Raw genomic sequence first — 45,140 nt, 5'->3', positions numbered from 1 at the left:
GCCCCCGTGAAGTCAAACGGCGACCCCACAAGTACCCCACGAAAACGCCAGTCAGCTTAACTGACTGGCATTACGGCATGGCCGGGCCTTTCGCGGTCACACGCTGCCGACGCGGTCGCCGGGCTCAATCGTCGTCGTCATCGTCGTAGCCATCGTCGCGGATGTAGCGCACCCGGTACGGGTCGTCGTACACCACCGTGCGCTCGACCACACGACGACGCACCACCGGGGCATCCTCGTAGATCACCGTGCGCGGCGGGCCGTACACCACCGGTGCCTCGTAGTACACCGGCGCCGGGCGCAGCGCATCGCTGACCAGGCCCGCCACTGCGCCGGTGACGATGGCGCCGGCGATCCAGTGGTCGCCGCTCCAGTGCCCGCCATGGCCGTAGTAACCACCGTGGTAACCGTGGTAGTCACCACCCCAGCCGTGACCACCATGGTCGTGCGCCGACGCGCCCAGTGGCACCGCCACAGCCACTGCAACCGCCAGGCCGATGGCCGCCAGCCTGCCCGTCCTGCCGATGCTCTTGGTCATGATCGTTCTCCGTTGTACGGGGCGGATGCTCATCCGATCACGCTTAATCTGCACTGAAGGGTTCACGTTTTCGGGCGTGCGTTTTCCCAGGGATTGATCCCCGTCACGGCCTGGCGCCGGCGCAGCAGCCAGCAGCCGTGGATGTCGCCCCGGCGGGCGAAGTCGAACGGGATGCTGGGCGCGCTCCAATCCTCGATCTCGAAGTGCGCCTGCAGCGCTTCCCGGTCGAGCTTGAAGCGGCGGAAATTGTTGGAGAACACGATCACGCCGTCGCGGGTCAGCCGCTCGTTGCAGGCTTCCAGCAGGGCCACATGGTCGCGTTGCACGTCGAAATCCTCGGCGCGCTTGGAGTTCGAGAAGGTCGGCGGGTCGACGTACACCAGCCCGTAATGGCCGCGGTCGCGCTGCAGGAATTCCATGGCGTCGAACTGCATCAGCCGGTGGCGCGCACCGCTGAAGCCGTTCAGCACGAGGTTGCGCGAAGCCCATTCGAGATAAGTCGCCGACAGGTCCACGCTGGTGGTCTCCAGCGCGCCGCCGGCGGCGGCGTACACGCTGGCGGTGGCGGTGTAGGCGAACAGGTTGAGGAAGCACTTGCCGCGCGCCAGTTCGCGCAGCTTGGCGCGCACCAGGCGATGATCGAGGAACAGGCCGGTATCCAGATAGTCGGTGAGGTTGACCAGGAACTTCAGGCCGCCCTCCTCCACCTCGATGAACTCGCCGCGCTGGTCGAACTGGCCGTACTTGGAGCCGCCCTTGCCGCGCTCGCGGGTTTTCAGCACGATGCGCTCGCGCGGCACGCCGAACACCTCGCCGGCGACGCGGGCAATCTCGCGCAGGCGCAGCCGCGCCATGTCGGCCGGCACGTCGGCGGGCGCGCGGTATTCCTGGATATGCAGGTGCTCGTCGCCACGCGTGTCGCCGTAGACGTCGATCGCGGCGGCGTACTCGGGCAGGTCCTGGTCGTAGGCACGCCAGCAATGGATGGCTTCGCGGGCCAGCCGCTTGCGCAGGTGCCTGGCGTTCTTTTCCAGCCGGTTCTTCAGCATCTGTGCGCCGGCGGACAGCGGCTTGGCTTCGCGCGGCGGTTGCTCGCGCGTTTTCAGGTCGAAGGTCAGCAGCACGGTTTCCAGCGCGCCGTTGTACAGCGCGTAGCGCTTGTCCGCATGCAGCTGCATCGCGCGACCCAGTTCCACATCCCCGGCCAGCACCGCGGCGCGCCAGCCGACGAAGCGCTGGCGCAGGGTGTCGCCCAATGCGCGGTACAGCTTCGGCATCTCGGCGCGATCGCCGAGGCGCTCGCCGTACGGCGGGTTGGTGATGACCAGGCCGTGGTCGATGCCCGGCGGCGGCGCGGCATGCGCCATGTCCTGCCGGTCCAGGGTGAAGAAGCCGGCCACGCCCGCCTGCTGCGCATTGCGCTTGGCCGTCTGCACCATGCGCGGGTCGGCGTCGCTGCCGAAGAAGCAGGGGCGCAGCGCACGCAGGCCGGCTTCGGCGCGCTGCTGCGCCTCGTCCAGCAGGCTGCGCCACAGCGCGATATCGTGCTGCTGCCAGCCGAGGAAGCCGAAGTATTCGCGGCGCAAGCCGGGCGCCACGTCGGCCGCCATCAACGCGCCTTCGATCAGCAGCGTGCCGGAACCGCACATCGGGTCGAGCAGCGCTCCGCCGGCGGCGTACACCTCGGGCCAATGCGCGCGCAGCAGCATCGCGCTGGCGAGGTTTTCCTTCAGCGGCGCCTCGCCCTGCTCCTCGCGCCAACCGCGCCGGTGCAGCGGCGAGCCGGCCAGATCCAGCGACACGATCGCGCGGTCGCGGCGCAGGCGCAGGTTGATGCGGATGTCCGGCTCCTCGGTGTCGATGCCGGGGCGCGAGCCGTCGCGCTGGCGGAACTGGTCCACCACGGCATCCTTCACGCGCAGGCCGATGAACTGGCTGTGGGTCAGCTTGCTCAATGCGGTGCCGGCGTCCACCGCGAAGGTGGCGTGCGCGGCCAGATGTTCACTCCAGTCGATCGCCTGCACGCCGCGGTACAGTGCCTCGTCGTCGGCGGCGTCGAACTCGGCCAGCGGCAGCAGGATGCGGCTGGCCAGGCGCGACCACAGGCAGGCCCGGTATGCGGTTTCCAGCGTGCCGGCGAAGTGCGCGCCGGCCAGCGCCTCGCGCACGTCGAGCGCACCCAGTGCAGCCAGCTCGTCGCGCAGCAGGTATTCCATGCCTTTCGGGCAGGTGGCGAAGTACTGACTCATGCGGCCGCCGCCCGTTGGTCGAGCATGCCGCGGAACTGCGCCGCGATCATGCCCATGCTGGAACCCAGCCGGTGGTCGTCGTCCAGCACCAGCAGCGGCAGGCGGCGCTTCGCGGCGAACGCGTGCACGCCGGCCAGCGGGCAGATCTCGTCGCGCCAGCCGTGGATCAGCAGCGCGGGCACGTCCTCGCGCAAGTCGAACTTGCGTGCGTAGCCGGGGATTTCGCTGGGCGTGGCCAGCAGCAGCAAACCGGCCACTGGCACATCCAGCGAGACCAGCCCGGAGACGAAAGCACCCATGCTGGAGCCGACCAGCAGCGGCGGAGCATCCTGCGCCTCGATGGTGGCGCGCAGGCGAGCGACCCGCGGCGCCACCGAACCGGCAAAGCCGCGTGCGTCGTCGGCGCGGTAGTCCGGCCGCTGCGTGCGCCAGCCCAGCGATTCGGCCAGAGTGGCCAGCGCGCTGACCTTGGTGGCGTCCGGCCCGGAATCCGAGCCGTGCGAAAGAATGATCTGGCCGCGCATGGCGGTCTCCGTGGAAAGTGCCGAAAGCCGAGGCGTGCATGGTAACAGGCAGCGTTTTCGCCCCCGCCCGCCGCATGCGAGACTTGGCCGATGCCATTGACCATCCACGACCAGCCGTTGCCCTACGTCGACCTGTTGCCGGAACGTCCGGCCGCAGCGGTCGAGCTGGTGGTGATCCACTGCACCGAGCTGCCGGACCTGGCCACCGCGCGCGAATACGGCGAACGCGCGCTGCACGCCAGCGGTACCGGCAACAGCGGCCACTATTACGTCGACCGCGACGGCGCGGTGTATCGCTACGTACCCGGCACCCGCATCGCCCATCACGTGCGCGGGCACAATCCGAATTCCATCGGCATCGAGCTGGTGAACGCGGGCCGCTATCCCGACTGGTTCGACTCGCGCCGCCAGACCATGACCGAGCCCTACCCCGCCGCGCAGATCGACGCGTTGCTCGCCCTGCTGGCGCAGTTGCGCGCGGAGTTCCCGCACCTGCGCCGGATCGCCGGCCACGAGGAGCTGGACACCGATCTGATGCCCGCCAGCGACGATCCTGCGCGACAGATCCGCCGCAAGCTCGACCCCGGCCCGCGCTTTCCATGGGATGCCATCGTGCCCGCCAGCGGCCTCAAGCGGCTGCGCTAGACGCGCCCTGCGCGCCCGCTGCGCAGGTGGCGATGCCCGTCGCCCCGTTCGGTGATCGCCAGACTCGACCACGCCCCGCCACACACTTCGCCATGCCCGGACGCAGGCCGCCGCCGCTATACTGGCACCCTTTTGCAGGGATCCGCCATGAGCGAAGACCACGTCGCCGAACTGGTCCAGCTGCTTCGCCTGGAGCGACTGGAAGACAACCTGTTCCGCGGCCAGAGCCGCGACATCGGCACGCGCTTCGTGTTCGGCGGCCAGGTGCTGGGGCAGGCGCTGTCGGCGGCGCAGCAGACCGTCGACCCCTCGCGCGAGGCGCATTCGCTGCATGCCTACTTCCTGCGTGCCGGCGACATCGAGGCGCCGATCATCTACAGCGTGGAACGCACCCGCGACGGCGGTACGTTCTCCTCGCGCCGGGTGGTGGCGATCCAGCACGGCCAGCCGATCCTGAACGGCTCGATCTCGTTCCAGGCGCCCGAGCCGGGCGTGGAACACCAGATCAGCATGCCCGAGGTGCCCGCGCCGGAAGACATCGAGCCGCTGCATCCGCTACCGCCGGACGAGCTGGTGCGGCTGCCGGTGAAGCTGCAACGCTGGCTTGGCATCGACGGCCCGTTCGAGTTCCGCCAGGTGTGGCCACGCGACGAGATGCACCCGGTCAAGCGCCCGCCGATCCAGCACATCTGGTTCCGGCTCACCTCGCCGATCGACGACGCGGCGATCCTGCACCGCGCGCTGCTGGCCTATGCTTCCGATTTCCACCTGATCGGCACCGCTACCCTGCCGCACGGCATCTCCTACATGACCCACAACGTGCAGATGGCCAGCCTCGACCACGCGCTGTGGTTCCACCGTCCGGTCCGCGTCGACGAATGGCTGCTGTACTCGTTCGATAGTCCCACCGCGCAGGGCGCGCGCGGCCTGGCGCGCGGGCAGATCTTCAGCCGCGACGGTCGCCTGGTGGCTTCCTCCGCGCAGGAAGGGCTGATCCGCGTGCGCGGCGATTGAGTAGAATCGCCGCATGCGTCAGATCTACACCTCGCCCCGCCCGGAAAGCGTCGACGCCGTGGTCGCCCTGATGGCCGAGCACGGCATCGCCGCGACGGTGGAAAACCGCTCCAACTACAACCGGCCGAGCTACCAGCGTTTCAGCTACTCGGCGCGCAACGATGATCGCGGCCGCTGGGCGCAGGTGTGGATCACCCACGCCGACGACTACCCCAGGGCGCGCGCGCTGCTGCGCCAGATCGGCATCGAGCCGGTGGTGCGCCACGGCGAGGAACTGGCCGCGGCGCGCAACCCCAGCCCGCTGGACCGGCGCAACCGCACGGTAACGCGGGTGCGCCGCATCGTGCTGCTGGTGGTGCTGGCGGTGCTGGCCGTGGCGATGCTGCGCTTCCTGCGCATGTAACACCCCCCGGGATGCGCCGTCGCGGCGTGCGGCATAGAATCGGGGAATGCGCCGTTCCGACCAAGTCCGCCTGTTCCAGACGCTGCCTCACGCGTGCGGCTACTACGCCGACCGCACGGCGCAGAACCTGGTGCTGGACCCGGCCGCGCCGAACCTCGACAAGCTGTATGGCCCGGCGCTCGAACGCGGCTTCCGCCGCGCCGGCGGCCACTTGTACTTCCCGCACTGCGCGCAATGCCATGCCTGCACGCCGTGCCGCATCGACGTGGCGAATTTCCAGCCGGACCGCGCCCAGCGCCGCTGTCTGAAGCGCAACGCCGACCTCGTGCTCAGCGAGTCGATCCCCGGCTACAACCGCGAGCGCCACGCGCTGTACGAGCGCTACCTGCAGAGCCGCCACGCCGGCGGCGGCATGGACGATGCAGAAGCCAGCGACTTCCGCCGCTTCCTCACCGCACCGTGGAGCCCCACCCTGTTCATGGAGCTGCGTCTGGGCGAGCGTCTGCTCGCGGTGGCGGTTACCGACGTCTGCCCGAACGGCGCGTCGGCCGTCTATACCTTCTACGACCCCGACGAGACCGCACGCAGCCTCGGCACCTGCGCCATCCTGCAGCAGGTGGCGTTGTGCCGCCGTCGCGGCCTGCCCTGGCTGTACCTGGGCTTCTGGATCGACGGCCACCCGAAGATGGACTACAAGCGGCGCTTCAAGCCGCTGCAGATCCGCACCGCCGAAGGCTGGCAGGCGATGCCGTAGGAGCGCACCCTGTCCACAAGGGACTTCCTTCGGTCGTGCGCGATGCTCTGATGTCGACCAGAGCGAATAGCATCGCGCACAGAGCCTGCCCCGGACTCGATCCGGGGGTGCGCTCCTACAGGCGTTGGGCCCGGGCGTCTGCCTGCGGATACGGAAACAGCTGCTCCAGCGGGATCGACAGGCCGTCGTCGCCGACCACGCGGCAATGGCTGCGCCTGAGCTGGCGCGGTTCGCTGACGCCGCAGCTGTGCGCGATGATGCCGACCTCGTGCATCAGGTTCTTCGCGTAGTGGTACACCCGCTCGCTCTTGTCGCTGACCACCAGGCCGCGCTGCAGTTTCGGGTTCTGCGTGGTGATGCCGGTGGGACAGGTGTTGCGGTTGCACTGCAGCGACTGGATGCAGCCCAGCGCCAGCATGAAGCCGCGCGCCGAGTTGACGAAGTCCGCGCCGAGCGACAGCGCCCACGCCACGTCGTAGGCGGTGATGCACTTGCCCGAGCAGACCACCTTGATACGCTGGCGCAGGCCCTTGACGATCAGCATGTCGAGCAGCGCCGGCAAGGCCTCGTGCAGCGGCAGGCCGACGCCTTCCATCAAGGTTTGCGGCGCCGCGCCGGTGCCGCCCTCGGAGCCGTCGACGATGATGAAGTCGGGCGCGCTCGCGATACCGCGCTTCCTCACCTCATCGCACAGCTCGCCGATCCACTCCACGCCACCCAGCACCGCCTTGAAGCCGACCGGCTTGCCGGTGAGCTCGCGGATATGGCCGATGCTGTCCATCAGTTGCGTGACATTGCCGATGTCGAGGTGTCGGTTCGGGCTCTGCGAATCCTCGCCGACCGGAATACCGCGGATCGCCGCGATCTCGGCGGTGACCTTGGCGCCGGGCAGCAGGCCGCCCATGCCGGGCTTGGCGCCCTGGCCCAGCTTGATGCTGACCATCTTCACCTGCGGGTGGGCGCAGATCGCCAGCAGCTTGTCATCGTCGAGCTTGCCGTCCGGCGTACGCACGCCGTACTTGGCCGTGCCGATCTCGAAGATGATGTCGCAGCCGCCTTCGAGGTGGTACGGCGCCAGGCCACCCTCGCCGGTATCCATCCAGATGCCCGCCTTGGCCGCGCCGCGCGACAACGCACGCACCGCTGGTGCCGACAATGCGCCAAAACTCATCGCCGAGATGTTGAAGAACGCCGCGTGGCTGTATGGCTCGCGCGCATACGGGCCGATCGTCACCGGCACCGGCTCGACGTGGTCCACGCCCAGGTCGGGGAACGGCGCATTGACGAAGAACGGCACGCCCTCGGCGCGCAGGTCGCGACTGGAACCGAACGCGTTGGTGTTGTCCACGTTCTTCGCCGCGCGGTAGACCCAGGTGCGCTGCGCGCGGTTGAACGGCAGCTCCTCGCGGTCGCTGGAATACAGGTACTGGCGGAAGAACTCACCCAGGTGCAGGAACCAGTAGCGGAAGTGGCCGACCACCGGAAAGTTGCGCAGCACCGCGTTGCCGGTCTGGTTGCGGTCGACCACCCAGGTCACCGCCAGCACCACCACCGCCAGGGCCAGCAGCAGCAGGGCAAAAGCCGTGACCAGTTCGACCAGCACCACCAGCCAGTGCGCAAAGCCGCTTGATTCCATCCTGCCTCTCCTTACCGTCAGAGCTTGTGAAGAAAACCACATCCTGTGGTTTTCTTCAGTCGCCATCGGGCAACCGCTCCTGCGTTGCCTCAACTCGGGCATCGGGCAACTGCTCCTGCGTTGCCTCAACTCGGGCATCCATGCCATCGCCATGCCATCGCCCTGGCCGACCTGAGAGGTTGAAAAAATTACAACCTCTCAGTCGAATACCGGTGGCGACGACGCGGCCGCCATCGCCAAGCCTATCGCATGGACTCGTTCAGGCGGATGCGCTCACAGCTCGATGCGCAGATGGCCCGCCGCACGCACCGCCTTGCCCACTGCCGCCTCCAGCGTGGCCCCGCGCGCCAGCGTCACCGCCATGCGCCGGCGCCCCTTCACCGCGGGCTTGCCGAAGATGCGCAGCTGCGTATCCGGCTCGGCCAGCGCCGCGGCCACGCCGTGGTAGCGCGGCCCGGCGCCGGCGCCTTCGACCAGCACCGCGCACGACGCCGCCGGCCCGTACTGGTGGATCACCGGGATCGGCAGGCCGAGGATCGCCCGCGCGTGCAGCGCGAACTCGGAGAACTCCTGCGAGATCAGCGTGACCAGGCCGGTGTCGTGCGGCCGCGGGCTGACCTCGGAGAAGATCACCGCGTCGCCCTTGACGAAGAACTCCACGCCGAACACGCCCCAGCCGCCCAGCGCACCGGTGACCGCGGCAGCCTGCCGCTGCGCCTCGGCCAGCGCGGCGTCGCTCATCGGCTGCGGCTGCCATGACTCGCGGTAGTCGCCTTCTTCCTGGCGATGGCCGATCGGCGCGCAGAAGCTGACGCCGTCGACATGCCGCACGGTGAGCATGGTGATCTCGTAGTCGAAGTCGACGAAACCCTCGACGATCACCCGGCCCTTGCCCGCGCGCCCGCCGGATTGCGCGTAATCCCACGCGCGCTGCAGCGCGTCGGCACTGCGCACCACGCTCTGGCCCTTGCCCGACGAACTCATCACCGGCTTGATCACGAACGGGTAGCCGATCGCGGCCACCGCGTCGCGGTATTGCGCCTCGTCGTCGCAGAAGCGGTAGGGCGAGGTGGGCAGCCTGAGTTCCTCGGCGGCCAGCCGGCGGATGCCCTCGCGGTCCATGGTCAGCCACGCCGCGCGGGCAGTCGGGATCACCCGCTGGCCTTCTTTCTCCAGTTCGATCAGGGTCGGCGTGTGGATCGCCTCGATCTCCGGCACCACCACGTCGGGCTTTTCCCGCTCGATCACCGCGCGCAGCGCCTGGCCGTCCAGCATGTCGATCACGTGGCTGCGATGGGCCACCTGCATCGCCGGCGCGTTCGCGTAGCGATCCACCGCGATCACCTCCACCGCGTAGCGCTGCAGCTCGATCGCCACCTCCTTGCCCAGCTCGCCGGCGCCCAGCAGCAGCACGCGCAGCGCGTGGTCGGAATGGGGCGTGCCGAAAGGTTTCATCGGGTTCTCCGCGGGAGGACAAATTGCTATTGTAGACACGTGCGCCGTCAGCGCTGAGCACAGTCCTTGCATCAGGGACTGAAGCAAATCGGTTAAAGTCAAAACTTGACAGTAAATCACCCGAGAACGTTCGGCACGGTGGCCAAGCATTTATGAAAAGAACGGAAAAAGAAATTTTTGCGAATCTCCTCAAAGGTCTTGTTGCTGAATTAGGAGCTCATGTCAGCTCAGTGGATGGTCAATGGACCGTAAAGGGATTCATCGACGCATTCGAGAATATATACACGATCTCTTCAGATACAAAAATTGTATCCAAGGTTCTTGAAATTCATCTCTTTTCAAAAATCTTAAATTTTGCACAAATAAATGGATATAAAATAGTCCTTGCAGATCACCAAAACTACTACCCAGACATATCCTTCGTCAAAAAAAATGATGAATTGGTGAAATTCGCAGTCGATTTTAAGACTACGTACCGAAATCCAAAGAAGCCTCACCTATGCAACGGCTTCACACTTGGCTCTCATGGTAAATATTTTGAAGATCGCACTAGCAAAAAAAATATCCAATTCCCCTACAGCGATTATTCCGGTCACTTTTGCCTCGGCATAATTTATGACAGGGCGGATGCCGCGTCAATAGATGAAACGAAAGTATTCAAATTCAACCAACTTCAGTCCATCACATCAGTAGTAAAAAATTTTAGCTTCTTCGTGGCAGAAAAATGGCAAATTGCAAGCGATAAGGGCGGCAGTGGAAATACTGCGAACATAGGAAGCATTAAAAACATTAATGACATTATTAACGGTCGTGGAATGTTCTCTAGGCTCGGAGAAGACTGGTTTGATGAGTACTGGATGAATTACAAGAAAATCACTGTTAAAAACAGTACGGGAAAAACGAGTGTTATTTCTACGCTTCGGAAGTTCGTGGAATACAAAGGTGGCGATATATTACTTATCGTTGGCAAAGAAGCCGATCAGGAATGAACATGAAAATTGGCGCGCCCCCAATTAAGTCGCAAGGCATAAAAACCAAGCTTGTCCCTTGGATAAACAGCTTAGTCCCTCATAATTTCAATGGCACATGGATTGAACCGTTCATGGGCACCGGCGCAGTAGCCTTTAATATCGCTCCCAAACACGCCATTCTATGCGACACAAATCCACATTTAATAAATTTTTACTCTTCAATTGCTGCTCGAAAGATAACTACTGAAATAGCAAAAGATTATCTAGAGCACGAAGGCAATCTGCTCTTGACGAGGGGTGAAGACCATTACTACTCGATCAGGGATAGATTTAACAAGTCACACTCGTCGCTTGACTTCCTGTTTCTAAGTCGCGCCGGATTCAATGGTATGATCAGGTTTAATCGAAAGGGAATTTTTAATATTCCTTTTTGTAGAAAACCACAACGATTTGCGCAGTCATATGTTACAAAAATAATCAATCAAATCGCATGGGTGGACAGAATAATTAAATCTAAAAATTTTGTATTCAAATGTCAGGACTTTAGCAAGACCATCACTGAAGCATCTAGTGAAGACATCATCTATTGCGACCCGCCATACATTGACAGACATGCCGATTACTACAATGGGTGGAATGATGCTGACGAACGGGAACTATTCCGTCATCTTTCCAGCACCTCTGGAATCTTTATTTTATCGACGTGGCACCACAACGATTATCGTGAAAATGATTATGTGAAGTCATTGTGGTCAGCACATAATATCCTTACACGCGGACATTTTTATCATGTTGGAGGGAGCAAAAAAAATAGAAATCCCATCACCGAAGCACTGGTTACAAATCTCACAATAGCAACCGCCAAACATGATGAACACGCTCCTCCTCTCCAGCATACTTTGCTTGAGACACGAGCAGGATATAAAGCTGCATAGCCCTACCTCACCAATGATGCTTTTGCCGGAGATCTATCGCCATAAATTGATGCAGACCGGCATCGCCCCAGACCCGCCTCGGCAAGGCCGGCATGCAGGTGGTCGAGGCGCGCATCAGCCACCTCGCCATGGCACTGGACCAGCTCAACCGACGCGGCGTGGTGAGCTTGGACGAGGAGCGCAAGGCGGCCATGGTCAGCAACCTGCTGGTGGTGCTGTGCGGCGAGCGCGGCACCCAGCCGGTGCTGAACACCGGCACCTTGTACTGATCGTCGCGATGGCCGGCGAGAAAAAAGCCTATCCGCTGCGCATCAGCGCTGCCGTACTGGAGGCCATGCAGCGCTGGTCCGACGACGAGTTGCGCAGCCTCAACGCGCAGATCGAGTACGTGCTGCGCGAGGCGCTGCGCAAGGCCGGCCGGCTGAAGGCCGGTCCGGCGAGGCCGGCGGCCGACGACCACGACGCCGATTGAGCAACCCACGAAGGAGGACGAGCGCATGCCTGCCCACCCGCCGGTCAGCGGCCCGCACCTGAAGCTCGCCGCGCTGCTCGGTCTCGCTGGCGCGCTGGCTACGCTGGCGCTGATGCCCTACGCGATGGTGCTGATGCCGCAGCAGTTCGCCGCAGCGCCGTTGCCCTTGCCCGTCATCGTGCTGCAAGCGGTGGTGGAGACTGGCGCGCTGTGCTGGCTGCTGGGCTGGCTCGGCTTGCGTCTGGGCGCGCCGTATGGCCTCGATGCGCCCTGGCTGCGCGCCTGGGTGTACCGGCGGCCGCGCGATCCGGCGTGGCACTCGCGCTGGTGGCTGGCCGGCCTGCTCGGCGTGGCCGCAGCGCTGCTGGTGGCGGGACTGTCGCTGCTCGGCCCGCAGGCGAGCGCCGGACACGCCCACGTTGCCATCCCGGCGTGGCGGGGCGCGCTGGCCTCGTTCTACGGCGGCACGGTGGAAGAAATATTGATGCGGCTGCTGCCGATCAGCGCACTGGTCTGGCTGCTGGCGCGCGGCAACCGGCGCGTGGCGCGCCCGTGGATGTTCGTGCTGGCGATCGTGCTGGCCGCGCTGTTGTTCGGCATCGGCCACCTGCCCGCTGCGCATGCCGCCGGCCTGCTCGGCACGCCGCTGCTGCTCGCGCGCATCGTCCTGCTCAATGCCGTGGTCGGCATCGCCTGCGGCGGACTGTTCTGGAAGTACGGGCTGGAGCACGCGATGCTGGCGCACTTCTGCGCCGATCTGGTGCTGCACGTGGCACTGCCGCTGACCGGTACCGCCTGACCCGCCGCTCAGCGGCCGCTGGCGGCCACCGCCTGCAACTGCGGCAGCTTCAGCCGCACCGTCGGATGCTGCTTGCCCGTTACCCACAGCCATGGTCCCTGCCGCGCGATCGACTGCACCTCCGGCAGGCCGTCGTCAGCGCCCAGCCGCTGCAGCGGACGACCGCTGGCGGCGTCGTAGACCACCAGTTCGCGGGTCGCCGGGTCGACCACCAGCAGCCAGTCGTGGGCTGCGTCCTGCCAGTGCACCAGCGACGACGTCGACGGTGTTCCCGCCGCGCGACCGGCAACCGGCCAGCACCACCACAACGGCGCTGCCGCCAACGCCAGCAGCAGCGCGGCGCCGGCCATGCCGCGGGAGAAGCGGCCTGGCGACCACGCCACGGCGGGCCATTGGCGAAGGACGATCTGCGGGTTCATGCCCCGCACCATCGCAAGCGGCGATGACCGGCGGATGACAGCCGCAAGAACTATTCGTCGCGCGTGCGCAACGCCCAGCCGAGCGCAAGCCAGCCGAGGATGAAGGCCACGCCGCCAAACGGCGTGATGATTCCGGCCCAGCGCGGCACGCCCAGCGCCAGCGCGTACAGGCTGCCGCTGAACAGCACGATGCCGACAGCGAAGGCCACGGCCGCAAGACGTCCGCTGCGGCCGCGCCCGAGTCCCACCGCCACGGCCAGCGCCAACGCATGCCATGCGTGATAGTCCACCGCCGTGCGCCACAGCTCATTGCTACGGACATCAAGCACGCCGCGCAGCGCATGCGCGCCGAACGCACCCAGCAGCACCGCACTGGCTCCGGCCAGGCCGACCAGCAGGGCAACGCGGGAAGTGACAGGTGCTCGCATCGTGCGTATCCGGCCCGGACGAACCCGGCCATGCGGCCGGTGTCGTATGCTTGAATAGGTGAACACCCAGGATTCTCGCATGAAGCCCCGCCACTGGCTGCGCCCCGCCCTGCTGCTCCTGCTGCTCGCCACCGGCGTGCTGCTGGGCGCTTGCCATCGCAGCGAACCGTTGCCGCTGCGGCTGACCAATATCAGCGGGCACATGCCCGACCTCGATTTCAAGCTCACCGACGACAACGGCAAGGCCGTCACCGGTGCCGACTACCGCGGCAAGGTGGTGCTGCTGTACTTCGGCTATACGCACTGCCCCGACGTCTGCCCGCTGACCCTGGCGCAACTGCACGTGGTGATGCAGCGGCTGGGACCGCTGGCCGACGGTGCGCGCATCCTGTTCGTCAGCGTCGACCCGGCGCGCGACACGCCGGCGATCATGCACGGCTACGTCAACGCGTTCGACAAGCGGTCGGTGGGCCTGGTCGGTGATGCGCGCAGCGTCGAGGCGCTGAGCAAGCGCTACCGCTCGGCCTTCACCCGCGAACCCAGTTCGCCCGACGGCAGCTACGAAGTCAGCCACAGCTCGGCGATCTACGTGTTCGACCGCGACGGCCGCGCCCGTCTGCTGGCCACCCCGTCCGCCTCGCAAGACGACCTGGTGCACGACCTGCACCTGCTGCTCGACACCGGAGCCACGTCATGAAGTCATCCCGCCTGAAGTCAGCCGCCCTGCCACTGCTGCTGGCCGGCCTGCTGCTGGCCGGCGGCGCCTACGCCGCCGATGCCGACCACGTCCGCGCCAGCCACGCCTGGATCCGCGTGCTGCCGGGCGCACTGCCGGCCGGCGCCTACGTCACGCTGGAGAACGACGGCGACCAGCCAGTCGCGCTGCGCGGCGCCGGCAGCACGGTTTATGCCGAGGTGATGCTGCACCAGAGTTCGCGCGGAGGCGGCATGAGCCGCATGAGCATGGTCGACGCGCTGAACGTACCCGCACACGGCAAGGTGGAGTTGGCGCCGGGTGGCTACCACCTGATGCTGATGCGGCCGCATGCACTAGTGAAACCCGGCGACACGGTGACGCTGACGCTGCAGTTCGCCGACGGCAGCACGCTGGCCACCGACTTCATCGCACGGCCGGCCAATGCCATGGACGCGGGCGACGAGCACGCCATGCCGGCGATGAATCACAGCACGATGGACCACGGCGCCATGCCGCACGGCCACTGAGCCGCAGCGAAGTTCTCAGTCCGGCGCGCTCGCATCCACCGCGGCCGCATGGCGCGCGGCAGGCCGCGGCAGCGGCTTGCGCGGCAAGCGGCCATGGCGCGACAGCCGCAACCACATGCGCAAGGCCATCAGGCCGCCGATGGACTCCACCAGCGCCGACGGCACCCAGATGATCACGCCGCCGATCAGCTGCCCGGTCAGCACGTTGAAGATGAACGCGCGGCCGCAGATCTCGAAGATCGGGTACAGGTCGGTCTTGGAAAACGTGACGATCGCGCCGGCGACGATCTGCGGCGTCATGGTGATCGCGGGCGACAGCACGCGCAGCCCGGCGGTCATCCGCCCCGGCGGATGCGGCCGGTGATCGAGCACCAGCGACCAGTAGGCGAAGCCGCTGACCAGCATGCTCCAGTTCATGAAGCGGTAGATGCGCCAGTCCAGCATCGCCAGCGTCTGCATCGACGGGATCAGCCAGATCAGGATGAAGACGATGAACAGCAGCGTCGCCACGGTGGGATTCAGCAACACCCCGCCGACCAGCCGCCACGGCCATGAACGCTGCAGCGGCCGCAGCAGGCGCACCCGCCACGCCAGCGGCAGGCCGGCGCGCAGCACCGTGGCCGGATAGGCGGTGACGATCAGCAACGGCGCAATGTGATGCAACAGCAGCTGCTGGATGCGGTGCATGAAGAACTCATGCTCGGCGTAGTAATCCAGATAGGTGTGCAGCGACAGGTAGATGATCGCCATGCCGCACCAGAACGCGAGCTTGCGGCCGAAACCCACCGACCGCCGGCGGCTGCCGCGCAGGTACAGCACGGCGGCCGTCACGAAGCACGCGAGCAGCACCCACGAGAACTCCCACGGCACGATCCATTTCAGCAAGGTAGCGGTCACTGCAACGGCACTTCGGTCTGCACCGGTAACGGCCGGCGACCGCCAAGCATAATGCCGCGCGCCGGAGGAGTCAGCCTCGGGCTTGCGCCGGGTTGCCGCGCAAGAGCCGACTCAACGCCGCCGCCGGCCGTGGCGGGTTCGTCGCCAGCCATACAGCAGGCCCAGCAGCACCACCAACGCCGGCACCAGCACGATGTTGATGAACTTCAGGCGCAGGCCCAGTGCGTCGATCTCGGCATTGAGCTGGTGCTGCACGTCGCGCAGTTCCTTGTTGATCGCCAGCTGGCGCTGGCGGAACTGTTCGATCTCGCGGCGCTGCTCGGTGGTGGCGGTGCTGGCATGACTGCCCTTGGCCGGCTGCAGTTCATCCAGCCGGCGGCGGGTGTCGGCCAGCTCCCGTTCCAGTTCGTGTTCCTTCTGCAGGAACTTCTGGTCGGCCACGTTGCGCAGCGCTTGCACCCGCGTGAACGGCCGTTGCGAGGTGGAGCGCCCGCGGATCGACAGCAGCGCCGAGGAGCCGCTGAGGTTGTCCACCAGGTTGGTGACGAAATCCCCGTTGTTGGCGAACACCCGCATCATGGTCTGGCCGAGGATGGTCTGCGGCTCCACCCACAGCCGGTCGCTGAGCAGGTCGGTGTCGGCGACCAGGATCACCTCGGCATCCGGCGCCGACCTGGCGCGGTGGCCCGCCACGCCGGCACGCTCGGGGAACGCGCTGTCGAAGGTGCCACGCAGGCGCGCCGCCAGCACGTAGTGCGCGTTGTCGGGCTTGTAATCCTGCAGCAGCGAGGTGGGGTCGCTGCTCGCGTCCAGCACCCGCTGGGTCGGCACCACCTCGGCCTCGGCGCTGCTCTGCAGCAGCGGCAGCAGCCGCGCGTGCGCATTCGCGGCGAGGTCGAAGTAGCCGGCGGTGGACACGTTGATCCGCTGCAGGCTGGCGGTGACCACGTCGTTGCGGTTCAGCTCCTGCGTGCCCAGGTCGAGCATCGCCGGATGGTTGAGGCTGCTGCCGGCCAGTTCGATCTGCAGCGCGCGGGCGCGGTCCAGCACCACCTTGTGCGGGTCGTAGCTCACACCCCAGGCCTTGAACAACCGCGGCAGGTCCGAGCCGTGGTCGGGAAAGGTGGTGCTGTCCGGCGCATACGGCGAGGCGTCGAGCTCCGCATCAGGGTCGACGAACACCGCCAGGTGGCCGCCACGCAGCACGTACTGGTCGATCGCGTACTGCGCATCGGGCGGCAGCCGCTTGGGGTGGATCAGCAACAGCACCTTGATGTGCTCATCGATGCTGCGCAACGTCGATGCATCCAGCGATTGCACGTCGAACAGCTGGCCCAACTGCTGCAACACCGCCCACGGCGGCGCGCCGAGCACCGGGTTGCCCCGCACCGGCAGCGAACTGATCACCCCAATCGGCGGCTTGCTGGTCTGGTTCAACTCGTACAGCAGCCTGGCGATGTCGTATTCCAGGAAGGCCTCGCGGGCCGGATCGAAGAACGCGATCGCCAGTGCCTTCTCCGGCATGCGATCGTCCATGGCCTCGTTCTCCAGGCCGCCGGACATGGCGCTGCCGGCCAGGCCGAAGAACACCCGCTCGCCGTTGCTGCCGCCGTTCGCTGCGGTCAGGCCGTTGCCCTCGGCGCTGGCCTCGTCGTCGGAATACGGCACCGGGTCGATGATCTGCAGCCGGATGCGCCCATGCGAACGCGCCACCATCTCCTGCAGCATCTCGCGTACGCGCTGCTCGTAGCTGCGTAGCTGCGGCAGGTCGCGGGTGGCGTGTTCGGAGAAGTACAGGGTCAGCCGCAACGGCCGCTGCAGCGTGTCGACGATGTGCAGCGTGCCCGGCGTCAGCGTGTACAGCTTGTCGGTGGTGAGGTCGACCCGCGAGGCATGCAACCAGCGGCTGCTGGCCACGATCAGCGGCACGAACAGCAGCAGCAGCAGCGCCAGCGCACCGTACAGCGCACCGCGCCGGGTCAGGTGCAGCGGGGTGGCAAGCAGTCGATGCAGGCGCGAGCGGGGCATGGGGTCAGCGCGTCCGCTTCAGGTCGAGCAGCAACACGCCGGCGGCCAGCCAGCCGAGCGTGCTGAGCAGAAAATAGATCAGGTCGCGCACGTCCAGCACGCCGCGTGCGATCGCCTCGAAGTGCCGCAGCATGGACAGGTGCGCCACCGCGTTGATCAGTTTGCGCGGCAGCGTGCCGGAGAAGAAATCCAGCACCTGCGGCTGGCCAACCAGAATCAGCAGCACGCACACCAGCGCGGTCAGGATGAACGCCACCACCTGGCTGCGGGTCAGCGCGGACAGGCAAGCGCCGATCGCCACGAAGCTGCCGGCCATCAGCCAGCTGCCCAGGTAGCCAGCCAGGATCACGCCGTTGTCCGGCGAGCCGAGGTAGTTGACGGTGATCCAGATCGGAAAGGTCAGCAGCAAGGCCAGCCCGATGAACAGCCATGCGGCGAGGAACTTGCCCAGCATCGCCTGCCACAGCGTCAGCGGCAGGGTCAGCAGCAGTTCCAGCGTGCCGCCCTTGGCTTCCTCCGCCCACATGCGCATGGTGATCGCCGGCACCAGGATCAGGTACAGCCACGGATGCATCGTGAAGAATGGCTGCAGGTCGGCCTGGCCGCGCTCGTAGAAGTCGCCCGCATAGAAGGTGAGGATGCCGGCCAGCACCAGGAAGATCACCAGGAACACGTACGCCACCGGCGTCACGAAGTAGCTGCGCAGCTCGCGCCGCAACACCGCATTGACCGGACTCATGCGCGCCCCTCCGCGACGTCGCCGCCGGTGGTGATCTGGCGGAACACCTCGTCCAGCCGGCCGCGCTCGAGCTGGATCTCCGACACCTCCAGGCCCTGCTCGCGCAGCAGCGTCTCCACCGGCTCCAGCACCCGCGCACCCGGCTTCGGGAACACCGTGATGCGGCCGTCCAGCGGATCCACCTCGATCGCCGCCACCTGCGGCAGGCGGCCCAGCATTTCCTGCGACATGCCGCTGCCCGGCGCACTGAACGACACCGCGCCGTGATAGCGCGAGCGCGCCTCCAGTTCGGCCGGGGTGGCGTCGGCGAGCAGCTTGCCGCGGGCAATGATCACCACCCGGTTGCACAGCGCGTGCACCTCCTCCAGCAGGTGGGTGGAGATCAGGATGGTGCGGTCGCGCGCCATCACGTCGATCAGCTGGCGCACCGCGTGCTTCTGGTTCGGGTCGAGGCCATCGGTGGGTTCGTCCAGCATCAGCACCGGCGGGTCGTGCAGGATCGCCTGGGCCAGCCCGACGCGCCGGCGCAGGCCCTTCGACAGCGTGTCGATGCACAAGCCCAGCACTTCCTCCAGCTGCAACTGCTGCACCACCGCGTCGAAGCGGCGGTAAGCGGCCTCGCCGCTCAGCCCGCGCATGCGCGCGATGAACTGCAGGAATTCGCGCACGGTCATCTCGCCGTAGCTCGGCGCGCCTTCGGGCAAATAGCCCAGGGCGCGCTTGGCCTGCAGCGGCTCGCGGCCGACATCGTGCCCGCACACCCGCGCGGTGCCCGAGCTGGGCACCAGGAACCCGGCGATCATGCGCATCGCGGTGGACTTGCCCGCGCCGTTGGGTCCGAGCAGCCCCAGCACCTGCCCCGGCTCGACACGGATGCTCAGCGCATCCACTGCGGTCAGGTTGCCATAGCGTCGGGTGAGCTGGTCGGTTTCGATCATGTCCGATGGTGGGCTGGGCGGGTGCGCGCATGGCGCGGGCGAACCCGCCTGCCGTCGCCGCGGATCGCCCCGCAATGTACCGCAAGACGCCGGCTCGCGGCCCGAATAGAAAAAGGCCCTTCCGAACGGAAGGGCCTTTCATGCGCCGCAGCGATGCCGGCTTACTTGCCCGCGCTGGCCGCCGCGGCCGGCTTGGCGGCGCTGGCGGCCGGTGCCGGGGCGGAGCCCGCTGCGGCCGGGGCGCCCTCGTCGAGCGTCGGCGGCTGCAGGCCGGCTTCCTGCTCCGGCGTGTGCTCCGGCGCGTTGCTGATCGGCAGGAACACGTTGTACTTGGCGTAGGCGGTGATGTTGCCGCCGGCATCCTTCACTTCCGGCGTGGCGATCACGTCGTACGGGCGGTTGACCACCTCGTCGTACTTGTAGCCGTGGGTCTGCGCGTAGGCCTTGAGCATGTCGCGGGTCTGCGGCACGCCGGCGAAGGTGCCGGTCCACACGCCCTTCAACGCCGCGCCGCCGAAGGCCAGCGTGGCGCGCACGTTGCCGTCCACCACCAGGCGGCCGTAGCGGTCGCGGCTGCCGGCGGCGGCGTTGGCGTCCGCGGCGACAGCGGCGCTGCTGGCCTCGGCCGGCGCGCCGGCGGCATCCAGCGCGGGCGGCGTCGCCGCGGTCAGCTGCTCGCTCTGGCCGTTGATGGTCAGCGTGCTGGAGTCGATCGGGAACGCCACGTCGAAGCTGTAGGTCTGGTCGCCGTAGTTGGTGGTGATCAGGATGCGCGAGCCGGTGACGTTCACGCCGAGCTTCTTGGCGGCCGCCTGGATTTCAGTATTGGCCTTGGCGATGGCGTCTTCCACCGCCTCCATGCCGTCCTTGCGCTGGATCGAGGTGGACACCAGCAGCACCGGAGTGGGCTGGGTCTGTTCGATGTACGGGATCAGCTGGCTGTAGTCGATGTTCGGCACGCCGGCCAGCACGTTCTGCAGGTTGTTCAGGCTGAACTGGATGAACGAGTCCGGATCGCCGTGGATGTACAGGTTGGCGAAGCGGTTGACCAGGTTCCAGCCGTAGGCGACGTCATACGACCAGGTGACCTGGGTCAGCTGGCCGCGGCTGCCCTGGCGCTCCAGGTCCAGCGTGAAATGCTTGTCCAGGCCGCGCCAGCTGTTGTCCAGGTTCCAGACGATGCTGGCGGACTTGGTGTTGCTGTCGATCTTGTTGAAATCCGGGGTGGCGCTGGCAATGGTCAGGCCGCCTTTGCCGACCTTCGGGTCGGTACTGGCCCAGCTGATCTCGGCGCCCGGGCCGTAGGTCTTGCCAGAGAAGCTGAACTCGATGCGCGGGTCGTACGAGCGCAGCACCGAGTAGTCGGGCAGCCGCCGGTAGTTGTTGAGCACGTCGTAGACCTGCCGCATGTCCTTGCCGACGACCAGCTGGCGTTCCACGTGGCCACTGCCGGGCATGACCACAGCCGCCAGGACGCCGATGACCGCCACAATGACCAGGGCAGCAAGAAATTCAAAGACACGCATCATTCCAGAGTTCTCCGAAGCGTCTTTACGCCATACCTAGATTAGGGTTGCCCCAGCCGTCCACGCGGGCCCGCCCGAGGGTTCACCCGTAGGCCACGGCAGGGGGTCGGCAAACGCCGAAGCAACGGATGTTACTTGCTCGCGGGCCGGAACGCTATCGCCCGTCGCATGCCATCCGGAAGGCCAAAAGCGGGCCACGGCGTGGCCGCCGCAGCGGCCCCGACCGCCTCAGACGATGCCCATTTCCAGCGCCTTCAGCACGGCACGGGTGCGGTCGCGCACGCCGAGCTTGGACAGGATGTTGGACACGTGGTTCTTCACCGTGCCCTCGGCCACCTTCAGCGAGTTGGCGATCTCCTTGTTGCTGTAGCCGCCGGACAGCAGGCGCAGGATCTCGGTCTCGCGCTCGGTCAGCGGGTCGGGCTGCTCCAGGCTGGTGAAGCTGTTCTGCATCCGCGCCACCCCGGCCATCAGCCGCTGGGTAACCATCGGCGCCACCAGCGAGCCGCCGCCGGCCACGGTGCGCACCGCCTCGACCAGCTGTTCCAGCGAGACGTCCTTCAGCAGATAGCCGCGCGCGCCGGCCTTGAGCCCCTGCAGCACCAGCTGGTCGTCGTCGAAGGTGGTCAGGATGATCGTCGGCGGCAGCTCGTTGCGGGCGGACAGCGCCTGCAGCACCTCCAGCCCGCTCATGTTCGGCATGCGCAGGTCCAGTAGCACCACGTCCGGCTTGACCCGCGGAATGTCCTGCACGGCCTGGGCGCCGTCGGCGCACTCGGCCACCACGCGGATGTCCTCGGCGAGGTCGAGCAGCGAGCGAACCCCCTGGCGCACCAGATTCTGGTCGTCGACGAGACAAACGGAAATCATCGCGGATCCTCGGGCAGACATGACTCAAGAAAGTGATGTTGACAGCCACCGGGCCGGACCGCTGCCGACACCGGCGCATTTTTGCGCGCCGCGCGGCTGCCAGATTACGACACATTCAGCGCCGGCGGCTCAAGCCGGGTCGGCGCGTGCGCCAGTGCGATGTGCTCACCCAGCGGCAGCCGCACGGTCAATGCAAAGCCCTGGCTGAGGCCGGTGTCCAGCACCACGCTGCCGCCGAATTCGGCCAGCCGCTCACGCATGCCGGACAGGCCGTTGCCCGGCTCGACGTTCTCCGCGCCGCGGCCGTCGTCGCGCGCGTGCAGGCCGAGCAGGTTTTCCCCCGCGTAGGCGAAGTTCAGCCACAGGTTGCGCGCGCCGGCGTGCTTGGCGGTGTTGGTGATGATTTCCTGCGCGCAGCGCAGCAGCACCTGCGCGCGGCGCGGGTCCTCCACGCTGAAGCGCGGCGGCATGATCACGTGCACATTCAGGCCGGGCACGCCTTCGGTGAGGCTGCGCAGCGCCTGGGTCAGGTCGATCGCATCGTCCTGGCGCAGCTCGCTGACCACCTCGCGCACGTCGGCCAGCAGCAGCTTGGCCGTACCCTGTGCCTTGCGCACGTGCGCGCACGCCGCCTCGTTGCTGAGGTGGCTGGCCACTTCGAGGTTCAGGCTCAGCGCGGTCAGGTGGTGGCCGATCAGGTCGTGCAGGTCGCGCGCGATGCGCATGCGCTCGGCGATCCGGCTGGACTCGGCCAGCAGCGCGCGGGTGGCGCGCAACTCGGAGTTCAGCCGACGCTGCACCTCGCGCTGCTCGGCCTGCTGGCTGGCCACGGTCGAGGTGATGAACACCAGCACCGAGATGCCCAGGTAGATGCTGGCCTGGATGAAGCCCACCGCGATACTGTGGTCGTATTCGGGGAAGGTGGCGAACACCGCCACCAGGCTCAGGTGCTGCAGCACCAGCCAGGAAGCGGCGAGCCAGAACGGCAGCAGCCACGGCAGCACCAGCGAGGCCACCACCATCAGCATCGCCGACAGGCCGCTGTGGCTGTACCAGCCCACCGCGACGGCCGCCGCGGTCATCAGGGTCAGCCCCAGCAATTTCAGCCCCGGATAGCGGCGCGAACCGAGGTTGCTGGTCAGCAGCCAGTACATCAGGCCGAAGATCAGGTAGCACAGCGTCCACAGCAGCAACGAGAAGTTCGGGCGATGCAGCTGGTCGAGCCTTTCGGTGGCCCAGCTGGTGACCAGCGGCGTGCCCGCCGACAGGTAGGTGAAGAAGCCCGCATAGCGGAGCAGGCGGATGTGGTTGATGAATGGCCAGCGCATCCGCGCATCATTGGTCGTGACGGGGCTTCGCGCAATGCGCGGGAAGTCATGCCGCGGGCGACGATGCCGGCTTTACGAAGCTTTTACATGTGCCCTTGCGAGATGTAAGGCTCACGGCCGCATGTCATAATGGGCCATTGCGCGAGGCTGTGGCCCGACCTCGCACCCGAATCCACCATTGCGGAGCAACGAATGGCCCTTGCCATCCGCGACGTGCGCGAGCACGACCTGGATGCCGTACTGGCGCTCAACAATGCCGCCGGTCGCTCCATCCTCGCCCTCGATGCGGCCCAGCTGCGCTATTTCTACGAGCACGCCGAGTATTTCCGCGTGGCCGAGATCGACGGCCACCTGGCCGGGTTCCTGATCGCCTTGCGCGAAGGCGGCGACTACGCCAGCCCAAACTACCGCTGGTTCGCCGAGCACTATCCGCAGTTCGTCTACATCGACCGTATCGTGATCGCCAACGCCTACCGCCGCCACGGCCTGGGCCGCATCTTCTATTGCGATGTGCACAGCTACGCCGAGGTGCGCGTGCCGCTACTCACCTGCGAGGTGTTCCTGGAGCCGCGCGACGACGTGGTGGTGCTGTTCCATGGCACCTACGGCTTCCAGGAAGTCGGCCAGCAGCGCATGGGCAAGCACGGCCCGCAGGTCAGCCTGCTCGCCCGCGACCTGCCCAGCTACGCCTACGTGCGCGACACCTGGCTCGAACATGGCGGCCTGCCCGACGTGCCGTGGCTGGCCGAGCGCGAACGTCCTGCCCTGCACGACGCCACCACCCCGCGCCGCCTCGCCGGGGAGCGGCGCCCGTGAATGCAAAAGCAGAAGTCACCGATGCCTGCGACCTGCGCTTCGGCCAGGTCGGTATTGCCTGCGTGCGCGTGCGCCGGGTCGACGCCGCCGCGCTGTGCGACGAACTGGAGCGCCGCGTGCGCGCCGCCCCGCAGATGTTCGCCCGCGCTGCCGTGGTACTGGACCTGAGCCACCTGTCCGGCCTGCCCGACGATGGCGCCGTCGACGCGCTGCTGGAGGCGGTGCGCAGCGCCGGCATGCTGCCGGTGGGCCTGGCCTACGGCACCAGCGAGACCGAGGCGCTGGCCAAACGCATGGGCCTGCCGCTGATCGCCAAGTTCCGCGCCGCCTATGAGCCGGCCGCGGGCAGCGCGTCACCCGCCGAACCGGCGCCGCGCGCCGAACCGGCCCCGGCGGTGCAGCGCGAGCCGATCCTGTCCGCGCCGCCGTCCGGCAGCATGCACGGTGCCCAGCACCATGCCGGTTCGGTACGTTCGGGCCAGCAGGTCTATGCGCGCGAGCGCGACCTGATCGTCACCGGCGCCGTCGCCAACGGCGCCGAGGTGATCGCCGACGGCAACATCCACATCTACGGCAGCCTGCGCGGCCGCGCCATGGCCGGCGCACAGGGCGACGGCAAGGCGCGCATCTTCGTCTCCGACTTTCGCGCCGAACTGGTGGCGATTGCCGGGCAGTATCGCGTGTTCGAACAGATTCCCGGCGACCTCGAGGGCCAGTCCGTGCAATGCTGGCTCGAAGGCGACAAGCTGCTGATTGCCAGACTGTAGCCACCCACAACAAGAACAACTACGCGGAGATGGGCCCTTGACTGCTGAGATTATCGTTGTCACCTCCGGCAAAGGCGGCGTCGGCAAGACGACGACCAGCGCCTCGCTCGCCACCGGCCTGGCCATGGCCGGCAAGAAAACCGCGGTGATCGACTTCGACGTCGGCCTGCGCAACCTCGACCTGATCATGGGCTGCGAGCGGCGCGTGGTGTACGACTTCGTCAACGTCGTGCACGGCGAGGCCGCGCTGAAGCAGTCGCTGATCAAGGACAAGCGCTACGACAACCTGTACGTGCTGGCCGCCAGCCAGACCCGCGACAAGGACGCGCTGACCATGGAGGGCGTCGAGAAGGTGCTCGACGGCCTGTCCGAAGAGGGCTTCGAGTACGTCGTGTGCGACTCCCCCGCCGGCATCGAGAAAGGCGCCCACCTGGCGATGTACTTCGCCGACCACGCGGTGGTGGTGGTCAACCCGGAAGTGTCCTCGGTGCGCGACTCCGACCGCATCCTTGGCCTGCTCGCCAGCAAGACCCGGCGCGCCGAGAAGGGCGAGAGCCCGGTCACCCAGCACCTGCTGCTGACCCGCTACAACCCCGCGCGCGTGGCCATCGGCGAGATGCTCAGCGTGAAGGACGTCGAGGAGATCCTCGGCATCGAGGTGGTCGGCGTGATCCCCGAATCGGAGAACGTGCTGACCGCCTCCAACAACGGCATCCCGGTGATCGTCGACGCGGCCTCGCAGGCTGGCCAGGCCTACAGCGACACGGTCGCCCGCATCCTCGGCGAAGAGCGCCCGCTGCGCTTCATCGACGTACCGAAGAAAGGCTTTCTCCAGCGCGTATTCGGAGGTTGATCACGATGGGCATTCTCGATTTCCTCAAGCGCAAGCCCGAAGCCACCGCCAGCGTGGCGCGCGAACGCCTGCGCATCATCGTGGCGCAGGAGCGCTCCACCCGCGGTGCGCCTGACTACCTGCCGATGATGCGCAACGAGCTGCTCGAAGTGATCAAGAAGTATGTCCACGTCGACCTCGAGGCGATCAACATCAATTTCGAGCGCGACAGCGGCCACGAGATCCTCGAACTCTCGGTCACCCTGCCGGAAGGCAAGCAGGCCGCCAGCAGCGAAACCAAGGGCGAAGCCAAAACCGGCTGAGCCAGCGCCATTCCGTCCTTGGCGACGCCGCGTCGCCCGGTCCTCTCCTGCCCCGAAGCCACCTGCGCCCGTCGCGCACGCCCATGCTCCCCGACACTCCTCCCGCCCGCGGCGACGACCCGGCCAGCAGCGTGCTGCGCCTGGGCCAGATCGGCTTCGATGCGCCTGCTGCCCTGCTCGATCGCTTCGGCCTCAAGCTCCAGCGCGTGGCGCCCGGTGAACCGATTCCAGGCAGCTTCTGGGGCGACGAGGAGGCCGGCATCATCGGCAGCACCGTCTACGCCCGCGACGACACCCCGGTGCACTCGCTGCTGCACGAGGCCTGCCACCTGATCGTGCTGCCACCGGAAAGACGTCCAGACGTCCATACCGACGCCACCGACTCGATCGAGGAGGAGGACGCCACCTGCTGCCTGCAGATCGTGCTGGCCGATGAACTGCCCGGCGTGGGCCGCGAGCGCCTGATGCGCGACATGGATGCCTGGGGCTACACGTTCCGGCTCGGTTCGGCGCGCGCCTGGTTCGAGCGCGACGCGGACAATGCCCGCGACTTCCTCAAGGCACGCGGCCTGCCGCACGCGTGACACGCGAATCCCGGCTACCTGGCGTGCCAGTCGCCATCGCCGCCCTTCTCGTACTTCTTCTTGACCGCGGCCCAGGCCACCTTGTGCGCGGCCTCCTCGCGCGACTCGCTGCCGCGGCGCGCATCCTCGTCGGCGTAGTCGTCCCAGGCGCTGTTGAACACCTCCTTGTAGATCTCCTGCGCATGTTTCGGCACGTGCTCGCGCACGCTGTCGGGCAGTTCGCTGATGGATGCGTAAGGCACGGCGCGGACCCCGCAATGGACGAGTGATGCCGACCACCGTGGGCCATGCGCGATCAAGCCACCGTCAACCGCACGTGCTCGCCACGACAACACGGCGACGCCGTTCAGCGACGCGAGACGTGCGGCTCGCCCGGCACGTACCAGCGCCAGCGTTCGTCGGCCGCGCGGGTAATGCCGACGCGCGTAGTGGCCACCGGCGCAACGGGCGGCGGCACGCCATCGTCGACGATGCTGAAGCCGCCGGCGCCGCCGACCAGGTCGAGGCCATCCTGTGCGCGGCCGATGCCCATGGCCTGGCACAGCCGCGCCGGCCCGCGGCACAGGTCGCGGTCGTGGCGGCAACCGGGCCGCGCCGCCCGCATCGCGGCCAGCCCGCCCAGCGGTGCCAGTGCACGCAGCAACACCGCGACGCCTTCGCCTTCCTCGCCGCACACTGGGTTGCAGCACCAGTGCATGCCGTAAGTGAAGTACACGTAGAGCAGCCCCGGCGTGCCGAACATCGTCGCGTTGCGCGCCGTGCGGCCGCGCCAGGAATGCGCGGCCGGATCCGCCACCCCGCAGTAGGCCTCGGTTTCCACGATGCGACCGCTGCGGCCGTCCGCATTCAACAGCACCTTGTTCAGCAGGTCGGGGGCGACCGCGCGCGGGTCGCGCCGGTAGAAGGCGCGACCCAGCGCTACGGGTCGGTCAGGCATGCCTGCGCGGCCGCAGCGCGGAAGCCGGTGCCGGCCAGCGACGGGGTCGCAGCGGCGCCATGCTCAGCCCGCCGGCTTCGGCTGGTAGCTGCCCACGTCTGCGTGAAAACCGATCGCCAGCCGGTTCCAGCCGTTGATGGTGATGATGGCCAGGGTGAGGTCGACCATCGCCTTTTCGTCGAACTGCGCGCGCACCTCCTCGTACAGGGCATCGGGCAGTTCGTTCGTCGACACCAGGGTGACCGCCTCGGCCCAGGCCAGCGCGGCCCGCTCGCGTGCCGAGTAGAACGGCGCCTCGCGCCACGCCGCCAGCACGTGCAGGCGCTGCTCCGTCTCGCCGGCAGCGCGCGCGTCCTTGCTGTGCATGTCCAGGCAGTACGCGCAACCGTTGATCTGCGACACCCGCATCTTCACCAGCTCGACCAGCGAATGCTCCAGGCCGGAGCCCTGCACATACATCTCCAGGCCCAGCATGGCCTTCAGGCCCGCGGGTGCCACCTTGCCGTACTCGATACGCTTGCTCACTACAGACTCCTCGATGAAAAACTGCTGCGCCGCTCAGCCGCGCTCGAACAGCCGCTGTGCGTCCGCATAGGTGAAGGTGGCGGCCAAACCGTCGAAGCGACCGCTCTCCAGCAGCGCTGCCGCCGCGCGATCCACCGCCGCCAGCGCCAGCGTGGCAAAGCGCGTGGCCGTGCTGACGCGGGCCACGCCGAGCCGGGCCAGCTCGGCCAAGTCGGGCATGCCGGGGCCGGCGGCCACGTTGACCGGTGCGTCGACCGCGCGCACCAGCGCGGCCAGTGTGGCGCGGTCGCCCAGCCCGATCGGATAGATGCCGTCGGCACCCGCCGCCAGATAAGCCTGCGCACGTTGCACGGCATCGGCGAGCGGCACGGCCGGGGCGGCGACGTGCTGCATCCAGTTGTCCACCCGCGCGTTGATCACAATCGGCACGCCGGCCGCCTCGGCGGCGCCACGCGCAGCGCGAATCCGCGCCGCGGCTTCCGCGACGGGTCGCAGCGGGCCGTGGCCGGGACGGCCGTCTTCCAGGTTGATGCCCACCGCGCCGGCCGCGATCACCGCGCGCACCGTGGCGGCCACCGCCTCCGGTGTCTCGCCATAGCCGGTCTCGATGTCCGCCGTCACCGGCAGGTCGACCACCCGCACGATCCGCGCGATCGCCGCCAGCACCTCGGTCAGCGGTGCCTGCTCGCCGTCGGCGTAGCCGAGCGACCAGGCCATGCCGGCGCTGGTGGTGGCGATCGCCGCGAAGCCGCGCTGCGCGAACAGCTGCGCGCTGCCCGCATCCCACGCATTGGGCAGCAACAGGATCGCCGTACGGTCATGCATCCTGCGGAACGCGTGCGCCTTGTCGACCTGCCTGTCCACCGTGGTGTCTGCCATCGCCTGTTGTCAGGGCGCATAGGGTACACCTGCGGGCTGCGCCCGGCACTGGCCCGGCGCAGCACCGAGGCCTAGAGTTGCCCTGCGCAATCCCGCTGGAGGCACCATGACCGCACGCCGGCTCGCACTGCTGTTCGACGGCACCTGGAACAAGCCCGAGTCGGACACCAACGTGGAGCGCCTGCGCCGGCTGATCGCGCCGCGCGATGCGGGCGGCCATGCGCAGCTGGTCAACTACATTCCCGGCGTGGGCGTAAAGCGCGGCATCGCCCACCTGCTTGGCGGCGCGTTCGGCTACGGCCTGTCCGGCAACGTGCTCGATGGCTACCGCTGGCTGTGCGAAACCTGGCAGCCCGGCGACCTGCTCTACCTGTTCGGCTTCAGCCGCGGCGCCTATACCGCACGCAGCCTCGGCGGGATGATCCGCAAATGCGGCCTGCTCCGCTGCGACCGCCACGGCAGCGTGGCCAGGGCCGACGTCGCTGCCGCGTACGACGTCTATCGCGACACCCGCTGCAGGCCCGACGATCCGGTCGCGGTGGAATTCCGCGCCGACCATTCGATCGTGGTCGATATCCACTTCATCGGCGTGTGGGACACCGTCGGCTCGCTCGGCATCCCGGGCACCGCCTCGTGGTTTCCCTACGCGCGCAAGCGCTACCAGTTCCACGACACCGAACTCAGCAAGATCGTGAAGTACGCCTACCAGGCGCTGGCGCTGGACGAGCACCGCGCCGACTTTGCGCCCACGGTATGGACGCGCAACCCGTACACGGTGAAGCCCGGCGAAACACTGACCTCCAAGAAGGCCGAGCAGATCGAAATCGAGCAGCGCTGGTTCATCGGCGCGCACGCTGACGTCGGCGGCGGCAACGACTGCGACGGTGCCAGACGCCGACCCGACCCGCTGCCCGGGCTGCCGCTGGCCTGGCTGCAGCGCAAGGCGATCACCGCCGGGCTGGCCTGCCATGCGCTGTTCATGCCGGAAGACGACGCCGCCAGCGGCGTGCCGCGCAATTCGTACGCGGAATTCATGGACGGCCTCTACAAGGTATTCAAGCCACCGTTCGACCGCATGCTCGGCACCGGCGTCAACGAGAAAATCGACGGTTCGGTATGGCAACGCTGGCTCGCCGATGGCAGCTATCGCTCGCCTTCGCTGGTCAGGGCCCTGGCCGACAGCAGCGCACTGGTATTGACGGATGCCGTGGCGCGCGTCCCCGCGGCCATGCCGGATTCACCGGCGTAGCCGCTGCGGCGACGCCTCAGAGCTTGTGAAGAAAACCACTTCCTGTGGTTTTCTTCAGTCGCGAGTTTGGTACACGCCCGGACTCGCTCACATGAAACAGTCACTGGCGTGACTGTTTCATGCCCGGCCCTCGGGCAACCGCTCCTGCGTTGCCTCAACTCGGGCATCCATGCCCTCGCCATGCCCTCGCCGTGGCCGGCCTGAGAGGTTGGAAAAATCACAACCTCTCAGCGCGGCTCGGCGATCCCCGCCTGGATCCCGGCGACCGTATCGACGTCGGCCAGCGGCTGCTCCGGCGCCCGGCGCGTGATGCGGTAGTACCACCACCACGCCAGCACGCCGAGCAGGGTCAGCGCCGACGCGCCCAGCGCCAGCTGCAGCATGTCGCCCGACAGCAGCGGCGACATCACCCCCGCCACGAAGCTGCACAGCATCAGGCTGGCGAAGGCCTGCACCGAGGAGATCCCGCCGCGATGGTGCGGGAAGCGGTCCAGCAGCAGCAGCGTGAGCGTGGGGAATGCCAGCTGCACGCCGATGGCGTGCAGGATCAGCGGCAGCATCGACCACGGCAGCCGCGGCGCAGGCAGCGCCAGCGCCAGCAACAGGTGCGCCGCACACGCCAGCAGCATCACCGCATAACCCAGGCTCACGGTGAACTTCGCGCTGCGGCGCTCGGCCATCCGGCCGGACAGCCAGGCGCCGCCGATCAGCCCGCTCACCACTGGCACGAACAACCACGGAAAACCCTGCGCCGACAGCTGCAGCAGCCCGCGCACGATGTGCGGCGCCGAGGCGATGTACAGGAACAGGCCGGCGAAATTCACCGAGCTGGAAACCAGCAGCGGCCAGAACACCCGGTCGCGGCCGAACGACAGGTAGCCGGCCAGCAGCGGTCGCGGCGCAAACCGCGTGCGCCGTGCCGGCGGATGGGTTTCGTCCAGGAACCGCTGCAGGGCCAGCGCCAGCAACAGCGCGAACACGGCCAGCAGCCAGAAAATGCCGTGCCAGCCATCGAGCGACAGCAGCAGCGCGCCGACCATCGGCGCGATCACCGGCGCCACCCCGAAGATCATCATCACCTGCGACATCAGCCGCTGCGCGGCCGGCCCTTCCAGGCTGTCGCGGATCACCGCCCGGCCCACCACCAGCCCGGCGCCGGCGGACATGCCCTGCAGCGCGCGGCAGGTCAGCAGCATGGCGAACGAGCTGGATACCGCCGCGCCCACCGACGCCGCCGCATACACCAGCAGGCCGGCGACGATCACCGGCTTGCGCCCCACCGCGTCGGAGATCGCGCCATGGAACAGGCTCATCGCGGCGTAGGTGGCCAGGTACACGCTGATCAGCTGCTGCAGCGCCGCGGCATCCACGCCGAAACGCGCACCGACCAGCGGGAATGCCGGGAACACCGCGTCGATCGAGAACGGCCCGATCATCGACAGCGCAGCCAGCAGCCACGGCAGGCTGCGGCGCACGGGACGGCGGGCTGGGGTCATGGCGGCGCGGGGCATCGGCGGGGCCGCGCAGTATAGATGCCCGCGCTTGACGGCGGGGTCGCCGGATCGACTAGGATTCCCCATCGGAGATGGCATGCCTCCCGTTCCGGCGTGCCCATGGGCACGCCGGAACCAACCGCTTAGCGCCCCGCGTCGAAGCTGATGATGCCTGCAGCCCCGGTTACCGGTGGCGCAGGCGTGCCTGCCGCCGCGGCAACCGGACACCTTGGATTGTCAGGAGGCATGCACGTGGGCTTGAACGGATTTGTGGCAATCGGCATCGGCGGCGCCCTGGGATGCTGGCTGCGCTGGGGCTTGGGCGTGCTGCTCAACCCCGTCTTTCCCACCCTGCCGCTGGGCACACTGGCGGCGAACCTTGCCGGCGGCCTGCTGATGGGCTGCGTGATGGGCCTGTTCGACCACTTCCAGACACTGTCGCCGGCGCTGCGATTGTTCGTGTTCACCGGCTTCCTCGGCGGGCTGACCACGTTCTCTACCTTTTCGGCGGAGTCGGCCACCCTGCTGCTGCGCCAGCAATATCTGTGGTTCAGCGGCCACGTGGCGGTGCACGTGGCCGGCTCGCTGGCGATGACCGTGCTCGGCATCGCGCTCACCCGCAGCCTGCTGCGCCACTGAACCCTGGAGCACCGCATGAACCGGGAAACCCTGCAACATGGCGTGCATCTGACCTTCTACTGCCACTCGCGCGCGAAGCACGATGGCATGCTGCTGTCCGAGTGGCTGCTGGAACAGGCCCGGGCTCATGGCATCGGCGGCGGTTCGGTGTTCCGCGCCATCACCGGCTTCGGCCGCCATGGCGTGCTGCACGAGGAGCAGTTCTTTGAGCTGGCCGACGACCTGCCGGTGAAGATCGAGTTCCTGCTGCGCGAAGAGCAGGCCGAGCTGCTGCTGCAACTGGTGCGCCGCGCCGGCGTCGACGCAACGTATGCATATTCGCCGGCAAGCTTTGCGGTACTCGGCGGGCACTGACCGCACGAGCCTTTCCTACAGCGAGGCCACGCATGAGCCAGGACGACCTGAAGAATCGCGCCAGCGAGCTGCTCGAACACGCCGGCATCCGCATCGACGGCGACGCCCCGACCGACCTGCGCGTGCGCGACGAGCGCCTGTACGCGCGCGTGTTCGCGCACGGCTCGCTGGGCCTGGGCGAGGCCTACATGGACGGCTGGTGGGACGCCGACGACCTGCTCGCGCTGTTCACCCGCCTGCTCACCGCCGGGCTGGACCAGGAACTGAAGACGCTCGACACCCTGCTCGCCCACCTCAAGGCGCGCTTCGTCAACCTGCAGCGCGGCGAGCGCGCGTTCGAGATCGGCAAGGCCCACTACGACCTCGGCAACGACCTGTTCCAGGCCATGCTGGGCAAGCGCCTGGTGTACTCCTGCGGCTACTGGGCCAAGGCCGACAACCTCGACGACGCGCAGGCGGCCAAGCTCGACCTGGTCTGCCGCAAGCTACAGCTGAAGACCGGCCAGCGCGTGCTGGACATCGGCTGCGGCTGGGGCGAGGCACTGAAGTACGCAGCCGAACGCTACGGCGTCGAGGGCGTCGGCATCACCGTGTCGCAGCAGCAGGCCGACTACGCGCGCGAGCTGTGCGCCGGCCTGCCGATCGAGATCCGCCTCGAGGACTACCACGAGGTCAACGAACAGTTCGACGCGGTGTACTCGATCGGCATGTTCGAGCACGTCGGTGGCAGGAACTACCGCGCCTACTTCGAAACCGTGCGCCGCTGCCTGAAGAACGGCGGCCTGTCGCTGCTGCATTGCATCGGCAGCAACGGCGCGCCGGCGCAGCCCGACCCGTGGATCGAGAAGTACATCTTCCCGAACTCGATGATCCCCGCCGCCAGCCAGCTCACCGTCGCACTGGAGGACCTGTTCGTGGTCGAGGACTGGCACAACTTCGGTGCCGACTACGACCGCACCCTGAGCGCCTGGCGCGCCAACATCGAAGCCGCCTGGCCCAGCCTGCCGGCCAGCTACGACGAACGCTTCCGGCGCATGTGGCGCTACTACCTGGCCGTCTCCGCCGCGGTGTTCCGCAGCCGCCGCGACCAGCTGTGGCAACTCACCTTGAGCCCGCACGGGGTGCCCGGCGGGTATCGCGTGCCGCGCTGAGCGGGCCGCGCGCTCGTCATGACGAAGAAACGCCACACGGCCAGTCCCTGTGCCGCCCGAACGGCGGCCGCATGGCGATGTACGATGACCACTTGCGCCAGAAAGCCCCGGGGCACAAGACGCCCCTGCAAGCGTGGCGTCAGAGGCGGCGCGATCTCGTTGTTGGACGACTGAATAACCAGACGGGACTGGACAGAATGCCATGACCGATACATACGACTATGACCTGCTCGTGATCGGCGCCGGCACCGGTGGCAATGGTGTCGCCCGGATGGCCGCGAAGGCGGGCTGGAACGTCGCTATCATCGACAGCCTGCCCTATGGTGGCACCTGTGCGTTGCGCGGGTGCGACCCCAAAAAGATGCTGATCGCCGTCACCGAAGGCGTGGAATGGGCGCACAACCTGAAGGGCAAAGGGCTTGACGCCCACACCTCGATCGACTGGCCCGCCATGATGGCGTTCAAGCGTAGCTTTACCGATGTCATGCCGTCACGGATCGAGGCGGGAATGCAGCGCGCAGGAGTGGCCACGCTGCACGGCGACGTGCGTTTTACCGGTCCGGATACGGTCGAGGTCAACGGCGCCACGCTGCGCGCGAAGCACTTCCACCTGGCTACCGGCGCACGGCCGATGACGCTGAACATCCCCGGCGAAGATCTGCTGCTCACCAGCACCGAGTTTCTTGAGCTGCCGGAGACGCCGCAGAAGATCGCCTTCGTCGGCGGCGGCTTCATCGCCATGGAGTTCGCCCATGTGGCCAAGCGGGCGGGAGCCAGCGAAGTCACCGTCCTGGAGATGGCCGAGCGCCCCTTGGGCAATTTCGATCCAGATCTGGTCGATCTCCTGGCCGATGCCACGACCGCATTGGGCATCCATCTGCAAACCCAGGCCAAGGTCCGGAAGATCGAGCAGACCGGCGAGGCATATACCGTGACCTATGAAACGCCCTTTGGCGTCGAGACCCTCACCTGCGAGCGTGTCGTGCATGGCGGCGGCCGGGTGCCGAACATCGAGCACCTGAATCTGGCGGCGGCGGGCGTCGAAAGCGGTCGGCGCGGCATCACGGTGAGTCCCCACATGCGAACCACCAATCCCGCGATTTTCGCCGCCGGCGATTGCGCCGATAGCGGTCCGAACCTTACGCCGGTTTCGGCTTACGAGGCACGCATTGCGGGCAAAAACCTACTGGCCGGCAAAGACGAGCACGCGATCCGATACCCGCCGATCCCGAGTGTTGTGTTCACGTTGCCGCCGGTGGCCGCCGTCGGACTGTCCGAAGCCACGGCGCGCGAGCGCGGCCTCCAGTTCGACGTCAAATTCGAGAAAACCAGTGGCTGGTATTCCTCGCTGCGCGTCGGGGCGCGCAGAAGCGCTTACAAGACGCTCGTCGAGCGCGGGACGGGCCTGATCCTGGGCGCGCATGTGTTGGGGCCCGGTGCCGAGGAACAAATCAACCTGTTCGCGATGGCGATGGGTGCGGGCCTGACCGCCAAGCAGATCAAGGCCACCATCTTTGCCTATCCGAGCTTCGCCTCCGACATTAGTTCGATGGTGTAGTTCCGGCGCGACGACGCGCTCGCGCGGGGCGAGCCGCCGATGCGAGAACGGCACGGCCAGTTCGGCGCGTACACCCGGCCACCTCGGGCAAGGCATCCGCTCCGTGGACCGACGCAGTAGTCAGGGGCGCCAAGATGATCGATATATGACGTCACACGACCGGTTGCCGCACGCCGATGCCCTTCCCATGCCGGATCCGGTCATGCTGGACGCCAGCGCGGCGGCGGCCGTGCACGACATCCTGACAGAAGCAGCGCCGGCCAATACCGCGCGAAGCTATGCCAACGCCCTGCGCTACTGGGTGGCATGGTTTGCCGGGCGCTACTGAAATAACGGAACGGAGGAAATCAAGTCGGCTCTTCGAGCAAAGTAGAGGCAGGTGATCAATTTGATTCAATCACCTGCACCCCCGAAACATCACCACACGCGAATCGCAGACCGGACATGACCACCTCAGCCTTGATACTCACCCTGTTTCTCGCCTGGACGCTGCTCCTGCTGGCCGTCATGGAGGCGCTGCGCGGCTACCTCGTTGCCACGGGCCGCGTCCGTTCGAATGAGTTCAAGCCCGACAACTCGAATCTTTCGCCGTTCATGCAGCGGCTCGCCCGCGCACACGCCAATTGCGTCGAGAGCCTGCCGGTCTTCGGCGGCCTGCTGCTGGTCGCCATCGTGGTGGGCCGGACGGAAGTCACGGATACGCTCGCACCCTGGCTGCTGGGCGCCCGGATCGTCCAGTCCGGCATCCATCTGACCTCGACCAGCGTCATCGCCGTCAATGCCCGCTTCACCGCCTTCGCCACGCAAATGGGCATCGGCCTCTACTGGACCTGGCTGCTGCTCGGCCTGTAGTCGCGGATGGCCATCGAAAGCCGCGCGGGTTCGGTGCCGGGACTTTCTCCTCGCGGTCGATTGAACGGCGGTGGGCCAGCCGCGACACTCCCGGCATGAAGACCACGCTCACCCTGCGCCTGCTCGCCTGCCTCGCCCTGCTGCTCACCTGCACTTCGGTGCTGGCGAAACCGGCCCTGTGGGTGGTGAAGGATGCCGATACCACCATCTACCTGTTCGGCACCGTGCACCTGATGCCGCGCGACGCCGGCTGGCACGACCCCGCGCTGGACCGGGCGCTGGCGAACAGCCGCACGCTGTACATCGAGCTGACCGACGACGACCCGGCGAACATGGTCGCGCTGGTGCTGCGCTACGGGATGGATGCGACGCATCCGTTGTCCGCCCAGCTCAGCCCATCGGAAGCGCATCGGCTGGACCTGCTGGCGAACAAGCTCGGCGTGCCCGGCGGCGTGCAGACGCTGAACGTGATGCGGCCGTGGCTGGCGGCGCTGACGCTGGCGGTGGTGCCGCTGCAGAAAGCCGGGCTCGACCCGGAGCACGGCGTGGACAAGCAGCTGAAGGCGCAGATGAGCGCCGCCGGCAAGCCGGTGCTGGGGCTGGAAACCGCCGAGCAGCAGATCCGCTTTCTCGCCGACATGCCGCGCTCCGTTGAACTGGCGTTGCTGCGCTCGACCATGCGCGATGCCGACAAGGGTTCGATCCTGCTCACCGAACTGATCGACGCCTGGAAGGCCGGCAACGTGGACGCCATTGCCCGCATCGGCAACGACGACATGCGCCGGCACGAACCGAAGCTGTACCAGTTGCTGCTGGTACAGCGCAACGAGGCGTGGGCAACGAAGATCGCCACCATGCTGCAGCAGCCGGGCACCGTCTTCATCGCGGTCGGCGCCGCCCACTTGGCCGGACCGGACAGCGTGCAGGCGCAGTTGCGGCAGATGGGCATCGAGGCCGTGCGCCAGTAAGTCCCTCGTAGGAGTCCGCTCGCGGGCGACGCTTCTGCTCTTGCGAATCCCGAATCCCGAATCCCGAATCCCGAATCCCGGCCCCAACAGCATCGCCGGCCAGCGGGCTCCTACAAGAGCCCGCTGCTTTCTGGCACCATCGACCGGTTATCCCGCGCGTCGCGCGCCACTTCCCCGATGTAACCGCATGAACCCGCAAGCCAATTACGAACAGATCCCGCTGAAGGAATACGCCGAGCGGGCCTATCTCGATTACTCCATGTACGTGGTGCTGGACCGCGCGCTGCCGTTCGTGGGCGACGGCCTGAAGCCGGTGCAGCGGCGCATCATCTACGCGATGAGCGAGCTGGGGCTGGCCGCCACGGCGAAGCCGAAGAAGTCGGCGCGCACCATCGGCGACGTGATCGGCAAGTTCCATCCGCACGGCGATTCCTCGTGCTACGAGGCGATGGTGCTGATGGCGCAGCCGTTCTCGTACCGCTACCCGCTGGTCGACGGCCAGGGCAACTTCGGTTCGCCGGACGACCCGAAGAGCTTCGCGGCGATGCGCTACACCGAATCCAAGCTCAGCCCGATCGCCGAGGCGCTGCTGGGCGAGCTGGGCCAGGGCACGGTGGACTGGGTGCCGAACTTCGACGGCACGCTGGAGGAACCGAGCTGGCTGCCCGCGCGCGTGCCACACGTACTGCTGAACGGCTCGATGGGCATCGCGGTGGGCATGGCAACCGACATTCCGCCGCACAACCTGCGCGAACTGGCCGCCGCCTGCATCCGTCTGCTGGACGAGCCGGACGCCAGCGTCGCCGAGCTGTGCGAGCACGTGCGCGGCCCGGACTACCCGACCGAGGCGGAGATCATCACCCCGCGCACCGACCTGCTGGCGATGTACCAGAGCGGCGGCGGTTCGGTGCGTGCCCGCGCGGTGTACCGGCGCGAGGAAGGCAACATCGTGATCACCGCGCTGCCGCACCAGGTCAGCCCGTCGAAGATCCTCGAACAGATCGCCGCGCAGATGCGCGCGAAGAAGCTGCCGATGATCGAGGACCTGCGCGACGAGTCCGACCACGAGAATCCGACCCGCCTGGTGATCGTGCCGCGCTCGAACCGCGTGGACGCCGACGAGACCATGCAGCACCTGTTCGCCACCACCGACCTGGAAAAGAGCTTCCGCATCAACCTCAACATGATCGGCCTGGACGGCCGGCCCCAGGTGAAGGACCTGAAGAAGATCCTCACCGAATGGCTGGCGTTCCGTACCAACACGGTCACCCGTCGGCTCAACCATCGCCTGGCCAAGGTCGAGCGCCGCCTGCACCTGCTGGAAGGCCTGCGCATCGCCTATCTCAACCTCGATGAAGTGATCCGCATCGTGCGCAGCGAGGACGAGCCCAGGCCAGTGCTGATGGCGCGCTTCAGGCTCAGCGAAGAGCAGACCGACTACATCCTGGAGACCCGCCTGCGCCAGCTGGCCCGCCTGGAGGAAATGAAGATCAACGCCGAGCGCGACCAGCTCGAAGAGGAGCGCGCACGCATCAACGTGTTGCTGAAATCGCCGGCCAAGCTGAAGGGTTTGATCAAGGACGAGCTGCGCGCGGACGCGGCGAAATTCGGCGACGAGCGCCGCTCGCCGCTGGTCGAGCGCGAGGTGGCGCATGCGCTGGACGAGAGCGCGCTGGTGGCCAGCGAGCCGGTCACCGTGGTGCTCTCGCAGAAAGGCTGGGCGCGCGCGGCGAAGGGCCACGACGTCGACGCCGATGCGCTCAACTACCGCGAGGGCGATGGCCTGCTCGCCGCGGTGAAGGCGCGCACCACGCAGCAGGTGGCGTTCATCGACTCCACCGGCCGCGCCTATTCCACGCTGGCGCACACGCTGCCTTCGGCGCGCGGCAATGGCGAGCCGCTGACCGGTCGCTTCAGCCCCGCCGCGGGTGCCAGCTTCGACGCGGTGATCGCCGGCGACAACGACACCCGGCTGGTGCTCGCCACCGACTTCGGCTACGGCTTCGTCACCCGCTTCGAAGCGCTCACCGGCCGCAACAAGGCCGGCAAGCAGATCATCTCGCTCAGCGACGGCGCGAAGGTGCTGGCGCCGCAGATCAGTGCCGACCCGGCGCGCGACCGCATCGTGGTGGTCAGCAGCGAAGGCCACCTGCTGATGTTCTCGGTGGCCGAGCTGCCGGAACTGGACAAGGGCAAGGGCAACAAGCTGATCGAGATTCCGAAGAAGCAGCTGGCGGAAGGCGAACGCGTCGCCGGCGTCGCGGTGGTCAGCGAGGGCAAGGGCGAAGTCACCATGTACGCCGGCGCGCGCAAGCTCACCCTGAAATGGGCCGACTTGGTCGAATACGGCGGCGCCCGCGCCAGCCGCGGCGGCCTGCTGCCGCGCGGCCTGCGCCGCGTCGAGCGGATCGAGACCACCAGCTGAACCACGCACCCGTTGTAGGAGCCCGCTCGCGGGCGATGCTTTTGCGAATCCCGAATCCCGAATCCCGAATGCCGAATCCCGGCCCTCAAAAGCATCGCCCGCGAGCGGGCTCCTACGATGGAAAGGAACTTGCCGTCGTTGCGCCTTTCCAACAGGGATGTACACGCCGACGCAGCCTCGCGCGTTGGATACGTGACAGTCTCGGAGCACACATGAACATCCCACGTTTTCTTCCCGCCCTGCTGGCCGTACTGCTCGCCGCGCCGGCCGGGGCGCAGAGCACCGGCAAACCGCTGAACCTGAAACTGCCGCCCAGCAGCCTGCCTGCCGCCAGCAGCACCGCCGCGGCAACCGCCCGCGACATCCCCGGCACGTACTACGGCGACACCAGCGGGCGCATGGGCAACGCCGACGTCGCCGGCAGCGAGCGCCCCGACTGCGACGACTCCACCTACAACCAGCCGCAGATGCACGGCAGCGTCGGCATGGGCGTGGTCGGCGGCAACCACGTGAGCGGCAATTACCAGACCGGCACGGTGAACCTCCGCCAGGCGTTCGGCAGCTGCGACCACCCGAGCGGTGGCGTCAGCATCTCGGTCGGCGCCGGCAGCGGCCACTTCCACGATCGCGGTCATTGAATGTGGTGGTAGTGGCGCGTGTACCCAGGCGGCGCTTCGACTTCGTTCGCTGGCGCGAACTACGCTCAGCGTGACCGGTGCGGGGCGGCGGGTTTTCCCCGAGCCAGCCGCAAGGCTTCATGCTGCGCCCTGTGTAAATGGGCTCATCGCGGATCAGTGGGGGCGGATCGATCGCCACGCCCACATCGCCGCGCGCTATGCTGCCGCCATGAACATCGACGCGCCCTCACTGCAGCATCTGCAGGCCCACCGGGAGGGCCTGGCCACGCTGTGCCGCCGCCACCACGTGCGCCGACTGGCAGTGTTCGGCTCGGCGGCACGGGGCGAGGCCAAGGCCGGCAGCGATTACGACTTCCTGGTGGAGTTCGATACCTTGCCGCCGGGTGCTTACGCCACGGCTTTCTTCGGTCTGCATGAGGATTTGCAGGCGTTGCTGGGCGCGCCGGTCGAGCTGGTCGTGGAGCGCGCCATCCGCAACCCGTACTTCCGCCAGTCGGTACAAGCACAGCGCCAGGAGTTGTATGCGGCTTGAAACCGCCAAATATCTGTACGACGTGCAGAGCGCAGCCACTGCGCTGGCCGGGTTCGTGGACGGATACGACTGGGCGGGATACCAGCGCAATGCCATGCTGCGCGCCGCCGTGGAACGCCAGTTCGAAATCATCGGCGAGGCGCTAGCCCAGCTCTCCCGCCACGATATGGCGCTGCTGGCGTAGATCGAACACCACCGCCAGATCATCGCATTCCGCAACATACTGATCCATGGCTACGCGGAGGTCGACGATGCCCTGGTCTGGGATGTGGTGCAGTCACGACTGGAGCCGTTGCGCCGGCAGATAGACGAGCTGCTCGCGGGTCGCTGATGGCGGCGCGGGGTCACACCACAGCGCCGCCACCACAACGCCGCGCGACCCGCCGGGCGTCTACTACGGCGACACCAGCGGGCGCATGGGCAACGCCGACGTCGCCGGCAGCGAGCGCCCCGACTGCGACGACTCCACCTACAACCAGCCGCAGATGTACGGCAGCGTCGGCATGGGCGCGGTCGGCGCCGGCAGCGGCCACTTCCACGACCGTGGCCACTGACCGGGCAAAGCTATAATCACCGGATCACGCAAGGGACGCATCTCGATGCACGGCGAATACAAGATGCCCGGCGGCAAGCTGGTGGTGATCGACCTTGAGCTGCGCGACGGCCGCCTTGCCGACGTGCAGCTCAGCGGCGATTTCTTCCTCGAACCGGACGCCGCGCTGGGCGCGATCAACGGCGCGCTGACAGGCCAGCCCGAGCATGCCGATGAAGCCGCGCTTGCCGCCGCCGTGCGCGAGGCGCTCGCCGCCGACGTCATGATGTACGGCATTTCCCCGCAAGCCATCGCGGTGGCCGTGCGCCGCGCCCTGCACAAGGAATCTGCCGCATGATACGTACCGACTGGCGCGACCACGACTGGCAGCTGATCCACACCGTACCGCAATCGCCCACCCTGCACATGGCGCTGGACGACGTGCTGACCCACGAGGTCGGCGCCGGCCACCGCGCGCCCACCCTGCGCATCTGGGAATGGGCCTCGCCGGCGGTGGTGATCGGCCGCTTCCAGTCGCTGCGCAACGAGGTGGACGGCGCCGCGGCGCGGCGCCACGGCATCGAGGTGGTGCGCCGGGTCTCCGGCGGCGGCGCGATGTTCATCGAACCGGGCAACACCATCACCTACTCGATCTATGCGCCGCAGTCGCTGGTCAAGGGGCTGTCGTTCCAGGAGGCCTATGCATTCCTTGACGAATGGGTGCTCGAAGCGCTCGGCGAGCTGGGCATCAAGGCGTGGTACCAGCCGCTCAACGACATCACCTCCGAAGGCGGCAAGATCGCCGGCGCGGCCCAGGTGCACCGCGGCGGCGCGGTGCTGCACCACGTCACCATGGCCTACGACATCGACGCGGCGAAGATGCTCGACGTGCTGCGCATCGGGCGCGAAAAGCTCTCCGACAAAGGCACGCAGAGCGCCGCCAAACGCGTCGACCCGCTGCGCAGCCAGACCGGCCTGCCGCGCGAGGCGGTGATCGAACGCATGATCGCCACCTTCCGCCGTCTGCACGGCCTCACCGACGACTACCTGAGCGCCGAGGAGCTGGCCCAGGCCGAAGCGCTCGCACAAGTCAAGTTCGGCAGTCCGGCGTGGCTCGCCGACGTGGCGTGATCGCGGGCGACAACTCCGACGCTTCACTCACAACCGGCTGTACGACCACGACTGCATGCGGCCATCCTTGTACGGCATCACGCCATGGAACGGGCGCGGGTCCGCGTCGAACACCAGTGGCAGGAAGTGGCGGTCGCCCTCCCACATCGGCAGTTCCATCAGGCGCACGCGCGGCACCCACTCCAGCGTGCCCTCGTGGTTGCCCTGGTACGGCTCGCCGCTGAAGCCGTCGATCAGGAAGATGAAGCCCAGCCAGTCCTCGCCCTGCTTGCCGAAACCCGGCCAGTTCAGGGTACCGCGCAGCTGCATCGATTCGCATTCGATGCCGGCCTCCTCGCGGATCTCGCGGCGCATGCAGGCGGCGATGTCCTCGCCCGGTTCCATCTTGCCGCCGAGGCCGTTGTACTTGCCCAGGTGCAGGTCGTCCGGGCGGGCGTTGCGATGGATCATCAGTACTTTGCCGCGGTCGGGCGACAGCACGTAGCCGAGCGTCGCCACTATCGGGGTATAGGGCATGGGCGGGCACCGCGAAAAAGAACCATTTTAGCGGCAGCCGTCGCGTCGTGCAGGGACGGGCTTGCACCGGCACGGCCGGGCGGCGACCATTGACGGATGCGCGCCTCCGTTTTCCCGTCCCGGCCATTTCCGCTCCGACCGTCGCGGCGTGTGCTGCTGTCCCTGCTGCTTGCCGGCGTGTGCGGCTGTACCACGGGCGCGTCGGCGCTGGACAGCCGCGAGCTGGCGTTCGAAGGCCAGAACTACCGCGTGGTGCACATCAACCTGAAGCGCGAGCAGCTGAGTCTGCACTGGCGCGAGTCCGCCAGCGGCCAGCCGTTCGGCAGCATCGAGGCGCTGCGCCAGTGGGGCGAGCAGCGTGGCCGGCGGCTGCTGTTTGCGGCAAACGCGGGCATCTACGACCACAAGTTTGCGCCGCTGGGCCTGCACGTGGAGAACGGCAGGACCGTGGTGCCGCTGAACCTGGCGCACGGCAACCCCGCCTCCGGCAATTTCTCACTGCTGCCGAACGGCGTGTTCGTGGTGTACCCGGACGGCGATGCCGCGGTGCGCACCAGCACCGCGTTCAAGGCCGACAGCAGGAGCGCGCAGTGGGCGACCCAGTCCGGGCCGATGCTGCTGATCGACGGCAAGCTCAATGACCAGTTCCTCGACGACTCGTCCAGCCTGAAATGGCGCAGCGGCGTCTGCGCGAAAACCCCCACCGAGGTGGTATTTGCCGTGAGCGAGACCCCCGTGAACTTCCACGCGTTTGGACGGCTGTTCCGCGACAAGCTGGGCTGCCGCGACGCGCTGTACCTGGACGGCAGCATCTCGCAGCTGTACGTCGACGGCAAAGGCTACGCCGGGGCGCCGGCGTTCATGGTCAAGCCATACGCGGGCATCTTCGCGGTGTTTGCCAAGCCATGACGACAACCTCAAGGAGGAAATCCCGCTGGCGCATCCTGCGTGCCCTGTCGCTGGCCTTGCTGGCGCTGCTGGCGATTGCCTTCGTCGTGCTGTGGTGGCTGCTCGCCGGCAGCCGTGCGCAGCTTGACGGCACGCGCCAGGCCGCTGGCCTGACAGCGCCGGTCAGCCTCGACCGCGACGCGCTGGGCACGGTCACCCTCGCGGGGAAAAGCCGCACCGACCTCAGCTACGCGCTGGGCTACGTGCATGCGCAGGAGCGCTTCTTCGCGATGGACCTGATGCGTCGCGTGAGCGCCGGCGAGTTGTCCGCGCTGGTCGGGCCGGCCGCGCTGAAGGCCGATCTTGACCATCGCCGCCATCGCCTGCGCGCCGTGGCCGCGGCCGTCTACGCGCAATTGCCGCCCACGGAGCAGCACCAGCTGGATCGTTACCGCGACGGCGTCAACGCCGGCCTGGCCGACCTGCGTGTGCGGCCGTGGGAATACCTGCTGCTAGGCAGTCGGCCGCAGCCGTGGCGTTCGGAAGACAGCATGCTGTTGATCGCCGCGATGTACCTGGACTTGAACAGCGACGGCCGCAACGAACGCGAACTGCGCATGGCGCAGATGCGCGCGGTGCTGCCCGGCGCACTGGTGGATTTCCTGCTGGCGCCCGACCCTGACTGGGAGGCACCGCTGAGCGGACAGCTGTCGCACCCGCTGGTGGTTCCGGACGCTGACGTGTTCGACCTGCATCGGCTGCCGACCGCTACGGCCTCGACCAGCCTGGCCGCCGCGCTGGCGCCGGCACTGGATGCGCCACGCGCCGGCAGCAACAACTTCGCCGTGACCGGTACGCTCACCGGCAACGGCGCAGCGATGCTGGCGAACGACATGCACCTGGGCCTGCGCGTGCCGAACATCTGGTTCCGCACCCGCCTGCGTTATCCCGATCCCACCGCACCGGGCAGCCAGCGTGACGTCAACGGCGTCAGCCTGCCAGGCACGCCGGCGATCATTGTCGGCTCCAACGGCCAGATCGCCTGGGGCTTCACCAACAGCTACGGCGACTGGCAGGACTGGGTACGCGTGTTGCGCGATCCGGCCGATGCTTCCCGCTACAAGGTGCCTGATGGCTGGGCCCGCGTCGAAAGCCACGACGAGCACATCCAGGTCAAGGGCCAGCCCGACACCATCCTCAAGGTCGAGGACACCCGCTGGGGTCCGATCATGGGCGCCGACACCGACGGCACGCCACTGGCGCTGGCCTGGGTCGGCGGCCGCACGCACGGCTACAACCTCGAGCTGATGCAGCTGGAGCGCGCGCCCGACGTGGCCGCGGCACTCGAGCTGGCGCCGCGGCTCGGCATACCGCCGCAGAACCTGCTGGTCGCCGATCGCGCCGGCCACATCGGCTGGACCATCGTCGGCAACAGCATCCCGCTGCGCGCCGGCATCGATCCGCGACTGCCGTCGGACTGGTCCAGGCCCGGCAGCGGCTGGCAGGGCTGGGCCACGCCGGCGCAGTACCCGCGCATCGAGAACCCCGCCGACGGCCGCCTGTGGACGGCGAACAACCGCACCGTCGACGGCGAGGCGCTGGCCCTGCTCGGCAACGGCGGCCATGACCTCGGCGCCCGCGCCCAGCAGATTCGCGACGACCTGCGTGCCCGCGCCAGCTTCACCCCCGGCACCCTGCTCGACATCCAGCTCGACGACCGTGCGCTGTTCCTCGCCCGCTGGCAGCGCCTGCTGCAGGA

The 45,140-nt window shown here is 67.3% G+C and carries 51 protein-coding genes, 2 pseudogenes and 1 riboswitch; of the genes and pseudogenes, 33 read left to right on the top strand and 20 right to left on the bottom strand.

The window, feature by feature from the left end:
* Positions 1 to 124: 124 nt before the first annotated feature.
* The 3 genes from AC3WTD_RS16310 to AC3WTD_RS16300 form a co-directional block, all read right to left on the bottom strand.
* Positions 125 to 538, bottom strand: a complete 414-nt coding sequence (locus AC3WTD_RS16310; RefSeq protein WP_027494000.1) for a hypothetical protein — start codon at positions 536 to 538, stop codon at positions 125 to 127.
* 62 nt (positions 539 to 600) lie between these two features.
* The gene (gene rlmKL, locus AC3WTD_RS16305) at positions 601 to 2,787 is read right to left on the bottom strand and encodes a bifunctional 23S rRNA (guanine(2069)-N(7))-methyltransferase RlmK/23S rRNA (guanine(2445)-N(2))-methyltransferase RlmL (protein WP_492614414.1); all 2,187 of its coding nucleotides are present in this window, start codon (positions 2,785 to 2,787) and stop codon (positions 601 to 603) included.
* Positions 2,784 to 3,311: an alpha/beta hydrolase gene (locus tag AC3WTD_RS16300; protein ID WP_027494002.1), complete on the bottom strand. Its 528-nt coding sequence runs from the start codon at positions 3,309 to 3,311 to the stop codon at positions 2,784 to 2,786. The genes rlmKL and AC3WTD_RS16300 overlap by 4 nt, the downstream gene beginning before the upstream one ends.
* A gap of 90 nt (positions 3,312 to 3,401) precedes the next feature.
* On the opposite strand from AC3WTD_RS16300, the gene AC3WTD_RS16295 reads away from it, so the two are divergent.
* The 4 genes from AC3WTD_RS16295 to AC3WTD_RS16280 all read left to right on the top strand — a co-directional run bounded on the left by AC3WTD_RS16295 (position 3,402) and on the right by AC3WTD_RS16280 (position 6,127).
* On the top strand, positions 3,402 to 3,956 hold the full coding sequence (locus tag AC3WTD_RS16295) for an N-acetylmuramoyl-L-alanine amidase (protein WP_492614413.1): 555 nt from the start codon (positions 3,402 to 3,404) through the stop codon (positions 3,954 to 3,956).
* Between the two features lie 147 nt (positions 3,957 to 4,103).
* Positions 4,104 to 4,970: an acyl-CoA thioesterase gene (locus AC3WTD_RS16290; protein ID WP_027494004.1), complete on the top strand. Its 867-nt coding sequence runs from the start codon at positions 4,104 to 4,106 to the stop codon at positions 4,968 to 4,970.
* Positions 4,971 to 4,983: 13 nt separating this feature from the next.
* A complete protein-coding gene (locus AC3WTD_RS16285; RefSeq protein ID WP_027494005.1) occupies positions 4,984 to 5,373 on the top strand; it encodes a putative signal transducing protein in 390 nt (129 codons plus the stop codon).
* A gap of 46 nt (positions 5,374 to 5,419) precedes the next feature.
* Positions 5,420 to 6,127 carry an arginyltransferase gene (locus AC3WTD_RS16280; RefSeq protein WP_027494006.1) on the top strand — a complete coding sequence of 236 codons (708 nt, stop codon included), beginning with the start codon at positions 5,420 to 5,422 and terminating at the stop codon, positions 6,125 to 6,127.
* Between the two features lie 115 nt (positions 6,128 to 6,242).
* Here AC3WTD_RS16280 and AC3WTD_RS16275 read toward each other — a convergent pair whose 3' ends face one another.
* Both AC3WTD_RS16275 and purT read right to left on the bottom strand, forming a co-directional pair.
* Complete coding sequence (locus AC3WTD_RS16275; RefSeq protein ID WP_492614412.1) at positions 6,243 to 7,763, bottom strand: FMN-binding glutamate synthase family protein; 1,521 nt, start codon at positions 7,761 to 7,763, stop codon at positions 6,243 to 6,245.
* A gap of 273 nt (positions 7,764 to 8,036) precedes the next feature.
* A complete protein-coding gene (gene purT / locus AC3WTD_RS16270) occupies positions 8,037 to 9,218 on the bottom strand; it encodes a formate-dependent phosphoribosylglycinamide formyltransferase (protein ID WP_027494008.1) in 1,182 nt (393 codons plus the stop codon).
* A 152-nt stretch (positions 9,219 to 9,370) separates the two neighbouring features.
* On the opposite strand from purT, the gene AC3WTD_RS16265 reads away from it, so the two are divergent.
* The 5 genes and pseudogenes from AC3WTD_RS16265 (at position 9,371) to AC3WTD_RS16245 (ending at position 12,395) form a co-directional block, all read left to right on the top strand.
* A complete protein-coding gene (locus AC3WTD_RS16265) occupies positions 9,371 to 10,207 on the top strand; it encodes a type II restriction endonuclease (protein ID WP_492614411.1) in 837 nt (278 codons plus the stop codon).
* A 2-nt stretch (positions 10,208 to 10,209) separates the two neighbouring features.
* On the top strand, positions 10,210 to 11,124 hold the full coding sequence (locus tag AC3WTD_RS16260; protein ID WP_492614410.1) for a DNA adenine methylase: 915 nt from the start codon (positions 10,210 to 10,212) through the stop codon (positions 11,122 to 11,124).
* Positions 11,125 to 11,198: 74 nt separating this feature from the next.
* Positions 11,199 to 11,393: pseudogene (locus tag AC3WTD_RS16255) on the top strand (SPFH domain-containing protein); the annotation flags it as partial.
* Between the two features lie 8 nt (positions 11,394 to 11,401).
* Positions 11,402 to 11,596 (top strand): type II toxin-antitoxin system antitoxin, encoded by a 195-nt coding sequence (locus AC3WTD_RS16250; RefSeq protein ID WP_027494010.1) that lies wholly within the window; start codon positions 11,402 to 11,404, stop codon positions 11,594 to 11,596.
* Between the two features lie 25 nt (positions 11,597 to 11,621).
* Positions 11,622 to 12,395, top strand: a complete 774-nt coding sequence (locus AC3WTD_RS16245) for a CPBP family glutamic-type intramembrane protease (RefSeq protein WP_492614409.1) — start codon at positions 11,622 to 11,624, stop codon at positions 12,393 to 12,395.
* Between the two features lie 8 nt (positions 12,396 to 12,403).
* Here AC3WTD_RS16245 and AC3WTD_RS16240 read toward each other — a convergent pair whose 3' ends face one another.
* Together AC3WTD_RS16240 and AC3WTD_RS16235 are read right to left on the bottom strand one after the other, a co-directional pair.
* On the bottom strand, positions 12,404 to 12,814 hold the full coding sequence (locus AC3WTD_RS16240; protein WP_027494012.1) for a hypothetical protein: 411 nt from the start codon (positions 12,812 to 12,814) through the stop codon (positions 12,404 to 12,406).
* Positions 12,815 to 12,864: 50 nt separating this feature from the next.
* Positions 12,865 to 13,242: a DUF423 domain-containing protein gene (locus AC3WTD_RS16235; protein WP_492614408.1), complete on the bottom strand. Its 378-nt coding sequence runs from the start codon at positions 13,240 to 13,242 to the stop codon at positions 12,865 to 12,867.
* 79 nt (positions 13,243 to 13,321) lie between these two features.
* On the opposite strand from AC3WTD_RS16235, the gene AC3WTD_RS16230 reads away from it, so the two are divergent.
* Together AC3WTD_RS16230 and AC3WTD_RS16225 are read left to right on the top strand one after the other, a co-directional pair.
* Positions 13,322 to 13,939 carry an SCO family protein gene (locus tag AC3WTD_RS16230; protein WP_492614407.1) on the top strand — a complete coding sequence of 206 codons (618 nt, stop codon included), beginning with the start codon at positions 13,322 to 13,324 and terminating at the stop codon, positions 13,937 to 13,939.
* A complete protein-coding gene (locus AC3WTD_RS16225; RefSeq protein ID WP_492614406.1) occupies positions 13,936 to 14,466 on the top strand; it encodes a copper chaperone PCu(A)C in 531 nt (176 codons plus the stop codon). The genes AC3WTD_RS16230 and AC3WTD_RS16225 overlap by 4 nt, the downstream gene beginning before the upstream one ends.
* Positions 14,467 to 14,481: 15 nt before the next feature.
* Here the strand turns inward: AC3WTD_RS16225 and AC3WTD_RS16220 are convergent, their stop codons facing one another.
* From AC3WTD_RS16220 to AC3WTD_RS16190, 7 genes are all read right to left on the bottom strand, one after another.
* The gene (locus AC3WTD_RS16220) at positions 14,482 to 15,363 is read right to left on the bottom strand and encodes a cytochrome c oxidase assembly protein (RefSeq protein ID WP_027494016.1); all 882 of its coding nucleotides are present in this window, start codon (positions 15,361 to 15,363) and stop codon (positions 14,482 to 14,484) included.
* A gap of 111 nt (positions 15,364 to 15,474) precedes the next feature.
* Complete coding sequence (locus tag AC3WTD_RS16215; protein WP_492614405.1) at positions 15,475 to 17,391, bottom strand: GldG family protein; 1,917 nt, start codon at positions 17,389 to 17,391, stop codon at positions 15,475 to 15,477.
* 4 nt (positions 17,392 to 17,395) lie between these two features.
* Positions 17,396 to 18,130, bottom strand: coding sequence for an ABC transporter permease subunit (locus tag AC3WTD_RS16210; protein WP_492614404.1), 735 nt, complete (start codon positions 18,128 to 18,130; stop codon positions 17,396 to 17,398).
* Positions 18,127 to 19,068, bottom strand: a complete 942-nt coding sequence (locus tag AC3WTD_RS16205) for an ABC transporter ATP-binding protein (protein ID WP_027494019.1) — start codon at positions 19,066 to 19,068, stop codon at positions 18,127 to 18,129. The genes AC3WTD_RS16210 and AC3WTD_RS16205 overlap by 4 nt, the downstream gene beginning before the upstream one ends.
* 161 nt (positions 19,069 to 19,229) lie before the next feature.
* Complete coding sequence (locus AC3WTD_RS16200) at positions 19,230 to 20,597, bottom strand: SRPBCC family protein (protein ID WP_235642334.1); 1,368 nt, start codon at positions 20,595 to 20,597, stop codon at positions 19,230 to 19,232.
* 225 nt (positions 20,598 to 20,822) lie between these two features.
* The gene (locus AC3WTD_RS16195) at positions 20,823 to 21,464 is read right to left on the bottom strand and encodes a response regulator (RefSeq protein WP_007507744.1); all 642 of its coding nucleotides are present in this window, start codon (positions 21,462 to 21,464) and stop codon (positions 20,823 to 20,825) included.
* Between the two features lie 104 nt (positions 21,465 to 21,568).
* The gene (locus AC3WTD_RS16190) at positions 21,569 to 22,792 is read right to left on the bottom strand and encodes a sensor histidine kinase (protein ID WP_027494021.1); all 1,224 of its coding nucleotides are present in this window, start codon (positions 22,790 to 22,792) and stop codon (positions 21,569 to 21,571) included.
* A 192-nt stretch (positions 22,793 to 22,984) separates the two neighbouring features.
* On the opposite strand from AC3WTD_RS16190, the gene AC3WTD_RS16185 reads away from it, so the two are divergent.
* The 5 genes from AC3WTD_RS16185 to AC3WTD_RS16165 all read left to right on the top strand — a co-directional run bounded on the left by AC3WTD_RS16185 (position 22,985) and on the right by AC3WTD_RS16165 (position 26,114).
* Positions 22,985 to 23,608 (top strand): GNAT family N-acetyltransferase, encoded by a 624-nt coding sequence (locus tag AC3WTD_RS16185; protein WP_027494022.1) that lies wholly within the window; start codon positions 22,985 to 22,987, stop codon positions 23,606 to 23,608.
* Complete coding sequence (gene minC / locus AC3WTD_RS16180; RefSeq protein ID WP_027494023.1) at positions 23,605 to 24,375, top strand: septum site-determining protein MinC; 771 nt, start codon at positions 23,605 to 23,607, stop codon at positions 24,373 to 24,375. Before AC3WTD_RS16185 ends, minC begins: the two co-directional genes overlap by 4 nt.
* 37 nt (positions 24,376 to 24,412) lie before the next feature.
* Positions 24,413 to 25,228 (top strand): septum site-determining protein MinD, encoded by an 816-nt coding sequence (minD, locus tag AC3WTD_RS16175; RefSeq protein WP_235642335.1) that lies wholly within the window; start codon positions 24,413 to 24,415, stop codon positions 25,226 to 25,228.
* Between the two features lie 5 nt (positions 25,229 to 25,233).
* Positions 25,234 to 25,530, top strand: coding sequence for a cell division topological specificity factor MinE (gene minE / locus AC3WTD_RS16170; RefSeq protein WP_027494025.1), 297 nt, complete (start codon positions 25,234 to 25,236; stop codon positions 25,528 to 25,530).
* 83 nt (positions 25,531 to 25,613) lie between these two features.
* The gene (locus AC3WTD_RS16165; RefSeq protein WP_492614403.1) at positions 25,614 to 26,114 is read left to right on the top strand and encodes a hypothetical protein; all 501 of its coding nucleotides are present in this window, start codon (positions 25,614 to 25,616) and stop codon (positions 26,112 to 26,114) included.
* A 14-nt stretch (positions 26,115 to 26,128) separates the two neighbouring features.
* Here the strand turns inward: AC3WTD_RS16165 and AC3WTD_RS16160 are convergent, their stop codons facing one another.
* The 4 genes from AC3WTD_RS16160 to AC3WTD_RS16145 all read right to left on the bottom strand — a co-directional run bounded on the left by AC3WTD_RS16160 (position 26,129) and on the right by AC3WTD_RS16145 (position 28,455).
* Positions 26,129 to 26,356, bottom strand: coding sequence for a ChaB family protein (locus AC3WTD_RS16160; RefSeq protein WP_492614402.1), 228 nt, complete (start codon positions 26,354 to 26,356; stop codon positions 26,129 to 26,131).
* 104 nt (positions 26,357 to 26,460) lie between these two features.
* Positions 26,461 to 27,051, bottom strand: coding sequence for a DNA-3-methyladenine glycosylase (locus AC3WTD_RS16155; protein WP_492614401.1), 591 nt, complete (start codon positions 27,049 to 27,051; stop codon positions 26,461 to 26,463).
* A gap of 63 nt (positions 27,052 to 27,114) precedes the next feature.
* Positions 27,115 to 27,576, bottom strand: a complete 462-nt coding sequence (locus AC3WTD_RS16150; RefSeq protein WP_492614400.1) for a carboxymuconolactone decarboxylase family protein — start codon at positions 27,574 to 27,576, stop codon at positions 27,115 to 27,117.
* Positions 27,577 to 27,609: 33 nt separating this feature from the next.
* Positions 27,610 to 28,455: an isocitrate lyase/PEP mutase family protein gene (locus AC3WTD_RS16145; RefSeq protein WP_492614399.1), complete on the bottom strand. Its 846-nt coding sequence runs from the start codon at positions 28,453 to 28,455 to the stop codon at positions 27,610 to 27,612.
* Between the two features lie 106 nt (positions 28,456 to 28,561).
* Between AC3WTD_RS16145 and AC3WTD_RS16140 the strand changes: the two genes are divergently transcribed.
* Entirely contained in the window at positions 28,562 to 29,704 is a 1,143-nt protein-coding gene (locus AC3WTD_RS16140) for a T6SS phospholipase effector Tle1-like catalytic domain-containing protein (RefSeq protein WP_492614398.1), read from the top strand.
* A gap of 227 nt (positions 29,705 to 29,931) precedes the next feature.
* Here the strand turns inward: AC3WTD_RS16140 and AC3WTD_RS16135 are convergent, their stop codons facing one another.
* Complete coding sequence (locus AC3WTD_RS16135; RefSeq protein WP_492614397.1) at positions 29,932 to 31,200, bottom strand: multidrug effflux MFS transporter; 1,269 nt, start codon at positions 31,198 to 31,200, stop codon at positions 29,932 to 29,934.
* Between the two features lie 76 nt (positions 31,201 to 31,276).
* A riboswitch (Fluoride riboswitch) is annotated at positions 31,277 to 31,379 on the top strand.
* 70 nt (positions 31,380 to 31,449) lie between these two features.
* On the opposite strand from AC3WTD_RS16135, the gene crcB reads away from it, so the two are divergent.
* From crcB to AC3WTD_RS16065, 14 genes and pseudogenes are all read left to right on the top strand, one after another.
* Positions 31,450 to 31,836 carry a fluoride efflux transporter CrcB gene (crcB, locus tag AC3WTD_RS16130; RefSeq protein WP_027494033.1) on the top strand — a complete coding sequence of 129 codons (387 nt, stop codon included), beginning with the start codon at positions 31,450 to 31,452 and terminating at the stop codon, positions 31,834 to 31,836.
* Positions 31,837 to 31,851: 15 nt separating this feature from the next.
* Positions 31,852 to 32,190: a DUF190 domain-containing protein gene (locus AC3WTD_RS16125; RefSeq protein ID WP_492614396.1), complete on the top strand. Its 339-nt coding sequence runs from the start codon at positions 31,852 to 31,854 to the stop codon at positions 32,188 to 32,190.
* Between the two features lie 32 nt (positions 32,191 to 32,222).
* Positions 32,223 to 33,341 (top strand): cyclopropane fatty acyl phospholipid synthase, encoded by a 1,119-nt coding sequence (gene cfa / locus AC3WTD_RS16120; RefSeq protein WP_027494035.1) that lies wholly within the window; start codon positions 32,223 to 32,225, stop codon positions 33,339 to 33,341.
* A gap of 202 nt (positions 33,342 to 33,543) precedes the next feature.
* On the top strand, positions 33,544 to 34,899 hold the full coding sequence (locus AC3WTD_RS16115; RefSeq protein WP_492614395.1) for a dihydrolipoyl dehydrogenase family protein: 1,356 nt from the start codon (positions 33,544 to 33,546) through the stop codon (positions 34,897 to 34,899).
* Positions 34,900 to 35,101: 202 nt separating this feature from the next.
* On the top strand, positions 35,102 to 35,227 hold the full coding sequence (locus AC3WTD_RS16110; protein WP_338109826.1) for a hypothetical protein: 126 nt from the start codon (positions 35,102 to 35,104) through the stop codon (positions 35,225 to 35,227).
* Positions 35,228 to 35,343: 116 nt separating this feature from the next.
* Complete coding sequence (locus AC3WTD_RS16105; protein WP_492614394.1) at positions 35,344 to 35,751, top strand: MAPEG family protein; 408 nt, start codon at positions 35,344 to 35,346, stop codon at positions 35,749 to 35,751.
* Between the two features lie 95 nt (positions 35,752 to 35,846).
* Positions 35,847 to 36,719: a TraB/GumN family protein gene (locus AC3WTD_RS16100; protein WP_492614393.1), complete on the top strand. Its 873-nt coding sequence runs from the start codon at positions 35,847 to 35,849 to the stop codon at positions 36,717 to 36,719.
* A 187-nt stretch (positions 36,720 to 36,906) separates the two neighbouring features.
* On the top strand, positions 36,907 to 39,144 hold the full coding sequence (gene parC / locus AC3WTD_RS16095; protein WP_492614392.1) for a DNA topoisomerase IV subunit A: 2,238 nt from the start codon (positions 36,907 to 36,909) through the stop codon (positions 39,142 to 39,144).
* A gap of 212 nt (positions 39,145 to 39,356) precedes the next feature.
* Positions 39,357 to 39,782, top strand: a complete 426-nt coding sequence (locus AC3WTD_RS16090; RefSeq protein ID WP_492614391.1) for a hypothetical protein — start codon at positions 39,357 to 39,359, stop codon at positions 39,780 to 39,782.
* A gap of 208 nt (positions 39,783 to 39,990) precedes the next feature.
* Positions 39,991 to 40,314: a nucleotidyltransferase family protein gene (locus tag AC3WTD_RS16085; RefSeq protein WP_037090532.1), complete on the top strand. Its 324-nt coding sequence runs from the start codon at positions 39,991 to 39,993 to the stop codon at positions 40,312 to 40,314.
* A pseudogene (locus AC3WTD_RS16080) lies at positions 40,196 to 40,645 on the top strand (HepT-like ribonuclease domain-containing protein). Before AC3WTD_RS16085 ends, AC3WTD_RS16080 begins: the two are co-directional and overlap by 119 nt.
* 85 nt (positions 40,646 to 40,730) lie before the next feature.
* Positions 40,731 to 40,868: a hypothetical protein gene (locus AC3WTD_RS16075; protein ID WP_235642336.1), complete on the top strand. Its 138-nt coding sequence runs from the start codon at positions 40,731 to 40,733 to the stop codon at positions 40,866 to 40,868.
* A 45-nt stretch (positions 40,869 to 40,913) separates the two neighbouring features.
* On the top strand, positions 40,914 to 41,204 hold the full coding sequence (lplB, locus tag AC3WTD_RS16070; protein WP_027494042.1) for a lipoate-protein ligase small subunit: 291 nt from the start codon (positions 40,914 to 40,916) through the stop codon (positions 41,202 to 41,204).
* Positions 41,201 to 41,977 (top strand): lipoate--protein ligase family protein, encoded by a 777-nt coding sequence (locus AC3WTD_RS16065; protein ID WP_492614390.1) that lies wholly within the window; start codon positions 41,201 to 41,203, stop codon positions 41,975 to 41,977. The genes lplB and AC3WTD_RS16065 overlap by 4 nt, the downstream gene beginning before the upstream one ends.
* Before the next feature lie 27 nt (positions 41,978 to 42,004).
* Here AC3WTD_RS16065 and AC3WTD_RS16060 read toward each other — a convergent pair whose 3' ends face one another.
* A complete protein-coding gene (locus AC3WTD_RS16060) occupies positions 42,005 to 42,493 on the bottom strand; it encodes an NUDIX hydrolase (protein ID WP_027494044.1) in 489 nt (162 codons plus the stop codon).
* Positions 42,494 to 42,589: 96 nt separating this feature from the next.
* Between AC3WTD_RS16060 and AC3WTD_RS16055 the strand changes: the two genes are divergently transcribed.
* Entirely contained in the window at positions 42,590 to 43,402 is an 813-nt protein-coding gene (locus tag AC3WTD_RS16055; RefSeq protein WP_051257657.1) for a phosphodiester glycosidase family protein, read from the top strand.
* A partial coding sequence (locus tag AC3WTD_RS16050) for a penicillin acylase family protein (protein ID WP_492614389.1) occupies positions 43,399 to 45,140 on the top strand: 1,742 nt, incomplete at its 3' end. The genes AC3WTD_RS16055 and AC3WTD_RS16050, both read left to right, overlap by 4 nt.

The organism is Rhodanobacter sp. FW106-PBR-R2A-1-15, from assembly GCF_058789735.1.
Note: the sequence above shows the minus strand (reverse complement) of the source record. Positions and strands in the feature narration are given on the sequence as shown.

Coding starts and splice junctions, on each gene's coding strand:
- AC3WTD_RS16240 (WP_027494012.1), bottom strand. CDS start 12,814: ATGAACCCGCAGATCGTCCTTCGCCAATGGCCCGCCGTGGCGTGGTCG.
- AC3WTD_RS16105 (WP_492614394.1), top strand. CDS start 35,344: ATGACCACCTCAGCCTTGATACTCACCCTGTTTCTCGCCTGGACGCTG.
- AC3WTD_RS16300 (WP_027494002.1), bottom strand. CDS start 3,311: ATGCGCGGCCAGATCATTCTTTCGCACGGCTCGGATTCCGGGCCGGAC.
- cfa (WP_027494035.1), top strand. CDS start 32,223: ATGAGCCAGGACGACCTGAAGAATCGCGCCAGCGAGCTGCTCGAACAC.
- AC3WTD_RS16090 (WP_492614391.1), top strand. CDS start 39,357: ATGAACATCCCACGTTTTCTTCCCGCCCTGCTGGCCGTACTGCTCGCC.
- AC3WTD_RS16195 (WP_007507744.1), bottom strand. CDS start 21,464: ATGATTTCCGTTTGTCTCGTCGACGACCAGAATCTGGTGCGCCAGGGG.
- AC3WTD_RS16210 (WP_492614404.1), bottom strand. CDS start 18,130: ATGAGTCCGGTCAATGCGGTGTTGCGGCGCGAGCTGCGCAGCTACTTC.
- AC3WTD_RS16285 (WP_027494005.1), top strand. CDS start 4,984: ATGCGTCAGATCTACACCTCGCCCCGCCCGGAAAGCGTCGACGCCGTG.
- AC3WTD_RS16290 (WP_027494004.1), top strand. CDS start 4,104: ATGAGCGAAGACCACGTCGCCGAACTGGTCCAGCTGCTTCGCCTGGAG.
- AC3WTD_RS16065 (WP_492614390.1), top strand. CDS start 41,201: ATGATACGTACCGACTGGCGCGACCACGACTGGCAGCTGATCCACACC.
- AC3WTD_RS16115 (WP_492614395.1), top strand. CDS start 33,544: ATGACCGATACATACGACTATGACCTGCTCGTGATCGGCGCCGGCACC.
- purT (WP_027494008.1), bottom strand. CDS start 9,218: ATGAAACCTTTCGGCACGCCCCATTCCGACCACGCGCTGCGCGTGCTG.
- AC3WTD_RS16190 (WP_027494021.1), bottom strand. CDS start 22,792: ATGCGCTGGCCATTCATCAACCACATCCGCCTGCTCCGCTATGCGGGC.
- AC3WTD_RS16215 (WP_492614405.1), bottom strand. CDS start 17,391: ATGCCCCGCTCGCGCCTGCATCGACTGCTTGCCACCCCGCTGCACCTG.
- AC3WTD_RS16100 (WP_492614393.1), top strand. CDS start 35,847: ATGAAGACCACGCTCACCCTGCGCCTGCTCGCCTGCCTCGCCCTGCTG.
- AC3WTD_RS16140 (WP_492614398.1), top strand. CDS start 28,562: ATGACCGCACGCCGGCTCGCACTGCTGTTCGACGGCACCTGGAACAAG.
- AC3WTD_RS16155 (WP_492614401.1), bottom strand. CDS start 27,051: ATGCCTGACCGACCCGTAGCGCTGGGTCGCGCCTTCTACCGGCGCGAC.
- rlmKL (WP_492614414.1), bottom strand. CDS start 2,787: ATGAGTCAGTACTTCGCCACCTGCCCGAAAGGCATGGAATACCTGCTG.
- AC3WTD_RS16245 (WP_492614409.1), top strand. CDS start 11,622: ATGCCTGCCCACCCGCCGGTCAGCGGCCCGCACCTGAAGCTCGCCGCG.
- parC (WP_492614392.1), top strand. CDS start 36,907: ATGAACCCGCAAGCCAATTACGAACAGATCCCGCTGAAGGAATACGCC.
- AC3WTD_RS16295 (WP_492614413.1), top strand. CDS start 3,402: ATGCCATTGACCATCCACGACCAGCCGTTGCCCTACGTCGACCTGTTG.
- AC3WTD_RS16110 (WP_338109826.1), top strand. CDS start 35,102: ATGCTGGACGCCAGCGCGGCGGCGGCCGTGCACGACATCCTGACAGAA.
- AC3WTD_RS16225 (WP_492614406.1), top strand. CDS start 13,936: ATGAAGTCATCCCGCCTGAAGTCAGCCGCCCTGCCACTGCTGCTGGCC.
- AC3WTD_RS16135 (WP_492614397.1), bottom strand. CDS start 31,200: ATGACCCCAGCCCGCCGTCCCGTGCGCCGCAGCCTGCCGTGGCTGCTG.
- AC3WTD_RS16145 (WP_492614399.1), bottom strand. CDS start 28,455: ATGGCAGACACCACGGTGGACAGGCAGGTCGACAAGGCGCACGCGTTC.
- AC3WTD_RS16310 (WP_027494000.1), bottom strand. CDS start 538: ATGACCAAGAGCATCGGCAGGACGGGCAGGCTGGCGGCCATCGGCCTG.
- AC3WTD_RS16260 (WP_492614410.1), top strand. CDS start 10,210: ATGAAAATTGGCGCGCCCCCAATTAAGTCGCAAGGCATAAAAACCAAG.
- AC3WTD_RS16275 (WP_492614412.1), bottom strand. CDS start 7,763: ATGGAATCAAGCGGCTTTGCGCACTGGCTGGTGGTGCTGGTCGAACTG.
- AC3WTD_RS16280 (WP_027494006.1), top strand. CDS start 5,420: ATGCGCCGTTCCGACCAAGTCCGCCTGTTCCAGACGCTGCCTCACGCG.
- AC3WTD_RS16060 (WP_027494044.1), bottom strand. CDS start 42,493: ATGCCCTATACCCCGATAGTGGCGACGCTCGGCTACGTGCTGTCGCCC.
- minE (WP_027494025.1), top strand. CDS start 25,234: ATGGGCATTCTCGATTTCCTCAAGCGCAAGCCCGAAGCCACCGCCAGC.
- AC3WTD_RS16235 (WP_492614408.1), bottom strand. CDS start 13,242: ATGCGAGCACCTGTCACTTCCCGCGTTGCCCTGCTGGTCGGCCTGGCC.
- AC3WTD_RS16185 (WP_027494022.1), top strand. CDS start 22,985: ATGGCCCTTGCCATCCGCGACGTGCGCGAGCACGACCTGGATGCCGTA.
- AC3WTD_RS16205 (WP_027494019.1), bottom strand. CDS start 19,068: ATGATCGAAACCGACCAGCTCACCCGACGCTATGGCAACCTGACCGCA.
- AC3WTD_RS16250 (WP_027494010.1), top strand. CDS start 11,402: ATGGCCGGCGAGAAAAAAGCCTATCCGCTGCGCATCAGCGCTGCCGTA.
- AC3WTD_RS16230 (WP_492614407.1), top strand. CDS start 13,322: ATGAAGCCCCGCCACTGGCTGCGCCCCGCCCTGCTGCTCCTGCTGCTC.
- AC3WTD_RS16085 (WP_037090532.1), top strand. CDS start 39,991: ATGAACATCGACGCGCCCTCACTGCAGCATCTGCAGGCCCACCGGGAG.
- lplB (WP_027494042.1), top strand. CDS start 40,914: ATGCACGGCGAATACAAGATGCCCGGCGGCAAGCTGGTGGTGATCGAC.
- AC3WTD_RS16200 (WP_235642334.1), bottom strand. CDS start 20,597: ATGATGCGTGTCTTTGAATTTCTTGCTGCCCTGGTCATTGTGGCGGTC.
- AC3WTD_RS16165 (WP_492614403.1), top strand. CDS start 25,614: ATGCTCCCCGACACTCCTCCCGCCCGCGGCGACGACCCGGCCAGCAGC.
- AC3WTD_RS16125 (WP_492614396.1), top strand. CDS start 31,852: ATGAACCGGGAAACCCTGCAACATGGCGTGCATCTGACCTTCTACTGC.
- AC3WTD_RS16075 (WP_235642336.1), top strand. CDS start 40,731: ATGGGCAACGCCGACGTCGCCGGCAGCGAGCGCCCCGACTGCGACGAC.
- AC3WTD_RS16265 (WP_492614411.1), top strand. CDS start 9,371: ATGAAAAGAACGGAAAAAGAAATTTTTGCGAATCTCCTCAAAGGTCTT.
- AC3WTD_RS16055 (WP_051257657.1), top strand. CDS start 42,590: ATGCGCGCCTCCGTTTTCCCGTCCCGGCCATTTCCGCTCCGACCGTCG.